This is a genomic window from Leuconostoc sp. C5 (assembly GCF_056530425.1).
On record NZ_CP134351.1, the window covers coordinates 1,075,245 to 1,132,915 of the forward strand.

Annotated in this window: 56 protein-coding genes and 1 riboswitch (1 of these 57 only partly in view); of the genes, 3 read left to right on the forward strand and 53 right to left on the reverse strand. The window is 38.0% G+C overall.

From position 1 onward, the window contains the following. The 4 genes from RHP56_RS05430 to RHP56_RS05445 form a co-directional block, all read right to left on the reverse strand. Positions 1-136, reverse strand: partial view of an AraC family transcriptional regulator gene (locus tag RHP56_RS05430; protein WP_014324777.1) — the start only. 641 nt of this gene lie to the left of the window's left edge; the window shows 136 of its 777 coding nt (coding positions 1-136); its start codon is at positions 134-136; its stop codon lies beyond the left edge, outside the window. Positions 137-213: 77 nt separating this feature from the next. Continuing rightward, positions 214-861, reverse strand: coding sequence for a response regulator transcription factor (locus RHP56_RS05435; RefSeq protein ID WP_014324778.1), 648 nt, complete (start codon positions 859-861; stop codon positions 214-216). After that, complete coding sequence (locus tag RHP56_RS05440; protein ID WP_025268133.1) at positions 851-2,059, reverse strand: sensor histidine kinase; 1,209 nt, start codon at positions 2,057-2,059, stop codon at positions 851-853. The genes RHP56_RS05435 and RHP56_RS05440 overlap by 11 nt, the downstream gene beginning before the upstream one ends. A gap of 77 nt (positions 2,060-2,136) precedes the next feature. After that, on the reverse strand, positions 2,137-4,251 hold the full coding sequence (locus tag RHP56_RS05445) for an MMPL family transporter (protein ID WP_102753384.1): 2,115 nt from the start codon (positions 4,249-4,251) through the stop codon (positions 2,137-2,139). A gap of 144 nt (positions 4,252-4,395) precedes the next feature. Here RHP56_RS05445 and RHP56_RS05450 point away from each other — a divergent pair, with 144 nt between their 5' ends. After that, positions 4,396-4,857, forward strand: a complete 462-nt coding sequence (locus RHP56_RS05450; protein WP_011679881.1) for a GNAT family N-acetyltransferase — start codon at positions 4,396-4,398, stop codon at positions 4,855-4,857. A 42-nt stretch (positions 4,858-4,899) separates the two neighbouring features. Here RHP56_RS05450 and RHP56_RS05455 read toward each other — a convergent pair whose 3' ends face one another. The 34 genes from RHP56_RS05455 to xerC form a co-directional block, all read right to left on the reverse strand. Then, on the reverse strand, positions 4,900-6,270 hold the full coding sequence (locus RHP56_RS05455) for an FAD-binding oxidoreductase (protein ID WP_102753383.1): 1,371 nt from the start codon (positions 6,268-6,270) through the stop codon (positions 4,900-4,902). A gap of 26 nt (positions 6,271-6,296) precedes the next feature. Continuing rightward, the gene (locus RHP56_RS05460) at positions 6,297-7,496 is read right to left on the reverse strand and encodes an MFS transporter (RefSeq protein ID WP_102753382.1); all 1,200 of its coding nucleotides are present in this window, start codon (positions 7,494-7,496) and stop codon (positions 6,297-6,299) included. 118 nt (positions 7,497-7,614) lie between these two features. Beyond that, on the reverse strand, positions 7,615-8,550 hold the full coding sequence (locus RHP56_RS05465; protein WP_014324783.1) for a helix-turn-helix domain-containing protein: 936 nt from the start codon (positions 8,548-8,550) through the stop codon (positions 7,615-7,617). A 9-nt stretch (positions 8,551-8,559) separates the two neighbouring features. Beyond that, positions 8,560-9,321, reverse strand: coding sequence for an acetoin reductase (locus RHP56_RS05470; protein WP_014324784.1), 762 nt, complete (start codon positions 9,319-9,321; stop codon positions 8,560-8,562). Positions 9,322-9,426: 105 nt separating this feature from the next. Next, positions 9,427-10,569 (reverse strand): acyltransferase family protein, encoded by a 1,143-nt coding sequence (locus RHP56_RS05475; RefSeq protein ID WP_102753381.1) that lies wholly within the window; start codon positions 10,567-10,569, stop codon positions 9,427-9,429. Next, positions 10,553-12,082, reverse strand: a complete 1,530-nt coding sequence (locus RHP56_RS05480) for an AMP-binding protein (protein ID WP_102753380.1) — start codon at positions 12,080-12,082, stop codon at positions 10,553-10,555. The genes RHP56_RS05475 and RHP56_RS05480 overlap by 17 nt, the downstream gene beginning before the upstream one ends. Before the next feature lie 19 nt (positions 12,083-12,101). Continuing rightward, positions 12,102-13,070 carry an aliphatic sulfonate ABC transporter substrate-binding protein gene (locus RHP56_RS05485; RefSeq protein WP_042251673.1) on the reverse strand — a complete coding sequence of 323 codons (969 nt, stop codon included), beginning with the start codon at positions 13,068-13,070 and terminating at the stop codon, positions 12,102-12,104. Continuing rightward, on the reverse strand, positions 13,067-13,789 hold the full coding sequence (locus RHP56_RS05490; protein WP_050884366.1) for an ABC transporter ATP-binding protein: 723 nt from the start codon (positions 13,787-13,789) through the stop codon (positions 13,067-13,069). Before RHP56_RS05490 ends, RHP56_RS05485 begins: the two co-directional genes overlap by 4 nt. Before the next feature lie 4 nt (positions 13,790-13,793). Next, positions 13,794-14,570, reverse strand: coding sequence for an ABC transporter permease subunit (locus RHP56_RS05495; RefSeq protein WP_048593052.1), 777 nt, complete (start codon positions 14,568-14,570; stop codon positions 13,794-13,796). Positions 14,571-14,767: 197 nt separating this feature from the next. After that, positions 14,768-15,967: a Zn-dependent hydrolase gene (locus tag RHP56_RS05500; RefSeq protein WP_102753378.1), complete on the reverse strand. Its 1,200-nt coding sequence runs from the start codon at positions 15,965-15,967 to the stop codon at positions 14,768-14,770. 6 nt (positions 15,968-15,973) lie between these two features. Further along, entirely contained in the window at positions 15,974-17,200 is a 1,227-nt protein-coding gene (locus tag RHP56_RS05505) for an MFS transporter (protein WP_025268136.1), read from the reverse strand. Between the two features lie 23 nt (positions 17,201-17,223). Next, on the reverse strand, positions 17,224-18,000 hold the full coding sequence (locus RHP56_RS05510; RefSeq protein WP_014324786.1) for a thiazole synthase: 777 nt from the start codon (positions 17,998-18,000) through the stop codon (positions 17,224-17,226). A 21-nt stretch (positions 18,001-18,021) separates the two neighbouring features. Further along, positions 18,022-18,669: a sulfur carrier protein ThiS adenylyltransferase ThiF gene (gene thiF / locus RHP56_RS05515; protein WP_011679892.1), complete on the reverse strand. Its 648-nt coding sequence runs from the start codon at positions 18,667-18,669 to the stop codon at positions 18,022-18,024. Positions 18,670-18,679: 10 nt separating this feature from the next. Beyond that, a complete protein-coding gene (thiS, locus tag RHP56_RS05520; RefSeq protein ID WP_010292462.1) occupies positions 18,680-18,877 on the reverse strand; it encodes a sulfur carrier protein ThiS in 198 nt (65 codons plus the stop codon). Positions 18,878-18,903: 26 nt separating this feature from the next. Next, positions 18,904-19,542, reverse strand: coding sequence for a thiamine phosphate synthase (thiE, locus tag RHP56_RS05525; protein WP_102753377.1), 639 nt, complete (start codon positions 19,540-19,542; stop codon positions 18,904-18,906). 131 nt (positions 19,543-19,673) lie between these two features. Then, positions 19,674-19,764: riboswitch (TPP riboswitch) on the reverse strand. A 149-nt stretch (positions 19,765-19,913) separates the two neighbouring features. Next, positions 19,914-20,795 carry a type I 3-dehydroquinate dehydratase gene (locus tag RHP56_RS05530; RefSeq protein WP_102753376.1) on the reverse strand — a complete coding sequence of 294 codons (882 nt, stop codon included), beginning with the start codon at positions 20,793-20,795 and terminating at the stop codon, positions 19,914-19,916. Further along, on the reverse strand, positions 20,792-21,346 hold the full coding sequence (locus RHP56_RS05535) for a type 2 periplasmic-binding domain-containing protein (RefSeq protein ID WP_011679895.1): 555 nt from the start codon (positions 21,344-21,346) through the stop codon (positions 20,792-20,794). Before RHP56_RS05535 ends, RHP56_RS05530 begins: the two co-directional genes overlap by 4 nt. 3 nt (positions 21,347-21,349) lie before the next feature. After that, on the reverse strand, positions 21,350-22,150 hold the full coding sequence (locus RHP56_RS05540; RefSeq protein ID WP_011679896.1) for a shikimate kinase: 801 nt from the start codon (positions 22,148-22,150) through the stop codon (positions 21,350-21,352). A gap of 7 nt (positions 22,151-22,157) precedes the next feature. After that, positions 22,158-23,009, reverse strand: coding sequence for a prephenate dehydrogenase (locus RHP56_RS05545; protein ID WP_011679897.1), 852 nt, complete (start codon positions 23,007-23,009; stop codon positions 22,158-22,160). Further along, a complete protein-coding gene (aroA, locus tag RHP56_RS05550; protein ID WP_025268140.1) occupies positions 23,006-24,310 on the reverse strand; it encodes a 3-phosphoshikimate 1-carboxyvinyltransferase in 1,305 nt (434 codons plus the stop codon). The genes RHP56_RS05545 and aroA overlap by 4 nt, the downstream gene beginning before the upstream one ends. Before the next feature lie 46 nt (positions 24,311-24,356). Next, positions 24,357-25,535: a chorismate synthase gene (aroC, locus tag RHP56_RS05555; RefSeq protein ID WP_102753374.1), complete on the reverse strand. Its 1,179-nt coding sequence runs from the start codon at positions 25,533-25,535 to the stop codon at positions 24,357-24,359. A 1-nt stretch (position 25,536) separates the two neighbouring features. Continuing rightward, a complete protein-coding gene (gene aroB / locus RHP56_RS05560) occupies positions 25,537-26,601 on the reverse strand; it encodes a 3-dehydroquinate synthase (RefSeq protein ID WP_102753373.1) in 1,065 nt (354 codons plus the stop codon). Continuing rightward, positions 26,598-27,590 carry a 3-deoxy-7-phosphoheptulonate synthase gene (aroF, locus tag RHP56_RS05565; RefSeq protein ID WP_050895050.1) on the reverse strand — a complete coding sequence of 331 codons (993 nt, stop codon included), beginning with the start codon at positions 27,588-27,590 and terminating at the stop codon, positions 26,598-26,600. The genes aroB and aroF overlap by 4 nt, the downstream gene beginning before the upstream one ends. 4 nt (positions 27,591-27,594) lie before the next feature. Next, the gene (gene aroE / locus RHP56_RS05570) at positions 27,595-28,419 is read right to left on the reverse strand and encodes a shikimate dehydrogenase (RefSeq protein WP_042251643.1); all 825 of its coding nucleotides are present in this window, start codon (positions 28,417-28,419) and stop codon (positions 27,595-27,597) included. Next, positions 28,416-30,338 carry a transketolase family protein gene (locus tag RHP56_RS05575; RefSeq protein WP_102753372.1) on the reverse strand — a complete coding sequence of 641 codons (1,923 nt, stop codon included), beginning with the start codon at positions 30,336-30,338 and terminating at the stop codon, positions 28,416-28,418. The genes aroE and RHP56_RS05575 overlap by 4 nt, the downstream gene beginning before the upstream one ends. Positions 30,339-30,719: 381 nt before the next feature. Then, the gene (locus RHP56_RS05580) at positions 30,720-31,292 is read right to left on the reverse strand and encodes an anthranilate synthase component II (protein WP_011679904.1); all 573 of its coding nucleotides are present in this window, start codon (positions 31,290-31,292) and stop codon (positions 30,720-30,722) included. Beyond that, entirely contained in the window at positions 31,289-32,653 is a 1,365-nt protein-coding gene (gene trpE, locus RHP56_RS05585) for an anthranilate synthase component I (RefSeq protein WP_011679905.1), read from the reverse strand. Before trpE ends, RHP56_RS05580 begins: the two co-directional genes overlap by 4 nt. Beyond that, positions 32,640-33,416 carry a tryptophan synthase subunit alpha gene (gene trpA / locus RHP56_RS05590; RefSeq protein ID WP_011679906.1) on the reverse strand — a complete coding sequence of 259 codons (777 nt, stop codon included), beginning with the start codon at positions 33,414-33,416 and terminating at the stop codon, positions 32,640-32,642. The genes trpE and trpA overlap by 14 nt, the downstream gene beginning before the upstream one ends. Beyond that, complete coding sequence (locus tag RHP56_RS05595) at positions 33,413-33,988, reverse strand: phosphoribosylanthranilate isomerase (RefSeq protein ID WP_050884354.1); 576 nt, start codon at positions 33,986-33,988, stop codon at positions 33,413-33,415. The genes trpA and RHP56_RS05595 overlap by 4 nt, the downstream gene beginning before the upstream one ends. Continuing rightward, entirely contained in the window at positions 33,985-34,773 is a 789-nt protein-coding gene (trpC, locus tag RHP56_RS05600) for an indole-3-glycerol phosphate synthase TrpC (protein ID WP_102753699.1), read from the reverse strand. The genes RHP56_RS05595 and trpC overlap by 4 nt, the downstream gene beginning before the upstream one ends. Next, entirely contained in the window at positions 34,770-35,795 is a 1,026-nt protein-coding gene (trpD, locus tag RHP56_RS05605) for an anthranilate phosphoribosyltransferase (protein WP_011679909.1), read from the reverse strand. The genes trpC and trpD overlap by 4 nt, the downstream gene beginning before the upstream one ends. Then, entirely contained in the window at positions 35,788-36,975 is a 1,188-nt protein-coding gene (gene trpB, locus RHP56_RS05610) for a tryptophan synthase subunit beta (protein WP_084014819.1), read from the reverse strand. Before trpB ends, trpD begins: the two co-directional genes overlap by 8 nt. 434 nt (positions 36,976-37,409) lie before the next feature. Next, positions 37,410-38,288, reverse strand: a complete 879-nt coding sequence (locus tag RHP56_RS05615) for an aldose 1-epimerase family protein (RefSeq protein WP_011679911.1) — start codon at positions 38,286-38,288, stop codon at positions 37,410-37,412. A gap of 64 nt (positions 38,289-38,352) precedes the next feature. Then, the gene (gene xerC, locus RHP56_RS05620; RefSeq protein ID WP_011679912.1) at positions 38,353-39,255 is read right to left on the reverse strand and encodes a tyrosine recombinase XerC; all 903 of its coding nucleotides are present in this window, start codon (positions 39,253-39,255) and stop codon (positions 38,353-38,355) included. A gap of 141 nt (positions 39,256-39,396) precedes the next feature. On the opposite strand from xerC, the gene RHP56_RS05625 reads away from it, so the two are divergent. Then, positions 39,397-39,837, forward strand: a complete 441-nt coding sequence (locus RHP56_RS05625) for a hypothetical protein (RefSeq protein WP_011679913.1) — start codon at positions 39,397-39,399, stop codon at positions 39,835-39,837. A gap of 33 nt (positions 39,838-39,870) precedes the next feature. Here the strand turns inward: RHP56_RS05625 and RHP56_RS05630 are convergent, their stop codons facing one another. The 3 genes from RHP56_RS05630 to RHP56_RS05640 form a co-directional block, all read right to left on the reverse strand. Next, positions 39,871-41,214 (reverse strand): PFL family protein, encoded by a 1,344-nt coding sequence (locus tag RHP56_RS05630; protein ID WP_002814654.1) that lies wholly within the window; start codon positions 41,212-41,214, stop codon positions 39,871-39,873. A gap of 53 nt (positions 41,215-41,267) precedes the next feature. Beyond that, a complete protein-coding gene (locus tag RHP56_RS05635; protein WP_031295551.1) occupies positions 41,268-41,540 on the reverse strand; it encodes an ACT domain-containing protein in 273 nt (90 codons plus the stop codon). A gap of 231 nt (positions 41,541-41,771) precedes the next feature. Then, positions 41,772-42,215: a nucleoside 2-deoxyribosyltransferase gene (locus tag RHP56_RS05640; RefSeq protein ID WP_011679914.1), complete on the reverse strand. Its 444-nt coding sequence runs from the start codon at positions 42,213-42,215 to the stop codon at positions 41,772-41,774. Positions 42,216-42,481: 266 nt separating this feature from the next. Here RHP56_RS05640 and RHP56_RS05645 point away from each other — a divergent pair, with 266 nt between their 5' ends. After that, the gene (locus RHP56_RS05645; RefSeq protein ID WP_462794665.1) at positions 42,482-43,117 is read left to right on the forward strand and encodes a hypothetical protein; all 636 of its coding nucleotides are present in this window, start codon (positions 42,482-42,484) and stop codon (positions 43,115-43,117) included. A gap of 27 nt (positions 43,118-43,144) precedes the next feature. On the opposite strand, the gene RHP56_RS05650 is transcribed toward RHP56_RS05645, so the two are convergent. The 12 genes from RHP56_RS05650 to RHP56_RS05705 all read right to left on the reverse strand — a co-directional run bounded on the left by RHP56_RS05650 (position 43,145) and on the right by RHP56_RS05705 (position 57,671). Continuing rightward, complete coding sequence (locus RHP56_RS05650) at positions 43,145-44,302, reverse strand: hydroxymethylglutaryl-CoA synthase (protein WP_011679916.1); 1,158 nt, start codon at positions 44,300-44,302, stop codon at positions 43,145-43,147. A 136-nt stretch (positions 44,303-44,438) separates the two neighbouring features. Beyond that, positions 44,439-46,061 carry an ABC-F family ATP-binding cassette domain-containing protein gene (locus RHP56_RS05655; RefSeq protein ID WP_011679917.1) on the reverse strand — a complete coding sequence of 541 codons (1,623 nt, stop codon included), beginning with the start codon at positions 46,059-46,061 and terminating at the stop codon, positions 44,439-44,441. 163 nt (positions 46,062-46,224) lie between these two features. Then, a complete protein-coding gene (locus RHP56_RS05660; protein WP_010280083.1) occupies positions 46,225-46,662 on the reverse strand; it encodes a hypothetical protein in 438 nt (145 codons plus the stop codon). Between the two features lie 48 nt (positions 46,663-46,710). After that, positions 46,711-47,448 (reverse strand): RsmE family RNA methyltransferase, encoded by a 738-nt coding sequence (locus RHP56_RS05665; RefSeq protein ID WP_014324805.1) that lies wholly within the window; start codon positions 47,446-47,448, stop codon positions 46,711-46,713. Then, on the reverse strand, positions 47,448-48,338 hold the full coding sequence (gene prmA / locus RHP56_RS05670; protein WP_102753411.1) for a 50S ribosomal protein L11 methyltransferase: 891 nt from the start codon (positions 48,336-48,338) through the stop codon (positions 47,448-47,450). The genes RHP56_RS05665 and prmA overlap by 1 nt, the downstream gene beginning before the upstream one ends. Then, positions 48,325-49,395 (reverse strand): zinc-binding alcohol dehydrogenase family protein, encoded by a 1,071-nt coding sequence (locus tag RHP56_RS05675; RefSeq protein WP_011679920.1) that lies wholly within the window; start codon positions 49,393-49,395, stop codon positions 48,325-48,327. Before RHP56_RS05675 ends, prmA begins: the two co-directional genes overlap by 14 nt. Continuing rightward, positions 49,392-50,183 carry a hypothetical protein gene (locus tag RHP56_RS05680; protein WP_025268152.1) on the reverse strand — a complete coding sequence of 264 codons (792 nt, stop codon included), beginning with the start codon at positions 50,181-50,183 and terminating at the stop codon, positions 49,392-49,394. The genes RHP56_RS05675 and RHP56_RS05680 overlap by 4 nt, the downstream gene beginning before the upstream one ends. Then, positions 50,167-52,020 carry a translation elongation factor 4 gene (gene lepA, locus RHP56_RS05685; protein WP_025268153.1) on the reverse strand — a complete coding sequence of 618 codons (1,854 nt, stop codon included), beginning with the start codon at positions 52,018-52,020 and terminating at the stop codon, positions 50,167-50,169. The genes RHP56_RS05680 and lepA overlap by 17 nt, the downstream gene beginning before the upstream one ends. A 128-nt stretch (positions 52,021-52,148) precedes the next feature. Next, positions 52,149-53,201 (reverse strand): Gfo/Idh/MocA family oxidoreductase, encoded by a 1,053-nt coding sequence (locus RHP56_RS05690; protein WP_102753410.1) that lies wholly within the window; start codon positions 53,199-53,201, stop codon positions 52,149-52,151. A gap of 43 nt (positions 53,202-53,244) precedes the next feature. Beyond that, positions 53,245-55,302: a glycine--tRNA ligase subunit beta gene (glyS, locus tag RHP56_RS05695; RefSeq protein ID WP_014324810.1), complete on the reverse strand. Its 2,058-nt coding sequence runs from the start codon at positions 55,300-55,302 to the stop codon at positions 53,245-53,247. A gap of 37 nt (positions 55,303-55,339) precedes the next feature. Next, complete coding sequence (gene glyQ, locus RHP56_RS05700) at positions 55,340-56,281, reverse strand: glycine--tRNA ligase subunit alpha (protein WP_014324811.1); 942 nt, start codon at positions 56,279-56,281, stop codon at positions 55,340-55,342. 277 nt (positions 56,282-56,558) lie between these two features. Then, positions 56,559-57,671, reverse strand: a complete 1,113-nt coding sequence (locus RHP56_RS05705) for a DUF805 domain-containing protein (protein ID WP_102753409.1) — start codon at positions 57,669-57,671, stop codon at positions 56,559-56,561.

Below are 57,671 nucleotides of genomic sequence, written 5' to 3' on the forward strand. Positions count from 1 at the left end.
CAATACAACTGCCACCTTCAACAATGCCAATCGATAAAAAATCATGATATTGATATCTTGCAGTTTGAAGTTCGTGTGCGCATCTTTTTATAATTAGGTTCTGATTTACAAGGCTTCTACTGTAATTAATTGTCATACGATATATTATATCCTAACTTCTAGTAATTTAAAAAAAGCAGATGACAAGTCTGCTTTTTTAGTACGAAAAATATGTTAATCAATATCAATCAGATTATTTTTAACAGCCAAAGCCACGGCTTGAACTCCTGTTGATACGTTCATTTTGATGTAAATGTCAGTTAAATTAGACTTTATAGTCCGTTCTGAAAGATGCATCTCTAGAGCAATGAGCTTAATTTTAACCCCTCGAGCAACACGAGATAATATTTTAAGTTCTTTTTCTGATAAATTGTAGTCTTGTGTTTCTTCTGGACTTGTTTCTGTATGATTCTGAGAGAATAGAATGTCTGAAATCTGGTTTTGTAACACCATGTTTCCAGTTATTGCACTATCAATTGTTGTAAAAATCGTTTCGGTACTAGCATCTTTTAATAAATAACCCTTCGCTCCTAACTTCAACATCCGCTGTATATTCACAACATTATCAAAGGTTGACAGTACCACGACAGGAAGGTCCGGAAAATGATCATGAATGAAAGACATAACCTCAAAGCCATCCTTTTTAGGCATTTTAATGTCTAATAGAACTAAGTCAACTTGAGATTTCTTGATAATATCAATAGCTTCATCCCCATCAGCTGCTTCATAAGCAACATCGTAATCTGAATGACTTTCAAAAATTAATTTAATTCCTTCACGAATAATAAAATGATTATCAACAATCATTATCTTACTGGTCATTTTGCCACCTCAATTTAGTTGGAATTTGAATTTGAATTTCAGTCCCTTCACCTATATGGCTTTTGACTAATAGCTTACCTTCCAATTGTTCCACACGCTCTTGGATTGATTTAAGGCCAAAGTGCTTGTGTTTTCTTTTGCCATTTTCCACATTAAAGCCAACGCCATAATCAATAATGCTAATCCGTAATTGATCATCCATGTCAATTTTAACAATTGCGACATCTGTTTTGGAATGCCTAACCACATTTGTCAACGATTCAGAAATAATTCTAGATACTTCCTCGTACACATCTTCAGAAACACGCATATCTGAAGTGCTTTTTATGCGCACACTTAGACCATAATTTTCATAAAACACTTTTGACAATAACTCAAGTCGATCATATAAATTGATGTTTTTGCTGTTATCTTTTCGCATATCAAAGACAATTTCACGTGCTTCCTTTAGTGTTGTTCGTGACAATGAAATCGTTTTTTCTATCTCTTCACTAGCCCGTTCAGTTTTATCAGATGCCATCAAGGATTTAATTCCTTCTAATTGCATTGTCACGCCGGCTAACCCTTGCATAAGCGTGTCATGAAGATCTCGTCCAATACGGTTTCGTTCATTTTGCTTCGAAATTTCTTTGACTTCTGTATAGGTCAATTGTAACTCATCGAGTAAATGCTGAGTTTTAACTAACTCACTAACTTGCCTTTGATAGAATCGCCATGCCAAGAAAATAATTACATTGAGAAAAGTAGAAGCTTGCAATACAATCAACGCCATTAAGGGACCAAAATTGACCCACTCTATTATAAGAAACACAACCTGAAGTGGCACTAATAATAAGGCCATTTTTTTGAACTCGATGTTAAACAACGTCAATAATTGTAAACCGATTACTGGCAACATGCCCATATATAGAACAACTTCAGAAGGAATAAGCAAAATACCTGCCAGAACAATCAAAATAAATTGCGCAGAAATAAAGAATTTTTTACTAAAATTGATGACCGTCCTACTAAAAAAGTTTAAACACAAATGCAAAAACACCACATTGAAAAACAATGCAGAGTTTATTGATTGGACACCACCATATTCGGTTTTAAAATAGGACGCTAAGAAGTAAATCATCATACTCCAAAAAATCATTGGCCAACGGTATATCATCATGATATGCTTATTCATTTCAACATCTAGATTTTTTCTCATACGTAGATTTCCTTCCAAAAACATTCATACTCAATTATTTTATCATAGTACCAAACTTATAGAACTGATATTAGTGATTAATCGATTTTTACGTTAGGCAATATTTTATCCAACCATTTTGGCAGGTACCAACTCGCTTTTCCAAACAGATCAATCGTAGCTGGTACAAGAATTAGTCTTACCAATATCGCATCGAACAAGATTCCAGATGCTAATACTAATCCCATCGACTTTACAATGGCATCACTAGCGAAAATAAATCCAGAGAAGACCGCCATCATAATAAGTGCCGCCGCCACGACAGCTGGTCCACTATCTCGCATGCCTAAGATTACTGCCTGCCTAGTGTTCTCTGTTTTTAGATAGTGCTCGCGAATTCGACTGACCAAGAAGACTTCATAATCCATAGCTAATCCAAACATAATACCAATGACAAGAACTGGTAAGAAATTAAGTATTGCGCCCTTGGTTGGAATACCAAACAAGTTAATGAAGTGGCCATCTTGTGCTATAAACACAATAGCGCCCAATGTTGCCCCTAATGATAACACAAATCCAAGCACCGTAACCAATGGAATCAGCAAGGATCTAAATACGACTGTCAACAAAATGAATGCGAATAGCACGATAATAATTGCGAACTTTGGCAAAGCCTTCATTAATGCATCAGACATATCGATGTTGATGGCAGTAGATCCTGTAACATACAACCTTGGCAAACCCTTTTTTTGATTCAAGTCACGTATCTTATGAACGAGCTTCTTAGTTTTAACAGCATTGGCATCCGTTTTGGGAATGACCGTAATCATCTGATAATCGTTATCTTTACTTGGCATAGCTTGTGAAACAGTGGCTACATTTCCTAGATCTTTAATTTCATTAACACTATCGCTCACCTTTACCATGTCATCTGTTTTTAGTAACACGACCAATGTTGCTTGACTACCCTCGCCATAGGCTTCTGTCATCAAATCATATGCGCGTCGTTCAGTTAGTTTTTCTGACTTAACCGAATCGTTAGGTAGTCCAAGGTTAATATGTGTGAATGGTGTTGCAATAACACCCAGTACCACAACCACCAACATTGTTAATAGTAACTTATATTTGGTTACTAGCTTACCCCAACCACCTTCAATGCGCATTTTACTTGCAAATTGTAACAATCGGTTTGGCTTTTTGCCGGTAACTCGATCACCTAATACGACCAGCATTGCTGGTACAAAAGTCAAGGAAGTTAAAATTGCAGTAAGAATGGCCAAAGAAGCAGTAATACCCATCACTGAGAGCATATCAATGCCAAGGACTGTCATACCTAACAAAGCGACAATGACTGTTGCCCCAGCAAATATCACCGACGTACCTGCGGTAGACATCGCTGCCGATAAGGCGTCTTTTTTTGATTTATTTTGCTGTAATTCTTGTCTGTAACGTGAAATGATAAATAAAGCATAATCAATTCCGACTGCCAATCCCATCATTCCAACTAATGACATTGAGAAAGTTGCTACTGATAAGAAGTTCGTTGAAATCAAAACCAACATCATACCAGTCACCAGACCCAATAGAGCTGATAAAATAGGAATTCCAGCGACCAATAGTGAAGCAAAAGTAATTGCTAAAATCACAAATGCAATAGCCAAGCCAACCACTTCAGCCTGCTCACCATTATCCATACCTGAAATCGTAACATCATTTGAAGTTAGTTCTGTTTGAATACTTTTGTGTCGTGTAATCTTTATTGACTTCTCTAATGCGTCAACTGTTTTTTCTGAAACATTTTCGCCTTTTTGCTTATATATCACCCTAGCTGTAGCAGTCATGCCATCTTTACTGTAACTATTTAACATAGCTGGCAAAATCACCATTTTGACATGGCTGTTTTTTTGTACATCTTGAAATAGTTCTGCCATGACTTGCTGATTTTTATCAGTAGTTAATGCTTTACCATTATTTGAGTGTAGTACAATTTGTACCTGACCACCATTTTGCCTAGTACTTGGAAACTCCTTTTCCATTAGTTTATTAGCTCTTTCAGACTGTGACCCCTGAATAGACATCCCCGCACTATCAAAATGAATACCAAAGCTAAGAGCCGCACCAACTGATACAGCAATTGTTATGAAAAATGCCACAATTGTCAGCTTGGCATGCCGATATATCCACCGTCCTAATTTACTAAGTAATTGCCCCATTAATATATTTCTCCTTCTAAGTTAATATATTGACTATATCAACAAAAAGAGACTTACACATCGTACCAAAGGGCACACTTTTTGCCCTTTAGGGCAATTGTGATTGATATGGTATACTAAGTAACTAAATACGAGGAGATAACAATGTTAAGATTAGAAAAAATGACAGCAACGCATTTTGATGACTATATGAGTAGATCAATCAAAGAATACGCTTTGGAAAAAGTGCAAGCTGGTAGTTGGACACAGGAAGATTCGCTGGGTAATGCAAAACTAACATATGACCGACTATTGCCAGATGGATTAAACACTCCAGATAACTTTCTCTTCTCCATTATCAATGATGACAACGTTATTGGCTATATTTGGCTTGGAGCAGACAGTGAAAACAAGAACATCGCTTTTATTTTTGACTTTGAAATTTACGATACCTATCAAAATAATGGTTTTGGCTCTCAAGCCATTGCACTAGCTTCCACAAAAGCAAAAGCGCTGGGGTTCACCTCAATTGGCTTACATGTTTTTGGTACTAATTCTCGCGCTATACATGTTTACGAGAAAACTGGCTTTGAAATAACTGATATAAAGATGCAGAAAAAACTATAAAAAAAGAGCAGAGATATAGTCAACTATATCTCTGCTCTTTTTTTATGCATATCTAGATTGGTTTATGATGTGTTTTGAATCATATTTTTTAACAACCTTTTGCAATCGTTCACGCGTATCACGTGACCATGCTTTTGTTGTTTCTGACTTACTGGTATCACTGGAATAAGCACCATACACACCACATCCATGCTCTTGTAGCGGTTTGAATAATTGATTCAATAAACTTGATTGTGTGACGTCTCCCCACATAGCAACAAACAACGTTGCCTCACGAAATGACCAAGCATCAAAATCAGGCGACAACTGATTTATAGGACCATCAATAGCGCGCACTTCAATACCCATGACTGCACTAGATTTTAACATGGTATGCAATGCATTCAGTAAATGATCATCAATTTTAGTTAACAGTACATTTTTGACATAGACGTTATTCGCCCCTTCGTGTGGTAAATGCGGTGCCTGGACTAATGTATGATAACTCAAATTGCTCTCATCTTGCTTTTCAACTTTGGCGATGTTTAGTGCGTCAGTAAAATATTTTTCACACGAATCTGTTTTTTCGCCGCACCAGATGTTTGTTGCCTGAACCGAAATAATACTTGAATTACTGTCATTTTTGGTTAGCATTAATAAACTACTCATATCTTCAGTCGTAGTTGTTATCCAAGAATGCCATGCAAACAAAAAATGTGATAAGTCGAATACGTTATATGATAACTTTTGCAAACCGATTGGTACTCTTTGTCCTGATTTTGCTGGTTCGACTTTGTCGGCTTGAAAAATAAACTCAGTAACGATACCGACTTGTGAACCTCCGCCACGAATTGCCCAAAATAGGTCGCTATTTTCTTCTTTGTTAACATTACGCTTCTTGCCATCAGCGGTAATGATAGTTGCACCTAGTATTTGATCAGTGGTCAATCCTTGTTTCCGCACGAGTAAACCTAACCCACCGGAAGTTGCTAAACCACCAACGCCGGTGTCGCCAAAGTCACCACTAGACAAAACTAAATCGGCTTTACTAATTTTATCAGCCACGTCACCCCAAACTGCACCGGCTTGGACTTTAACAAGACCTTTAGCCTCATCAAGTATGTTTACTTGGTTCATCTGTGATAGGTCAATAATGATACCACCATCATTAACTGAATAATTAGTTATGCCGTGCCCACCACTACGAACAGAAAAAGGAATTTGATGTCCAACAAAACGCTGCACATTTCCAGCGTACTCAACCACATGCGAAACTTGTTCATCATTTTCAGCCATGAATACTAATCTAGGATGCCCTACCTTAAAATAATTAGAACTAACAGACTCGTACTTACCGCTATTTTTTGTAACTGCTATGTTACTTAATGTGGCGGGTAACGCTGGCCATTTCTGTTGATTATCACTGTCTGTCATTAGACTAATTTCTCCTTTACTATGAACTAGCTCAATGTATTTTCACGTTTTGAATTATTAGCAAGAAAAAATAAATAAGTTAAAATTGCAAACGCAGCAAAAAATAAAAATGGTAACTTTATGTTAATTTGATAAATAAATGAACCAAACAATGGTGACACAATTCCAGCTATTGCTTGGGTCATAGCAACAGTACCTGCAACTGCTCCTTGTTGATCCTGTGAAACAACAAGTGAAGCACCAGCAGATAGTGAACTCATTCCAAACGCAGCTCCTGCACCAATCAAAATGTAGCTTACCACTAACATCCAAAAGGCACTAGCTACAGTAATCAATAATAAGCCAAGCACAAGTAATGGAATTCCGACAATCATCATCTTACGAGCAGAAAAATTTAGTACTTTAATTTGCAAAATTTGTGTCAACATTAATGTTACGCCTAATATAACAAACAGCAGAGACGAGGTCTTCGCACTTTGAACAACCGTTTGACCAATATTGTCATGTAAATATAGCGATGTTAGTAACTGTAATCCAACCACAACGAACATCACAGAACATCCAACTAACAACCAGCTCAATAATTTAACCGAGAAAAACTTTTTTGACCCAGTTTCTTTTTTGTCGGTAGCGTGTGCTTCGTTAATTGATACCTGTCTTTTGGGTAAAATAGCCGTCATAATAACGGTAAACAACAACAAGAGAACAATGGTTGTATAAAAAGGCAAATATAGATTACCAGTTGTTGAAATCAGCCCACCAATAATTGGCCCCAAGACCATTGCTAACCCTGTTGCAAAGCCAAGGGATGACATGTCTTTTGCACGATCTTTGGTCGTTGAAATATCTGCCATATAAGCATTTGCCGCCGTTGGTGTCGTTGTCATGAATATGCCTAGCAAGAACCTAGTGCCCATCAATCCATAAAAGAATAATGGTACTGCTTTTGACGACGCAATTGACATATGAAACAAGATCACGTAAAGAATGAAGAATACCCCCATCCCGAACAGTCCAATAATCATCACGATTCTACGACCAAATATATCACTCATTTTCCCCCATATTGGTGCAAACAGTAACATTGCCGCAGCACCGAGAGAAATCATAATACCAATTTGACTTGGTATCATGTGTGCTTTAGTTGAAATTGCTGACAAAACTGGCATGGTAATGTAAATTCCCAAATACGACACCAGTGTCGCAACAAAGAGTTTCTTTTTCATAAAATAAAAAATTCCTTTCCTTAATCAAATACTCTAGTGATTAATGTAAAGGAATTTCATGTGGTGTACTGCTCTATTTTGGTAATTCTAGCCCAATCGTTCAATGAATCTACTAAACTTAGTTTTTATAAAGCTGACGATACATTTTAGGTGTCATTTGTTTTTCCTTTTTAAAAAAGGCTGAGAACTTACTTGTATTCATATAACCAACTTCGTTGGCAATAAAAGTAATACTGGCCTGACTATCCTTTAGTAAAGTACAGGCATATTCCAAGCGCGCAGACATCAAGAAACTGTGAATTGACTGGTAATATGTGGCTTTAAACAATTTCTGCATGGTCGTTTGACCAATATCATATTGTCTAGCCAACTGCTGCAAAGTTAACTTTTCACCGATGTGATTCAGCAAATAGCCATGAATAGCATAAATTTTCTTAATATCTCTTGTTGGAAAATAAGTTTTGGGTAAAATAGCTTCGTGCGCCTCATCTGAATTAAGATATAATAATAATTCCGCTATTTTCAATCGTAAAAATTGCAATTGATTCGTTACTTCAACCGCTTCAAAATCTTTAAAAAACCGTTCAATAAACTCTGTTTTTATCAAGATATAATCTTGGTCGGATAAATAATACTTAGTAATGCTATCAATTAGCTGGTCATTACCAACAAGCCTTATAAAATCGTCACTAACTTTCTGGCGATTGATCAGCAATGTAATGCCTTGATATTGGCCACTAACGCTAGAATAGTGATTATTATCATCAAAACTTTGAGCTATTTTCAAAAAACCCGGTTCCAAAAAAATTGTCTCTTGATTATTTTTGATTAAGTTAACAGATCCATTGTAGGAAAAATCTAAGCGCAACACTTGGTCAGAAAAAGTTATCGCCCCATAATACCTATCGAAAGAATAGTCATGTATCACCAAATCCAAGCCTTGTGTTAACTTTATCGCAATTGGTTGAAGATTTCCCGAATTACTAAATAGATTGGTTTTATTTACTTTATTTATGTGTTTTAAAAAATTTAAATAGTTATTTTTATTCGTCATCAAAGACTATTATACATAATTAATCCCACCATCAACTAAAATAGATTGACCGGTGATATAATTTGATTTTTCATCAGCCAAAAATGACACTAGGTTGGCAACATCAGCTGGTTCTTCACCACGACCCAATGCAATACCATCAATATATTCTTGCTTTGTCTCTCCTAATGGACGGTCGTAAATTTTAGCCATTGCAGCATCAATTTGATCCCACATTGGTGTCAAGACGATACCAGGGCAATAGGCATTTACAGTAATTTTGTCTTTTGCTAGCTCTTTGGCAGCAGCTTGTGTAATACCACGTACCGCAAACTTGGTAGCTGAATAAATACCTAGCAACTCAACGGCTTGGTGCCCAGCAATAGAACAAGCATTAATAATCTTTCCACCTCTGCCTTGTTTCTTAAATTGTTTAGCGGCAGCTTGAATACCATATATTGTTCCGTTGACGTTGATGTTGAAAATCTTAGTAATTTCATCAGGCTTAGCGTCTACAATGGCAGCAATTTGTGCAATCCCTGCATTGTTCACAAAAACATCTAATTGACCAAAGTCGTTCACAACGTCATCAACTAACTTGAACATATCCTCATGACTTGAAATGTCAACGTAGTACCCTTTTGAGTCATTACCAACTTCTTCGGCAACTTTCACCGCATTATCTTTGTTTAAATCAGCGACTGCGACAGTGAAACCGTCTGATGCGAGTTGCTTAACAATACCCTCACCAATTCCTTGTCCACCACCAGTAACAACTGCAACTTTAACCATGTGAATTTCCTCCTTTTTAATTACAACTACATTATAAACTTGTAAGCCTTTACATTCAAGTAGTGAAATAATTTTGTGAATAATAAAACTTTAATACAAAAATGTTCAAGTTCTGACCACTTTTCGTATATGTTGCGGTCGCCCAATCAAAAATCCAAATGGCGGAACTTTGTAAAAGAAGTAAGATAGCGCATATCCCATGAGTGCCGTTATTATATAAATGAAAGGTAACATAACTAATAGCACCCAACCATTACCAGAAGGTAGTGATGATAATAGCACAAACATTAACGCCAACGGTAGGGTTTGTGACAAATATATGCCGAATGATATTTTGGCCCCAATAGCAACAAAATTAGTGATCCATTTTGGCAAATAGTTTTTTCGTAGATCAGCATAACGTAAACCTAGCCAAACAATGTAACCAATGATCACTACATCATAAATAAAAATAAACGGCTGATGAACTTCTTCTGCTTTGTTTAACGTCAGGTTTAACACATGAACATTATAAAAGTATAGAAGTACTGTTCCACAAGCAAAAACCAACGATGATATGCCAAACCATATATGCCATTTACGTATAAAAACTACGAATTCTTGATAATGTATCGCCGCGTAGCCACCCATAATAAAATAAAATTGATAAACAAAAACATTAAAACCATAGTTTTTTAATAGATATGGCCATCCACTTGTATCAATATTTGGTAATTGATATTTAATGAAGACAAGCATTCCTAACTGAACAACTGCTGAAATTACAACTATCATATGATGATACGACAAAAAACGTTTAAACAGCCAAACAATCAACGGAAAGATAAGATACAGTTGCATCGTAACCAAAATATAATACATATAGTAATTATCAGCATAAACTGACAAATGCGCCCAATTTTCTAAAAAATCCCCAAGTGATGAATGGTTTTCTGCTCCTGTTAAAATAGCTGTCCAACTTAAGTAAGGGATCAAAACACCGAGGTATCTTTTTTTCCAAAACTTTAAAATTTGCATTGGCTTAAAGTAATTATTCATGAATAAGACTAAGCCTGTCACAAACATAAAACCCATTCTCGTGAAATGCAGTGAAATGTGAGTTGCCATCAGAATTTCATAGGGCATTGAATGAGTAGAGATCTTATGCGTGACTAAGGTAGTCGTATGATTAGCAAGGACGCCCAAAATGAAAACTATCCTGAAAAAGTCAACTTCAAATAAGTAAATCCGTTTATTTGATTGTTGCATGCTGCATTTCACCTTTCAGACGTTCAATTAATTGTGCCCTTAAAATTTTACCAGTTCGATTTCGAGGGAATGCTCCTGTAATCAAATACTCTGAAGGTTGTTCATACTTGGCTAATTCTTTTGAAATTTTCCCCCTAATTTCATCAATCTCTTGATTATGATCACTCGAATTATTCAGATGTAGTGCTGCTACAACTCTCTCACCATATAATTCATCAGGCAGCCCAATAACAGCGACTTCTGTTACGAACTGAAACTGAGAAATAATCCCCTCCACCTTAGCAGGAGCTACTTTTTCTCCACCATGGTTGATGATTTCTTTTATTCGACCAATCACGTACAGATAGCCCTCTTCGTCAAAATAACCAATATCTCCGGTTCGAAAATAACCGTCTACTAAAATATTGTCTTTAGGATCCAGATATGCTTGTAGTACTCTAGGTCCTCTTATTACGATTTCTCCATGCTGATTGGGTTTGTAAGTGATACCATAGACTGATGAATGAATCGCTATGTCCGTATCTACCACTGAGCCAACTGAACCAACTTTCGGCTTATCTAACGGATTAATTGAAACAACTGTTGTCGACTCTGTCATACCATAACCTTCTTGAACCTTAACATTAAATCTGCGCTCAAAGTCTGTTAATAATTGCTCAGGGAGCGAAAAGGAGGCTGAACGCACATATTCAAGGTGTACTGCTTTTTTTACTTTTTCGTACTGTTGATTACTATTTTGATTTTTTAGTAAAATATTAATAATTGTTGGTACAACTGACAACCAAGTAACTTGGTACTTCGCGACAATAGTCCAAAATTGACTTGCAGAAAACTTTGGCGCTACAATGACTTGACAGCCATTAATTCGTGAAGTAACCGTTGATACAATCTGTGCATTGATATGAAACATTGGCATAACAATTAAAGCATGATCGCTTTCTTTAATATTTTGACTTTTTGTAACAGCTTGCGTAGCCAATAATATTTTTTTATTAGTGATACCGACTCTTTTGGGTTTTCCAGTTGTCCCAGAAGTATTTAAGATTAAAGCTAGTTGTTGTTCATCATCATCGGCTATTTTCCTTACAGAAGTGCCGTTGAATGAAAAAAAATTTACCAGATGACTTAAAACTTCAAATGATCTTTCTGAAAGTATCTCTTGATTTGCTAATTCCATACGAAGGCGATCACTAACAATCGCTCCAGAATATCGGTAGGCGGTAAATTCACTAAGAATTTCTTTAATGCCTGTCGTTTCGGCAACAGGATGTGCTATAGCACCAATTTCCCATAAGGCTTGTTCGATAATAGTTATCCAAATTGAATTCTCTAATCCAATCAGGACGACATCACCCCTCTGAATATTTTGATTAATAAATTGTTCTCGAAATAAATGGATGGCCTCTTTAGTTTCTTTTCCTGTTAACTTTATTTCACTCTTTACGTCTATTAATTGAATTTCATTTTCGTGTAATTCTAATTGTTTATTCAATCTATCGAGCAATACTGACATATTTTATCTACCACCTTCTTTAGTTTGTCGTGTTCAGCACAGTATCTTTAATTGTGATTTTCTTGTTTATCAACCCTTCTTCGTAAAATAAATTAGCAATACTCTGTTGTTCTTTTAAAACAGCTGAAGTTATACCGGTCATTGTGAAGTCTCTACGTTTTACCATTTTTTCAATAACTGATTGTTTCATGCTTAAAGATTTTGCCAATAGTTTTGAAACCTCGGACTTATTATTGTTAGCCCATTTCATATCTTGAGAAAGATATTTTACGAGATATGATGAAACTTTTTTATTTTTCTTAGCAATAGATTTGGTAGATAATAAAAAGTCACGGTTCTTACTCAACCCTTTTCCAGTCGTCAACACCTTAGCATTTTGAGATACTTCTGCCTGGGCAGTATAAGGATCCCATGTAACCCAAGCATCAATTTTTCCTTGACTAAAGGCTATGCTGGCATCTGTCTGTTTCATGTTAACTAACGTAACGTCACTAGAACTAAGGCCGGCCTTCTTCAACGCGCTAAGAAGCAGATACTGAGAACTAGTTCCTTGAGTATAAGCAATTCGCTTACCCTTTAAATCTGATATTTTAGATAGACTAGAACTTTGAGGTATCAAAATGGCGGATCCACTAGATTTACTTGCACCAACAGCAATATAGGTAATATCCGTTTTTGAGGCCTGTGCTGTGACGGGTGGTGTATCACCAGTACGCGCGTAGTCGATACTACCACTTGCTAATGCTTGCATCTCAGCAGCTCCATCAGCAAATTCGCGATAAACAATTTTGTAGCCTTGTTTTTTCATATTTTTTATAAGTTCACCATGTTGCTTAGCAATATCAATTGGATCACCTTTTTGGTAACCAATCGTAATAGTTTGTAACGTTGTTTTTTTCTCGATTGTTTGTGTATAACCATAAATGGCACAAACAGCCCATAAGAACAAAAAAATAACTAACATTGTTTTTCTAACTAATTGCGTCATTTTATTTCCTCGCTAGCGGATAATATGAAACTTTGAACCGTTTCAGTTGCCTCGGTTGAATAGTTACGATCATTACTCTTGCGAATGCCATCTATAATCAATCCCAAATGCCCGTCTTTAACAGCTACTACTCGATCTCCTAGCTGTACAGCCTCTTGAACATCGTGCGTAATTAGAATAGTTGTTAAGTTGGATTCTTCAACAATCTTGGCAATTAGACGCTGCATCTTTAAACGTGTTAATGCATCTAAGGCTCCCAATGGTTCATCTAACAAGAGAATTTTAGGTCGTGACATAAGCGCCCGAGCGAGTGCGACACGCTGTTTTTGTCCACCAGATAGCTGTTGTGGATATGATATGCTTTTATCGCCAAGTTCAACCTTTTCGAGAAGTGTTAACGCGTAAGCATTTACATCCTTATTTTTGCTACCAAAAGTAACATTATCTATAACAGTCATCCATGGTAGCAAGCGTGAATCTTGGAACATCACACGAGCAATTTCATTTTTATCTGTTAACGACTTGTTATTAACGCTAATCTGACCAGAAGTTGGCTTTTCTAGGCCTGAAATTAACCTCAAGAGTGTTGTTTTACCACCACCACTTTCCCCTACGAAAGAAACGAACTCACCCTCCTGAATATCAAAATTAATGTTTTTTAGAACTTGTTTTTCCCCATATGTTTTACAGATGTTATCTAATCTTATAACTGAGTTCATATATCTATCCTTTTTGCCAATTTAATAAGATGGTTTCAAAACTTAATGCAATCCAATCAGATACTTTACCAAGAAAAGCATAGATAAGGATACTTAAAAAAATAGTCGGCATATCTAAGAATTGCTGCGCATTTGTTTCCATATAACCAATTCCTGAACTAGACGAAATTGTTTCAGACACAATGAGTGTTGTCCACATAACTCCTAAAGCATAGCGAAAACCCATTAAAATTGAAGGCAATGCACCTGGTATAATAATTTTCATTAACATCTGTTTTTTACTTAGGCCATAGGAAGAACCCATTTCAATTAGGCTCTTATCAATAGAACGTATGCCATGAAAAGTATTGATATAGATAGGAAAAAATACGCCTACCGCGACTAACGAAATTTTTGCACTTTCTCCAATACCCAACCAAATAATAACTAATGGGATTAATGCTAAGTGGGGAATATTTCGAATCATTTGAATTGAGCTATTAAAAAAACGCTGCGCAAATAATGAAACGCCATTAACACTCCCAAATACAAAACCTAATGTGCCGCCAAGCAACAATCCTGAAGTAGCTCTGTACAACGAAATACTCATATTTCGCTGTAATTCACCACTTTGGATTAGTGTGATACATTTACTTATGACCGCTACAGGTGTTGGCAGTAATGACTCATCAATTAAATTAATACTAGTAGTTACTTGCCATGTGACTAATATTGCAATAGGCAGTACGAATGGAATTAATATCTGATTTCCAGTCTTACTCCTGTACTTAATACTTGACATGATCGTTCTCCTAACCTTTTTTGACAAAATACTTACGTTCTACCTAGAATAGATCGTTACTTTTTGTAAGGTAATTCTATTCTTCGTATATTAATTGAAAAACAAAACTGTTCAAAATAACATGCACTTGTAATTTGTGATTTTTACGTCCAGTGAATTAAAAAAGCAAGTAACATCAAAGTTACTTGCTTTTTCATCTATATATACGCTAATTGATACAATGCTTGTTGCAATACTAATTGGCCATTTACTAAATGCTCAGATTTTGTGTTTTCCGAAGGAGAATGACTATTGCCTTTAATACTAGGGACAAAAATCATTGTTGTAGGCACATATTTTGCAATAATTTGAGCATCGTGTCCAGCACCAGAAATAAGCGACTGGTATGCTGAATTATGATATTGCGCAGCCAAAGCACTGTTATTTGCCAATTGATCACTTAATTTAATGGCATTCACATCCGTCATAATCGTCAAAATACTATCATTCAATTCCGTCAGCTCTTTAACAGCTGTGAATGCATCATCTAACCTTTTTTGGCTTTTATGTCTTAAATCTAATGAAAAATCAACTTCACTAGGAATAACATTGGTAGCATTTGGTTGAACTCGTATTTGTCCAATTGTGTATCTCAACGCTACAAATTCATCTAAAACCGCATAAAGCTGATGAATCAATGTGACTGCTTTTTTCATTGCATCACATCTCATATTCATTGGCGTTGTCCCTGCGTGATTAGCAACACCGTAACATTTGATCAATAGCTTTTTCTGACCAACAATATCAGTCACTATCCCGATATCTTGTCTTTTTTTCTCTAATATTGGTCCTTGTTCAATATGCAACTCAATAAAAGCGTGGATCAGACCAGTTACTTTTAATTCAGATGCTAGTTCCTTTAATTGAGTAACAGCATTTTGACGTGCATGATTAAAAGATAAACCTTCATGATCTCTCAGACCGTATACTGTGTCTTCTAACTTGTTCATGAGATACCGTGAACCTGTAAAAGCTGTATTAAAACGTGACCCCTCTTCTTCCGAAAATGAAACAGCGACCAATGGTATTTTGGGATGACCAAATTTTTTCATTAATGTGCCAATTGATATCAAACTTGCTAAAGTCCCATAAACACCATCTAACGGCCCACCATTAATTACAGTGTCCATGTGTGATCCTGATAACATGAATGCTTTTTGGCCTAGGTTTTTTTCTGTTGTTGCATAGACATTTCCAATGTCGTCAACAAAAGTGTAAAGACCGTAGTCACTAGCAATCTGCATATACTTTTTTTGCGCTGCCAACCAATTTTCATCATATACACAGCGCGTCACACCATCAAAACTAGTTAAACCAATTTTTTTGAATTCGTTTAGTAAAGATACTATATTTTTCATAAGCGTTCAGTCTCGTTCAGCTTCATATTTCACAAAATTAAAGCAAACTAACGACGCCATCAATAATAATGCGGCAACATAAAAACTAATGCTCATACCTTTCGTAACATCAATTAAGAAGCCAGTCATGATTGGTGCAATAATTGATGCAATCATCCCCAAAAAATTATAAATCCCAAATGTCATTGCCAGCTGCGAATTTTTAGCATTAATCTTAATGGTATACAATAGCAAAGGATCTAATGCCATTTTTCCTGTTACCCCATAGACTAGCAAAGACAGTAACAAGACCATATCATTATTAATCGTTACGCCGACAATCAGTGAAATTGCCGACAAAGGAACTAAAATACATATCAATGTCTTAGTATTTTTCAAATAATCATTTATTCTAGCAAACAATAATGCACTTGGAATGGCGATAAACGGCACAATGGATGCTACCCACCCTACATTTGTTCCTGAAATATGCCGATAATCTATCAAGTATAACGGTAACCAAGTAATCATTACAATCTGCCCATAAATTGAAGCAAAAAGCATCAAGTACGTACATGACAAATTACGTGTAAATAGCGCTTTGATGTCGATTGACTTAATTGCAGTCTTAGAATGATTTGGTTTAGTTGATGCATTAAACGGCTTGTCTCGTATAACCAATATATACAGAAGTCCAACGATTACAGTCGGTACGCTGATAGTGATAAATGGGGTAGACCAATGAAAATGAAGCTGTAACACAAGAATACTGGATAATAATGTGCCAAGAATTTGCCCAAAAGCCTGTCCAGAATTAATTAAAGCTGTTCCAAAAGTTAACTTGTTTTTCGGTAACACTTGCGAGGATAACCCATACGATGCGCCATAGAAACTTCCTTCACCAATACCCACCATTGCTCTAGTAATTAAGAATAGTCCAATAGTTGTGACTAATCCAGAAAATAAGGTCATCACACCAAAAAATATGAAACCAAGTCCAATAATCCATTTTTTACTAAAGTAGTCTGCTAAGGTAGAAAAAGGCATTTGCACGATGGTATACGTTAAGAAAAACAAGGACGAAATCAAACCCAGTTGGCTATGATTCAAGCCAAATTCTGACTGAATAGCTGGCATAACAGGATTTAATATTGTACGGTCTGCATATATGAATATCCAACCAAAAAAATTTAATAAAATAATAGTGACCCAACTATTATGCCGTTTATTTATTGGGTCTATCGTATTTTCCATGTGACTTCCTTTTTGAATTCATCCTAAGCAGGATTACTTACTCCTGTTAGCGTTGAAGACGGTGAAGCAGATCCATCTAATACCCGGCCAGGTTTTGCTAAATAAGCTTTACGCCCGGCATTGATTGCTAGTTTGAATGCTTCAGCCATCAAAGGAATATTTCCAGCAGTTGCCATTGCTGTGTTGGCCATAATGGCATCTGCCCCCATCTCCATAGCTTCAGCAGCTTGACTAGGTTTTCCGATACCCGCATCAATTATAATTGGCAAGTCAATCTCATTAATAAGAATTTGAATCAAATCTTTATTGGACAGGCCTTTGTTGGTTCCAATTGGTGCTCCTAGTGGCATAATTGCCGCCGCTCCCGCATCGGTTAATTGTTTGGCTATGTTTAAGTCGGGCAACATATAAGGCATTACAATAAAGCCTTCTTTGGCTAGAACTTCTGTTGCTTTTAATGTTTCGTAATTATCAGGCATTAAGTATTTTTTATCAGGAATTACTTCTAATTTAATAAAGTCACTACCACTTAATTCACGGGCAATACGGGCAATTCGGATAGTTTCTTCAGCATTTGTGCAGCCTGAAGTATTAGGTAAAATAGTGACATTCTCAGGAATATAGTTTAAAATATTTTCCTTGGCGTCATTGGAACGTCTCAATGCCATTGTTATTATCTGAGCATCAGCATTTTTTACTGCTGAATCAATTAATTCATAGGAATATTTACCGGATCCTAAAATGAATCTTGAAGTGAATGTATGACCACCAATGGTCAAGGTATCAGTATTTTCTTTCATTACTATCAGTTTCTCCTAAATTTATAAAGCCACTTTACCGAGTATTAGCTGTAAAATGACATTTGCTTGATGACCAGCGCACACAAGCACTCTTGGTGCCATCAATCCTTCTACTCCAGCACTAATGTTATCCCCACAGATGTATACATTTTCGCTCTGTTGTCTCGTTTTAATATTATTTGGACTATGAATTCCAGCTAACCCGTTGCCCATAACAAGCGGTTTATTTGGAAAAATTTCACGAGAACTACCTAATAGGACTGCTTTACTATGCGGGTCATCAAATGCCTCACATATGATATCACTATCACCAAATAGAGCTTCAACATTTTGCGACGTGACTCTTTCTTGAATTGTTGAAATTGTAATAAATGGATTGAACTCTAATATATTTTGTTTTAGCGCAATCACCTTTGGTACATTAATTTGACTCAATTTAAATTGCTGTCGATTCAGGTTACTCAACTCAACAGCATCAAAATCAATCAAAGTCAAATGCCCTACTCCTGCACGCGCTAATGCGATGGCAATATTAGAGCCAAGTCCACCAGCGCCTGCAATAGTCACATGGGCCTGTGCAAGTTTTTCTGACGTTCCTGGCACATTGCGTTGTTTCATATCTTCATATACTTCTTGAACGCTGTAACCATCAATATTAATTTTGTGCATAAGACTTCCTTTAACCTCCGCCTACAAATGAAATAATTTCAATTTGATCATCATTATGAATAAAAGTATCTACAAAACGTTCACGTTGTAAAATCTTACCGTTGTGTTCAACTACAATGTTTTCTAAAGCAGCATTTTTGTCATTGAGCAGTTGTGCAATTGTCTTTCCAACGTACTGATTCTCTACAGAGCCATTTATCTTAAGCATTACCTAGGACCACCTTTCTCTAGCTTTTAAAGTACTTGGTCAAGTTCTTTAATCGTGTCGGATACTTTGTCCGCTATATTTTCGGCACACATAATTTCGCTAACCATCGCCACACCATTGATTTCAGTATTTTTAAAGTTGTGAATTGTATGTTCCTTGATACCACCAATTGCAATGACTGGTATGGAGACAGTTCGTGTAATCTCCTTTAAAGTTTCGATTGACGTAGGTTTTGTGATTACCTTGGTCTTAGTTGGATAAATAGCGCCAACTCCTAAATAATCTGCCCCCTCTAGTTCGGCCTGTGTGGCTCTCATGACACTTTTAGCAGACACACCCAAAATTTTTTCTGGACCAATTAAACGTCTTGCGACTGATATCGGTAAGTCATTATCGCCAATATGGACACCAGCAGCATCAACTGCTTGACAGATATCTATTCTGTCATCAATAATCAATGGAATTCTGAATCTGTCAGTAATTTCTTTCACTTTCGTTGCCAGTTCAAAATACTTATGCGTGGTAACCTCCTTTTCTCTTAGCTGAACGAGTGTGACACCGTTCTGACATGCTTTTTCAATTCGACCTAAAAACTCTTCATCAGAATAATCGTATCGATTTGTGACTAAATATAGCTTTAGCACCTTAGTTATATTTACATCCATGGGCTCCTTTTCGTAAACCTCCTGATAATATATTTTTGAAATTTTTCAATACACTGAACCTTTTTAAATTTTTCAAATAAAAAAGCTGTTTTTTTGCGCAAATGGGTACGCAAAAAAACAGCTTAATAAAAAATCTATTAATCACATCTTCCTACGCAGATTTTAATCCGATCAGGTTCAATGGGTATTTCTCAGCCCTCGCGGGCACCCCAGACATACATATATAATTTCATAAATACTATAACATTTATTTTTTGTAAACACAAGAAATAATTGCCTAGTAAATCAAAGTAAACAAAAAACGCTACCTCCTGAGAGATAGCGGGTAGGTAGATAGATACTACCCAGTTGGTCTTAACTAATATAACACATTATTGCCAAGCTTGCAATAATTCATTAATTGTCAGCTGCCCAGGAGCACTTCCTTGTGTACCATCAAGTACTGCAAAGGTCATTTCTGACCCATATTCATATCCCTTGATACGGCTACGTTTACCTATCTCTCCCATGCTCATCGTGATTAATGGTTGCGAAATATTGACGTTCTTAGTTGTTTGCAATAGGTAATCAACGTCTTTTTCGGATTCAGGCATGACAGCCAATTTGATAATATCTGCTGAAGTATCAGCCATATCACTGATTAAAGCTGGCAAATTTTTAGGGGTAGATTCAAAATCATGGTATGACAGTAATACTGGAATATTGGCTTTATTGGCTGCGTCCATAATACTTTGTCGTAGCGGCTCATCTAATGTATATTCAACATCAACAGCTGCAAACGGAAACCCCGAGTGTAAAGCAGTAATCATAAAAGTGGCATACTCGGTTGGACTCATCTCGCCACGACCACCCTGTGCAACCGTACGATATGTTAACAACACCGGAAAACCACCAATACTATTAAACACCGTACCAGTTAACTCTTTAATAATTTGAACATTTATTTGTGGCCAATTAGCCATGAATTCTTGCTTGGCATTATCAATTTCTGACAACATTTTCGCTTCTGTCATGGCAGAAACGTCTTTTTGCGCCAATTCACTTTGTGCCCCAGCCTTAACTTGTTGCCACATAACCGCCTGACTAAAGTCATCTGCGATGTAATCTGCCCGCCATTCAACAATGTCTGGATTTTGTTGTTGTAGTTTTTGAGCGAACGGACTAATTTTGTCCGTAGGTCCTAAAGTTAGGGGGACTGCTATAATCGGTTTATTCGTACTGCTAGGTATGTTTAATAGTTCTCTTAATGTCATAGGACTCTATAGACGATCCAAACCATCTGAGGCTTTAATTGTTGCCTAATTTGGTATTTTTCGTCACTACTTTCAGGTAATTTTTTGAATTGTTCTTCAGAAACAATTGTAAACCGATTTTGTTCTTTTATAAAGCTCTGTAATGCAACAATTTTACTTGGTGCAAACATCACTGACGGCCCCCAAGCATTATCTAAATTCACAGAGGTTAAATATCTTTTCATTAAGCCTTCTGTGGCCGCATGGACTATTGCTACATTTCGCTCAAATTGGGTATTTTCAATCACACTCATCGTCATTAAGGGTAGCGAAAATGTTTTTTCAATTGCAAGCTGTGACCAATTTAAATAATTAAAGTCGGCCCAATTCAAATCTGGTTCCTGATTAGACTTAAATGCAACTGGTAAAATTATTTTATCCCCTTTATAGTCACTTAGATGCAATAAAACTTCTTCAAGACTATTGTGCAAAATTAGGGTTTCGTCCGTTAAATAATATTGTGCTGCCTGTTCAGAATCTGTGCCACTTGGTCCTAATGTGTGAAGTTTCATAAATCACCTATTTAATTGCCTATTCTCTTTGTCAATGGCAGCCTGCATCAAAATGGTCATAATACCATCAATCATGTCATCTGTGATATCTACAGAAGTACTAAAATCTGATTTCAATTCCTTACGTAACTTTAACATACGATCCTGTTGAATCGTTGGTATACCAAATTTTTCTTTATAACGAGCCACTGCTTCAACAATCTGAAAACGTTCCGAAATAATTTTAAAAATTTGACGATCAAATGCATCTATCTGTGAACGCAATTGTAGTAGTGCTAGTTCATCCTCATTAGCGCTAAATAAGGCAATAATCTCAGCTGCAATACGCGCCGGTGTTTTACCAACTGTTTCTACGGTGAAATTGGCAACTTCTTCGTACTTTGGGTCACGTTCCTGCCATAATGCAAAGAATTCCGCCGTCGATTTTTCTTGAAGTAACGGGCGCTGTCCTTCAAGAATTAAGCGGCCAATAGTACTTTCTAAATTGCCATGTAAATAAATAATTGTCGCTGGAGAATGGCGCAGAATTTCTAAGTTTTCTGGTCGTTCCACTACACCCCCGCCCGTGGCAACAACACCATCAAATGTTTGCACATTATTTAAAACTTTGGTTTCTAACTCACGGAAGCCGGCTTCGCCACGTTCTTCAAAAATTTCTGCGATTGATTTACCGGCAGCACGTTCAATTTCAGAATCAATATCTACGAACTTTGAATGATGTTGCCGAGCAATTTCCTTACCCACAGTCGTTTTCCCAGCACCCATAAACCCAATAAGCATTAATGTATCTGGTTCTTTAATCATAATTTTCTCACTTTAACAATAAATTTTTTCTTGACTCCTGTGCTGACGAAATTAAAGTCATCAAAGTTGATGCATCATTATCTTCAATTGCTTGAGAAAATAATTGTAATTGCTCGATTATCAAGGACTGACTAGTTAATATTGCTTCTTTGTTGCTTAACAATACATCAGTCCATAACTTTGGATCACTTTCCGCTATGCGTGTCATATCTTTGAAGCCACCAGCAACATACTGTCCAAATGTCGTTGAATCGCCCAGCTGGTTAGTGGCAGTATTCATTAATGCAAAAGACATAATATGCGGTATATCACTAATTACAGCCATCAGCTCATCGTGTTTCTTGACTGAAATTGGCATAAATTTAGCGGCAATCGGTTCAAGAATTTCCTGCAACCTACGAGCATTAGAAATTGAACTTGGAATTAAGAAATAAGGCACATCTTGATACAGTTTTTCATTTGCCCACTCAACACCGCTCCGATGAGTACCGGCCATAGCATGCCCACCAACGAAATGAATATTTTTTGGTGTCAAAACTGCTTCAGCCACATCCATAATATCTCGTTTTGTCGATCCTGTATCCGTAACAATTACCTCTTTTTTTAGAGATAGTTGAGATAATGAACGAATCATTTCTTCAATATAAGTTACTGGTGTGGCCAAGATAATAACATCAGCATGAGATGCAACATTTACTAAATTAGAAGCTGCCCCAAAAACAATACCATGATCTTTTGCATAGCTGAGCGACTTTTCATTAATATCAACACCTATTACTTGGTTTTTTGGCTCTTTGTTTAAAATTTTGGCTAACGATGCCCCCATTTCGCCAAGACCCACAACAACGATATTTTTCATAACCATTCTCTCTTAATTGAGGACACATCTTCTACAAATCCAGGATACGACACACTCATAGCTTCTTCACCGGTTAATACTACATCCCCTTCAGTAATGAGAGAAGCAATCACGTTCATCATACCAATGCGATGATCCCCATGTGAGTCAAGTAGTGTTGAGCCATTTGACGTGTGCAAGAGCGTTCCACCATGAATAACCATACCATCTGGCTTCTCATCAATATCAGCGCCCAATTTAGTTAGCTCACTAATGACTGTCGAAATTCTGTCAGTTTCTTTTACACGTAATTCCTCTGCACCACTTATAATCGTGTCTCCCACAGCTTGTGTAGCAGCTAGAGCAAGAATGGGCAGTTCATCAACTGCACCAGGAATATCCTCAGCAGTAATTGCAATACCGTGTAAAGTTTGTGCTTTGACCGTGATATCAGCCAACGGTTCTCCATCAGATGCAATCGGTTTCTGAGTAATTTCTGCACCCATCCGTTCAAGCAATTTAATCACACCATCACGCGTTGGATTGACACCGACCTTTTTAATGGTAATTTCCGAGTTTGGTGTAATTAAACCAGCCACCATGAAAAATGCAGCACTTGAGATATCCGATGGTACTAAAACATGCTGACCGCTTAGTTTTGACTGCTTTTTAACAGTAATTACACCGTTATCTGTTTTAATTTGCCCACCAAACTGACGGAGCATGCGCTCTGTATGATCTCTTGATGGTAGATCTTCGATAATCGTTGTTTCACCCTCAGCTTGTATGCCCGCTAGCAAAATAGCACTTTTGACCTGCGCTGATGCTACCGGCATATGATAAGTAATACCATTTAGTTCAGTATTGGCCTTAATTACAGCTGGTAAGAACTCGTCATTAGATAATTCAAATTGCGCATTCATCATTGACAACGGGTCGGCAACACGACGCAATGGTCGCTTGCTCAGTGATGAATCACCAAAAATATTCAGATCAAACGGTTGCTTACTTAGCAATCCCATGAGGAGACGAGTTGAAGTTCCTGAATTGCCCATATCTAATCCAGCAGATGGTGCCTTAAAATTTGTAAGGCCTTTACCAATAACTTTAGCTTGTGATTCTGTGTGGTCAATTTCCACACCAAGCGCACGAAAAACACCCATGGTATGCATCACATCATCTGACATCAAAAAATTATCAATGACAGTTTTCCCTTCAGCTATCGCACCAAACATCAATGCTCGATGTGATATTGATTTGTCGCCAGGAACTGTTATTTCTCCATGAAGGCCATTTTTTTCTGCTTTAGTGAGTTTAATCATCTCTTTTTATCCTTTGTTCATAATATGTACTATAGCCGAAGCTATATTAAAACTTTCTTATTTCTTCACGATACACTGCCACTTGTTCTTTCATCCGTTCAATGTTATCTGCATCAAATTTATCCAAAACAGCTTTAGCTAACTCAATTGCTACCATTGCCTCAGCAATTACAGCAGCGGCAGTAACTGCAGTTGTATCTGAGCGTTCTATCGATGCACGGTGGTCTTCGTGTGTATCAATGTCAACTGACTGCATAGGACGATACAAAGTAGGAATAGGCTTAACAACACCACGAACAACAATTGCTTCTCCTGTCGTCATACCACCTTCAAAACCACCGAGATTATCAGAACCACGATAAAAGCCACGTTCTTCGTCCCAAAAAATTTCATCCATGACTTGATCGCCATACTTTTCTGCGTTATCAAAACCACCACCAAATTGAACACCTTTGAAGGCATTGATGCCAACAATAGCGTTGGCAATTTTAGCGTCTAACTTTGTATCGGCAGATACATATGATCCCAATCCAACAGGCATACCTGTCGCAATAACTTGGACTTGGCCTCCTACAGTATTTGCATCACGCTTTGTTTTATCAATTACTTCTTTAATAGCTTCATCAGCTTCAGCATTTAGAGCACGTGTGTCGAAACCTTCTGTCACAACACGCAACTCTTGCAGGTTCTTATACTTAGTTAACTCATTTAGGTCGGACTTAGCAGGTCCAACATTCACAACGAAACCATGAACATCAACACCTATTTCGGAAAGTAATTTTTTGGCAACAGCACCAACTGCAACACGCATTGTCGTTTCACGAGCCGAAGATCTTTCCAAAACATTGCGTAAATCTTCACGGTGACGATACTTCATCCCACCAACCAAATCAGCATGTCCTGGACGCGGGCGCAACACCTTACGGAGCGTATTTTCTGCTGTTGCTGGCTCATTAGGGGCCATAACTTTCGACCAATTATTATGATCATCGTTGTGAACATTCAATGTAATTGGTGATCCAAGTGTTGTTTGGTGACGAACACCTGTCAAAAAGGTAACTGTATCAGTTTCGATTTTTTGACGTTCACCACGACCATAACCACGCTGACGTCGAGCTAATTGCTCATTAACATCTTCTTGACTGATGTGTAATCCGGCAGGAATACCTTCAATAACAGCAATTTCTTCAGGGCCATGGCTTTCACCAGCAGTAACATATCTCATATTAATTCTCCACAAATGCCGGCATGTCGGCGATTTTTTTCTTTACAATAATTGGCTGACCTAATTTTTCAAGAGCCACTAAATTCAAAACACCATCATGATTTTTTTTATCATTGATCAAGTGGTTAAAGAAGTCAGTTGTCCCGATAAAATGCGAATGTGTTGGTAAACCAACAGCTTCCAATCGACTTAATAATTCAGTAGTTAGCCCTCTAGGCATTATACCATGTCGTTCAAATCGACTGCTAATAGCAATCATACCAATCGCCACAGCTTCACCATGACGTAATTCACCATGAGCTAATAGTTCAATCGCGTGACCAAAAGTATGCCCAAAATTCAGAAACTGGCGGTCTCCAGCTTCTTTTTCATCAGCCATCACTACACTAGCCTTATAAGCAATCGCGCGTTTTGACAATTCTTGCGCATGATGACGTATATCTGCTACCGATTTGATTTGACCAGTAAAATCAAAAAAGTCTTGATTAGCCAATGCTGATGTTTTAACAACTTCCGCATATCCTTCAACTAAATCACGGTCCGTCAGTGTATTCAAATAAGTAACATCAACTAAATCTAAATCCGGCTGATAAAAAGAGCCAGCAATATTTTTTGTATTACCAAGATTCACGGCTGTCTTACCACCAACCGACGAATCAACTTGAGCTGTTAATGACGTCGCAATTTGAATAAAAGCAATTCCGCGCATGTACAAAGAGGCGACTACTCCACCTAAATCACCAATAACGCCACCACCTAATGCAATAACACCATCGCCACGCGTAAATCCAGCAGCTGCCATTTTAGCAATCAATTCACCGGCCACTGACAAAGATTTTGATGACTCTCCAGCGGGAACTTCTAACTCGAGTATATCAAATCCTACTTCACGTAATTGCTTTGCTGTATCCTTTAAATACAATGGCCCAACGTTGCTATCTGTTAATAGTGCAATCTTTCGCGCAGACCACACAGCCGATATTTCTTGGCCAAGACGTGTGTGTAAAGTGTTATCAATTTTCACATCATACTTTTTTGTCGCTAAATCAACTGTAATTGTGCTCATTTAATGGCCTCGCGCACCTTGTTTGCCTTCTCTGTCAATTGTTTGAATTGTGCTGGTGTCAATGCTTGGGCACCATCAACAAATGCATGTGACGGATTATCATGTATTTCGGTCATCAAACCCTGTGCACCAGCAGCAATTGCAGCTAAAGCAAGCGGTTCAACAAACTTTGAAACACCAGCCGCATGTGAAGCATCCGCAACAACAGGATAGTGAGTTAGCGATTGTAAAACAGGAATGGCTGATACATCAAGCGTATTACGCGTGTACTTATTATCATAAGTACGAATACCACGTTCCATCAAAATAATCTGATCATTCCCACCAGCAGCAATGTATTCAGCAGCATTAAGCAAATCATCGATGGTTGCTGACATACCACGTTTCAAAACCACGGGCTTGTTCTTCTTTCCCAGGGCCTTGAGCAAAGCAAAGTTTTGCATATTACGCGTACCGACTTGGAAAATATCTGTGTAAGAATCAACTAAATCAACATCTCGTGTATCTAAGATTTCGGTTACCATATCCATTCCCAACGCATCTGCTGCTGCGCGATGGGCTTTTAAACCTTCTTCGCCATTACCTTGAAATGAATATGGGGATGTACGTGGCTTGAAAGCCCCGCCGCGCAAGATAGTTGCGCCCGCCTGCTTAACATCTTCACCCATTTCTTTAACATGTTCGGGAGATTCGATTGAATCAGGGCCAGCCATGAAGACGAAGTTACCACCACCAATGACACTATGTTTAGTTGTAATAATTGTATCCTCTGGGTGGAAGTCACGTGATGACTTGATGGCTGAATGATGGTTTGTGATTATTTCAACAACGTCTTGTGATATATTTTTCAATATATCTTCAGGTAACTTTTTTTCGCCGGCTAACGCAACTCTATTACTGTGAACAAACACTGGTTTAATAGGGTCTTTGGTATCTAATTGCGCTGCAATTTTTTCTGCATCTTGACTTGTCTTTGCGATAATAATCATTGTTTTATTCCTCAATTGCTTTCTTCATAAGATTTCTGTCAGCTGGCCTGTCGAACCAATATTCAAAGCTTAGCGCTCCTTGATTGACTAACATCGGCAAACCATTTAATGTTGCTAATCCACGTTGGTTAGCAGATTTCAATAATGTAGTTTGTTGATTACGATAAATCATGTCCACCACCAAGGCGTGCTGTGGTAGTAATGCTATTTGCAAATCCGTTAATAGCGTCCGCAAATCATTCATCCCAACGGTGGTGGCATTGATAAGCATATCAGCACGCTTTAATGCTTTGGTGAGCATCTGATTATCTGCTAAATCCTCTAGATGCCCATTCCCCTCACTAAGATAGCTAATCTCTGCTTTTCGCTCATGCCAATCTTCATGAACTCTATTAAACACAATTAATTCCCTCACGCCATACAGTTTCGCAGTGGCAATCACTGATCTAGCTGCTCCGCCAGTACCCAGTACAATAACCATTTCTTTGGGTTGGCGAGAATTAATACTTTGCCAGAACCCGTCTCCATCTGTGTTAGTGCCAATCAGACGCCCTTTAACACTTTTAACCGTATTCACCGCATGAAGCCGCTGAGATATTGGCGATAGCTCATCCAAATATTGAATAATTTCATTTTTAAACGGTGTTGAAACATTGAATCCGCCTACGTGTAAGGCTTTTAGTCCAACGATGGCCTCTTCAAGTTTTTCTGGTAAAATGTCGAAAGCGTGATAGTGTGCATCAATACCATATTCAGCTATCATCATGTTTTGCATTTGCGGCGAACGTGAATGTCCGGCCGGATGCGCGATTAATCCATATAAAGTCATTGTAACTCCTGTGTGATTTTATCGACGATATCTTCAGCATTAAATCCAAATTCGTCAAGAGCTATTTGTGCTGCCGCACTCATACCAAATTCATCAATACCAAATATTACGCCATCATTGCCAGCAATTCCTTGCCAACCCAATGTTGTTCCTGCCTCTATTATCACATTTTTTGTGCCCGTTTCGGGAATAATTTGTTGCTTTTTATCATCATCTAGCGCTAAGAATCGCGACAGATTTGGCATGGAAATAACGTTTGAAGGTAGTGACAGTAATTCACTCACCTTCTGTGCTATTTGGACTTCGGATCCAGTAGCAATCAAGTTAATTTTAGCCTCATCATGATGTCTTATTTGTGCCGCGCCATTTTCAAGTGATTGTTTTGCTTGGTCTGTGCTTCCTTGAGCACCAATTTCGCCACGACTTAAAATTAAGATTGTTGGTCGATCAGTTGACGTCAACGCTTGCTGCCAAGCGCTGGCTATCTCTTCGGCTGTCCCTGGACGCAATACATCAACACCCGGAATCAGACGAAGCCCCATCAGTTGTTCAACCGGTTGATGTGTTGGTCCATCTTCGCCAACCGTAATACTGTCATGCGTAAAAACATAAATACTCGGCACATGCTGCAAGGCACTCAAACGAATAGCTGCCTTCATATAATCCGAAAAAGCCAAGAATGTCGCGCCAAATACTTTTGTACCACCGTGTAAAGCTATCCCATTCATTACAGCGCCCATGCCAAACTCACGCACACCAAACGCAATATTTCTACCCGATCGATCATCGGCGTTGAACAATGGTGAAGCCACCACTTCAGCATTAGTAGATGCTACCAAGTCAGCTGATCCACCCCATAATTGTGGTAATTGTGTCGCAAAGTTTTGCAACACATATTTAGATATTTTTCGGCCTGCTTGTACTTTCAAATCAGTCGGTAACTCGGGGATGGTCACCGTGTTTTTAGTTGAGAATTGCAGATAATCGGTTAATTCGTCATTCAAAGGTTGTTTTTGATGCAAAAGTCTATTCGAAATTTTAGCACGCATGTCTTCAAGCAAATTACTTGGTAATTCAAAATTTTGTATATCAACATCAAGCGCTGATGAAAGATCTTGCAATTGTTGACTATCTAGTGGTGTGCCGTGAGCCTTGTTAGTGCCAGCGAACGGTCCAAAATCACCAATAATTGTTTTCACAGCAATCAACGTGGGCTCAGGAGACATTTTAGCATTTTCAATTGCATCGTGAATGTCTTCTAAATCATTACCATCTGCCACCTCACGTATATCCCAACCATAACTGGCAAAGCGCGCTAGATTATTTGATATATCTGACCTTTTCTTCAAACCATCAAGACTGACAGCATTATCATCATAAAGAACAACCAACTTACCGAGCTTTTGTTGACCAGCGAGTGACGCTACTTCATGGCTCACCCCCTCCATTAAATCCCCATCACCAACTAGCGCAAATGTAAAGTGGTCAATCACTGAGGGAAATTGGTTATTGAGCTTTGCTTCAGCCATTGCCATACCAACAGCCATACCCAATCCTTGCCCAAGTGGTCCAGTTGTTGCTTCAACACCAGGTGTCACACCAACTTCTGGATGTCCAGGCGTTTTTGAGTGTGGTTGCCGAAATTCTGATAAATCTTGGGCTGACAGGTCAAAGCCAGCTGCATGTAAAGTTGCATACAGTAATGCGGCACCGTGGCCCGCAGACAAAATGAAACGATCGCGATTAATCATATTAGGATTCTCGGGATCAACATTAAGTTGATTTGCATACAACTCATACAAAATTGGTGCAGCACCCAAAGCAATGCCAGGGTGCCCAGAACCAGCTTTGCTAATCATTTGGTTAGACAGCAACCTCAACGACTGAATTGTTTCTGTTGACAATGATGATGTTTTCATGAGATTCTCCTTAAATAAAAATCGTACTAAGTGAGTAAACACCTAGTACGATTTAACAGAAAATTACACTCCTGAAAACATAAAAGCCACTAGGTGTTTAATATCAACACTTAGTGACTCAACCTTGAAAAACTTCTGGTCGCTAAGTGCGTCGTAACCGACGCACTTATAATGCGACGGCTCTACATAAACCAGAAGTAGTAATAACTATTATTTTTCAAGACTTTGCTGTTCATAATTTTTCTCATTCTTATTTGATGTAATTAACTATACATTCATTTATTATAAATGTCAACAGTTTATTAAAATAAACTTCATTACATCATTAATTCCTCATGAAAAAAGCTTTTATTCTTGCACTAGATTTCATTATTATAGTTTTTATTTTACGTTTGCAGTTAGCGCTATAAATTTTTCAATCATTTTTGATCCTGTCGGCGTTCCAATAGATTCAGGATGAAATTGAAAGCCGAACACTGGTAAAGTTTTATGTTGCATAGCCATTATTTCATCGTCATCTTGTGCGATGCCAACCACTTTGAAATCTTTTGGAAAATTTTTTTTATCAAGAATGAGAGAATGATAGCGCATAATTTTGACTAATCCTGTGCTTAGTAACGGCGATGTGTCTGCTACCAGCATATCAGAAACCTTACCATGACGAATAACAGCTGCCCGTTTAACACGCCCACCAAAAACTTCACCAATGGCTTGGTGCCCTAAACAGATGCCCAACATCGGCTTGCTGTTGGCATAGTGTCGAATCATGTTTTCCATTTCTCCTGCTTGCTCAGGTTTTCCTGGGCCAGGCGAAAAAATAATCCCGTCAGCTTTATCAGCAGTCGCATAGAGTTTCTGATCATCGTTTCTTAAAACCACTAAATCAGTCTTTGTACCTACAATTTGTGCTAGATTATAAGTAAAAGAATCATAATTATCCACGATTAAAATCATACATCCCCTCCAACTCGCAACAACGCTTTAGCCTTGTTAAGTGTTTCTTGGTATTCATTTTCTGCTATAGAATCATAGACAATACCAGCACCCGCTTGCACATATCCTTTGTTACTTTTAACAACCATCGTTCGAATCGCAATGGCAAAATCCATCTGATTATCGCGAGATAAATAACCAATTGCACCGGCATAAACACCTCTTTTAACTGGTTCCATTTCGTAAATACGTTGCAGAGCACGAACCTTGGGTGCCCCAGAAACAGTTCCAGCTGGTAATGTAGCTTTCAAAGCTTCAATAGCAGGTGTGTGTGCCCTTAATTTTCCACTGACTTCAGAAACCAAATGCATAATATAACGGTATTTTTGAATTTCCAGCAAAGTTGTTACCTTGACACTGCCATATTCAGAAACTTTCCCAAGATCATTCCGTCCAAGATCGACTAACATACGGTGTTCTGCTAGTTCTTTTTCATTTGTTTTCAACTCTTTAGCAATGGCAACGTCTTCTGTTAATGTTTGCCCCCGTTTACGCGTTCCCGCAATTGGATTAGTAGTTACTGTTTCTCCTCTTACTGTCACCAAGCTTTCCGGGGATGAACCAATAATTTGATAATCACCGTAGTCCATATAGTACATATACGGCGAAGGATTTGTACGACGAAGTTGCCGATAAAAATCAAACGGTTTATCCTCAAATTCAAAACTAAAACGTTGCGACGGAACCATTTGAAACATATCGCCTTCTTGAATTAATTCCTTCGTATGATTAACGATTTTTTTAAATTGCTCGGGCGTCACATTTGATTTTGGATTTAATTCATGTAGTTTTACCGGAACAAGTTCATCAGCCACAGGTAATTTCAACTTATTTTCGATTGCAAGAACAACGTGTTCTAAGTTCTGACGTCCCGAATAAACATTATCCACGACAATTTTTATTTTTTCTTGACGATGGTCGAAAATAACAAAAGTTTCATACAAAAATAAATGGCTGTCGGGCATATCCAACTCATCTTTAGGTTGGTTTTCTAGTTTTTCATAGCAAGCAACCGTATCAAACCCTACATATCCAATGGCACCTCCTTGAAAAGGCAACTCCTCCACGGGCTGTTCTTGCACAACTACTAAATTCTGCAATGCCAGCAGGGGATCTTTGCTTTCACTAGTTTGGCCATCAACCGTCACCAACATACCGTTGGTCTTAAACTCATGGACAGGATCAAGTGCGATAATTGAATAACGTGACTTTTCACTATCTGTAGGTACTGATTCTAATAAAAAACTATGTTCTCCGCGCAACCGAAAATAAGCACTGATTACTGTTAAAGTATCCGCGTCAATTGTCTTAATTTGTCGCATGACGCGCTCCTTTCATGTTTTTAATAAAATCTGTCAAATAAGATGTAGCATCCTCTGGGTGGTCTTCGATAATTTTGACAAGTGCTGAGCCAACAATAATCGCATCAGCAGATTCAAATTGTTTTGCTTGATCATATGTCGTGATGCCAAAACCAACTGCAACTGGCAAATCTGTTAACCGCTTAATCTTAGTAACGATTTCATCAGCTTCGTTTGACAATTTACTTCTAGAGCCTGTTATTCCTAAGGAACTTACTACATATATAAATCCAGAAGCACGTTCTACAATTTTCGGCAAACGATTTCCGGATTGTAATGTTACGAGTTGAATAAAGTCGCGACCATACTGGTGGACAAGTTCCAAAAATTCATCTTGTTCTTCCATAGGCATGTCGGGCATAATAACACCCTGAATATCCAACGACTGCATTTTGCTGAGAAATTTTTCGTACCCATATTTAAATACTGGATTTGTATACGTTAGAAAAACTAAAGGCACATCCGTGTGTTTGCGAACTTCAGCAACTAAATTAAATACATCAGCTGTTGTTGAACCGTTTTCGAGAACCTCTTGATCAGCATTCATGATAGTGGGACCGTCAGCACTTGGATCACTAAAAGCAATGCCAATCTCAATAAGATCTGCACCAGCCTCAGCCATATCAACAATATATTTTGCACTCTTTTCAAAATCCGGATACCCAGCTACCGCGAAACCAATAAAAGCATTTTTATTTTCTAATGCCTGTGAAATTCTAGTCATTTATTACTCCTTGCTATGCGAACCACTTCGCGCATCTTTTCTAAGTTTTTTATACCATTACATTCTGTTCCTGAACTAATATCAACAACCTTTGGTTTCAATAAAGAGATTGCCTGTTGTAAATTATCGGGGGTCAGCCCTCCTGCCAAGAAATCCAATGACTCTAGTGGCTGAAATTTTTTCCAATCAAATGTTTTGCCAGAGCCTGCTCCTGCATCAATCATTCGGCGCGTAGCTTGTGTTTTATACTGATGGTCGGGCTTCATCACATTAATAACTGGTAGTCCTGCTTGTTGTATTTTGCTAATTTCCTGTTCAGTCTCATTACCATGTAATTGAACCATTTGAACAATCTCTCTATACTTCAAAATTTCATCTGCATCTTGATTTAAGAAAACACCAACTAATGGAATCTTTTCATCCAATTGCGAACGCATTTTTTGAGCAAGGGAAAGAGACACCGAGCGTCGTTTGTGAGGAACCAAGATAATACCAGCTAAATCAGGTCGAACATCATTCAAGTAATCTATATCTTGTAAACGAAAATTTCCACATAACTTAATTAGCGTCATTTTTCGCCCCTTAACTGTTGTATGGCCGCTAGTTTATCTGCAGCCTTCATGAACGTCTCACCAACTAAAATACCGTCCACGCCAATCTGTTCAAGAGTAACAACATCTGAGCGATCTTTTATACCAGATTCTGAAATAAATAAAATTTCTGGTGGAACTAATTGTCGTAAACGCTTGGTGTTATCAAAATCGACCGTGAAGTCCTTTAAATTGCGATTGTTCACACCAATAATTCGTGCATTTGCCTTCACTGCTCGGAGAATCTCTTCTTCATTGTGCGCTTCCACAATTACTGACAATCCTAATTCGTTTGCTAAAGATAGGTATTCTTTTAATTGTTCGTCCGTTAAAATAGCAACGATTAATAAAATGATTTGTGATCCAGCTACTTTAGCCTCATAAATCATGTATGGATCAATTGTAAAATCTTTGCGTAATACAGGAGTAGCAGAATCTGCTGTAACTGTTTTTAAAATATCAAGAGATCCCTTGAAATAATTCTCTTCTGTCAAAACGCTTATCGCATCGACACCTGCCACCTCATAGTCTTTCGCAATCCCTTGATAATCAAACTCTGATGAAGGTACAATTTGCCCTTTCGATGGGGATGCTTGTTTAATTTCGGCAACAACTGATATTTTTTGTTGAGCTAGACTTTTTTCGAAAGGAAATTCTCTTGAAACTGTGATGTGTGCTGCTTCTTTTTGTAAGTCATGCAGCGATTTTTGAGCTTGACGCGCCAACATATTTTGACTTGTTGCTGCTACTAAATCATCTAATATCATGCCGTCACCGCCCTAGAAGATGATCGCAACGCCCCTAGTTGACCTAATGCCGTTCCATTAATCAAGGTTTCTCTAGCTAGCTGAATGGCAGCATCAATGGACTGCGCTTTTTTTGCAATAAACAATGCTAGCGCAGCATTTAAAATTGCAGTATCTGCCATAGGACCAGTGATTTTCCCTGCTAAAATATGCTCTGTTATTTTAGCATTTTCAATTGGTGTACCCCCTTGTAAGGATTCAATAGAAACATAGTCAAATCCATAATCTTGTGGGTCGAAAGTGGCCTCTCTAATATGACCATTCGATAATATGGCCAAATCAGTTTTAGTTGTTAATGTCACCTCATCTAAACCATCTTGTCCATGAACCAATATAGCTTCTTGAACACCTAATTCTGACAATACATTTGCTAGTGGTACTAGTAACTCTTTTGTGTAAACCCCCACCAACATTGTACGTGGACGTGTTGGATTCGTTAATGGCCCAAGGATATTAAAAATAGTACGAAATCCCAGGCTTTTACGAATTGATCCAACATACTTCATTGCCGGATGAAACGAGCGTGCAAATAAAAATGTTTGCCCAGCATTCGCTAAAACATCAGTCGCTTGTTCTGGTGTTAAATCAATGGTAACCCCAAGTGCTTCCAATGCATCTGCCGTACCTGATTTAGAACTAGCAGCACGATTCCCATGCTTGACGACAGGCACCCCCGCTCCAGCTACAATGAAACTAGCCGTTGTCGAAATGTTGAATGTACCGGACAAATCACCACCAGTTCCGACAATGTCCATTGCCTCAAATTCTGATGGAATTGTCTTTGCATGATCAATCATGGCCCGAGCCGAGCCAACTATTTCCGAAACAGCTTCTTTTTTTGCGGCTAATCCCATTAAGTAAGCTGCAATTTCAGGGTCAGACACTTTGCCGTCCATAATATCGTTCATTACTTTCTGAGCCATATCATCTGTCAAATTTTTTTGCACGAGCAAGGTTTTAAGTGCTTCTTGAATATTACTCATGAATATCAACTCCTTTATAACGGGCTATCGCAGCAACGTCTTTGTCACCTCGACCACTCAAATTAACCATTATTTGTTGATCTTTTCTCATTTTTGGTGCTAATTTCATTGCATAAGCTACTGCGTGTGCGCTTTCAATTGCAGCAATTACACCCTCTGTTTTTGCAATGTATTCAAATGCATCAACTGCTTCATCATCTGTAATCGGTACATAAGTTGCTCGGTGAATATCCTTTAGATAAACATGCTCCGGTCCGATGCCAGGATAGTCCAATCCTGCAGAAATACTGTAAACAGGATCAATTTGCCCATCAGCTGATTGTAAAAATTGGGATTTCATACCATGAAAAACACCTTTTGAACCTAGTGCCATGGTTGCAGCTGTTTGATCAGTTTTTACGCCTTTTCCAGCGGCTTCAACGCCAATCAACTCCACTTCTGCGTCATCAATGAACTTAGCGAAAGCACCAATTGCATTCGATCCACCACCAACGGCAGCAATTACAGCGTCTGGCAGTTTTTCAGTCATTTCTAAGAATTGCCTTCTGGCTTCCTCACTTATAACCGATTGGAAATATTTAACCATTTCTGGGAAGGGATATGGACCAACCGCTGAACCAAGTACATAGAAAGTATCATCAATTCTTTTTGTCCAGTCTTGAAATGTTGCGTTCACTGCATCTTTTAAGACTTGTGTTCCTGTTGTCACCGCATGAACTTTGGCCCCTAGTAGCTCCATGCGATAAACATTCAACGCCTGTCGTTCTGTATCCTCCTTGCCCATAAAAATTTCTGCTTCCATACCAAACAATGCCGCAGCCGTAGCTGTTGCCACGCCATGTTGTCCGGCACCTGTTTCAGCAATTAAACGTGTTTTACCCATTTTTTTGGCAATTAATGCTTGCCCTAAAACATTGTTAATTTTATGAGCACCAGTGTGATTTAAATCTTCTCTCTTTAGATAAATTTGCGCACCACCTAAGTCTTCAGACATATTTTTTGCATAATATAACATAGATGGTCGGTTCGCGTAATTGTCGAATAAATCTTTCAATTCACTTTTAAAAGCTGGATCCTCTTTATATTTATTGAATGCCTCTGTGACTTCATTAATTGCTGGCATTAGCAATTCTGGAACAAATTGTCCCCCATATTCTCCGTAATAACCTTTTCTTGTCATCTTATTCCTCTTTCTTTAAGCAAACAAAAACCGTCCTGAAAAATTTGCTTTTGCAAAAATTTCAGGACGGTTTTCCCGCGGTGCCACCTGATTTCGTTTAAATCAAATGGTACCCAAAAAGCCCACTCGAGTTAAAACGCGTCTCAACAGTTATCTAACAATAACCTGATCACTTACGTGGATCTTACGTTTGGCAGTACTTGAGATTGCTCTCGTTCAACCAACCCTCAACGGTCCATTTGCCATGTTGCGTTCGGCCCTACTTCCAGTAACAAGGGCTCCCTTTACGTGCACACATGGTTTGATCTCCGTCTCATCAGTTTATGACGTTTTTAAATTACTATCAGTTTAAGACATTATGATAGATAATGCAACCTTTTAACCTAAATTCTAATAAAAAAGGCATCAATACTAATGTATCAATGCTTTTTTTATTAGAAGAACTGTAGACTATAGGTGCCATTAAACGTGTCGCCGGCAGCTAAAACATTTGAACCAAATTTCTCTTTAAAGTTACCTGTTGCATCTACCGTGTCAGCCAACCCCCACCATGGTTCAAGCGCAATAAATGGTGCTTGTTTACCAGCAGGTGTCCAAACGCCGATAAATTGCGCATTGTCTAACGTCATACGCAATCCATGTTGATTAGCCAAACGAGCCAACAAAAATGACGTCTTTTGTCGATTGAGTTTCAAAATAATAGCATCATCATGATAGTCTTCTTGACGCAGACGTAGTGGAATACTAGCATTAAAAGGCGTGGGATGGTTTGGATTGGAATATGGTCCAACTAAACGTACACGATCATATATTTTTTCAGGCTCAATTGACAGATAGTAGTCCGAAAACTTTCCTCCATCAAGTGGCAAATTAAAGGCCGGATGTCCACCCACACTAAAGAATAGGGTTTCTTCTTTATCGGGATTATGTACGATATAAGCAATATGTAGTGTGTCATCCTCTGTTAATTCATAACTGATATCTAATTGAAACTTAAAAGGATATACACGATGCGTCGACTCAGAGTCAACAATACGAAAAACAGCCTTATTTTCACTTTGTTCAACAACATCAAATAACATATTACGTGCAAAACCATGTTGGTTCATGTAATACGTCTCACCCGCAACTCTAAATTGATCGCCACGTAATCGGCCCACAATAGGGAACAGATTTGAAGCATGTCGTCCCCAATATTTAGGGTCTGCAGTCCATATATATTCTAATTCAGCATTTTTATGCCAGACACTTGTTAATTCGGCGCCTTCTGGATTAATTTTCACAATGAGGTGTTTATTTTCTAGCGTTATCATAACTTTTATTTTACTATCTTTTCTTAGATTTGTGAAGCGCTTGATAAACTATTTTTGTAACCGGTTACTTATTGGCTCGCGGAAAGAAATTTTGATAATTTTTTTGTAAACTTTCTCGCGTCACATGGGTATACATTTGTGTCGTTGACAAATTAACATGACCCAACAGTTCCTGAACCGTTCTCATATCTGCACCTCGATTAATCAAATGGGTCGCAAAAGTATGACGCAACATATGTGGATGAATTTTACCAGTCAATGCAGAACGTTGCATTAACTGGTTTAAAATGTAAGTAATGCCAGCTGGTGTAATTGGCTCACCACGATGATTTACAAATACATATTCATGTTCTTGATTTACTGTTAAGGATGCACGCAAATCTGTAATGTATTCTTTCATAATATTTTCTGCAAAATGCCCAAAAGGAACATAACGATCTTTATTTCCCTTACCATGAATGAGCACCAGGCGCTGCGAAAAATCCAACTGAGATAACGTCAATCCAGCAATTTCAGCCACTCTTATTCCAGTAGCATATAAAAATTCAAGTAAAGCTGCATTACGTTCCCACAAATAATCTTCATGATTGTAGGCCACATCAAAAAGTTCATGCAGTTCATCTTCGTAAAAAAAATCTGGTAATTGGTTCTGATGTTTTTTTAATGAAATACTATCAAATGGATTATCAATGGCAAATTGATTAGTAATTAAAAATTGATAAAACATTCGCAAACTGCTAATCTTTCTAGAGATAGTTGTACGAGCCAACTTTTTTTCATATAAATCATTCAAATAGACACGTACATCTAAAGTTTGAACTTCTCCAAATTTTGTAAATCCGCCACTTTCATGCAAATAATTCTTAAATTCAGCAATATCTGTTAAATAAGCTTTTAAGGTTTGCGGTGAATATTGACGTTCTGATTCTAAATAATCATGATAAAGTTGTTCTTCACGTGTTGTCATATTTTCATTATACTATCTATTGAAAAGATTAAGAACAATTAAATTTGTTTGCAATCATATAAACTCACCCAAATTTGCCTTAAGATGTCGTATAGTAAAGTTAGGATCTAACAATTAACGTTAAAGATATGGAGATTAAATATGAAAGTACCAGTATATAGCCCCATAGAGCAATTGCGTGAGCGCGTAATGAAGTTACAAAACAAGGCATTGGTTAATATTGCTAATTTCCGAAAAAATGTCTTAAAAAATCGAGATGACCGACGCAAACGAATAGCTAAGTTATCAAAAACACGTGAAATTTCTATTGTTCCTTATGAATCAACAGCCAGAGCTGTTGACACTAATAGTTTTGCCTATGCCTTGGAAGCCTCAATTACAGAAAGTGCTGCACCGCAAAAAAAACATTTTGCCATTTCAAATTATATTAAAAACTTTTTCTATCACCCACTTCGTGTTTTATCTACCGTCGTTATTCTGATTCTATTAGTTTATATTGCGGTTATGTTTTCTAAAGCAGTTTCCACAAACCAAAATCCAATTACCGAAACACGAACACAACAATCGAAAAATACAAAATAAAAAAGTTGCGATGATTTTTATCGCAACTTTTTATTAGTTTTTAAATGAATGAATCGGTGCTGGAATGTGTCCGCCACGATTGATAAAGTCTGCACTTGACTTTTCTACAACTGGCATAACTGGAGCAGTACCTAACAACCCACCATAATCAACCATATCACCAACCTTTGTACCCAAAGTTGGCAAAATACGGACAGCCGTAGTTTTATTATTTTGTACACCAATAGCGGCTTCATCAGCGATCATTGCACTAATTGTCGTTGCACTAGTATCTCCTGGAATAGCAATCATATCTAATCCAACCGAACAAACAGCAGTCATTGCTTCAAGCTTTGATAACGTCAATGTACCTTCTTTTGCTGCATCAATCATACCAGCATCCTCTGAAACTGGAATAAATGCACCGGATAGGCCGCCAACACGTTGCGAAGCCATAACACCACCCTTTTTAACAGCGTCATTCAATAGCATTAATGCAGCTGTAGTTCCGTGCGTTCCTACTTGTTCAAGACCAATTTCTTCAAGAACTTCAGCTACAGAATCACCTCGTGCAGGTGTAGGGGCCAAACTCAAATCGACAATTCCAAATTCAACTCCAAGTCGTTCAGCAGCTAGTGCACCCACCATCTGTCCAACACGTGTAATTTTGAAAGCTGTCTTTTTGACAGTTTCGGCAACTACTTGAATAGATTCGCCTTTTACCTTTTCCAGTGCACGTTTTACAACGCCAGGCCCAGAAACACCAACGTTAATCACAACATCGGCTTCACTGACACCATGAAAAGCACCAGCCATGAAAGGATTATCTTCGACAGCATTTGCAAAAATAACGAGCTTGGCATTAGCTGTATCGGATTTTTCAGAAATTCCTTTTACAGTTTCGCCCATCAATTTAATTGCATCAAGGTTTATACCTGCTTTAGTTGAACCAATATTAACACTCGACATCACTAAATCGGTTTCTGTTAGCGCACGAGGTAATGATTTAATTAATGCCAAATCCCCATTGGCAAAACCTTTTTGGACCAATGCTGAATAACCACCAATGAAATCAACACCCACTGCTTTAGCCGCATCATCCAAAGCGTGTGCGTAATAAAGCATATCATCGGGTGTTGCATGACCTGCAATCAACGCAATTGGCGTTACACTGATGCGTTTGTTTGTAATTGGAATACCATATTCACGTTCAATTTGCTCAGCAACTTTTATCAAGTCCTTCGCATATGTTGTAACTTTCTTATATATATTTTTTGCAGTTTGTTGTGGATCACCTGCGATTGTGTCGAGCAACGAAATACCCATTGTAACTGTGCGGATATCAAGATGTTCTTCCTCGACCATGTTGATTGTTTCTTGTATTTGCTTTGTTTCCATGACTTCTCCAGATGATTCAATTCGTAAGTTCTTTAGTAGGTTAGCTACAAATATTAAACTCTACTCATCGCATCAAATATTTCTTCACGTTGCGTATGAATAGTAACGCCTAAATCAGCCCCTAGCTTATTCAAATCATCTTGCAACACGTTGAATTGCCCTTCTAATTCTTCTAAATTAATTAGCATACTCATCGTGAAAATATCACTCATAATCGTTTGAGAAACATCTAAAATGTTGATGTTGTGATCCGCTAACGTGTTAGCCACCCCAGCAATAATTCCCGGCTTATCTTTACCAACAACTGTTACAACTGCTTTACTCATAGTCATACAAATTCTCCATTAAAATTTACTTACAATATTATACCAGATTATACAGCAAACTATCTCGCAAAAACGAATAATTAATAGTACAAACTATTTTTTATTCGTTTTATCATCTATTCATTATACAATTACATCACCATTCAAAACGATTAACAAAAAATATACGTTCAAATGATTACCTGTTTTTTATTTTGTTCGGGAGACACATATCAAGTTCACTCTTAAAAATTAAAAGATTTCACCACTAAATTCAATCTTTGGCGTAGCATCAAAGTCGTAAGTTTCCAAATCTGAGATATCCGTGATATAAGCCGTTAATGGCATTCCCATCATTAGATTTACTGCACCAGCTTTTTCTTTAACAACAATAACCGGAATGTTTTTGGCTACTGCGTAGCCAAACTCCCAAGCAGTTCCTGGATCTACTTCCTGCCCTACATAATCAATAACCGCTACCATGACGTCAGCTTGGTTAATTGCCTCAATATCGCCGTTGTAGGTTGCGACACGCCACTCCGGGCCAAACATTTCAAATTCTTCGTGTTGGTGTTCGCGTGGTGAAAAAACAGAACTTAATGTTTGATTGGCTGCTAAAGCTTTTTCAACACGTTCAACACGCTCAATTTGCTCTTTATCGAAGAATGGACTCGCAAGGTAAACATTTTTTGACATTTTTAACTCCAATATTATTTAATGCTATTAGTATAACACACCTTCTGGTGAGATTAATCGACCTGAAGACATAAAGACTTCTACATGAATAACGTTTCGCAAAACAAATATACAAATGACTTCTTAGTAGTTCTTTTATACTTGAAACAGACAATAATTTTAGATATAATAATGTTGCAAGCGCTTAACTATAATGGTGATGCCGTGCCGGGACACGCTTCATCGGTTAAGTGCTTTTTCTTTTTCAAAATAAGGGGGATAAGAGAATGATATTTTTGTTTATCATTTTATTTTTATTAAGCATATTACTTGTAAGTTTTACGATACAAAATAAGCAGAGATATGGGACATTTCTAGTACCACTTATATTCTCCATATTATGTATTGGTGGTACAATCTTTTTTGGTTTTCAATTGCCGTCAGCAATACAAAAGATACAAAAAAATAATGACGCACAGGTAAATTCAAACAAACTAACCAAGTCGCAACAAGCCCATTCACAATCAAATTTGGAAAATGGCAGTACGACTGTAATATCCGATGCTACAACGAAACAACAGCAAGAACAACTCAAATTAAAAGAACAAGAGCTTACTCAGAAACTTGACACAGCATATAGCAAAATTGGTGACGTCACTTTTAATACCGATGCCAAAACTTTCCAGCTCAAACTTTACACTGATTCAGATTTATCAAAGTTGGTTGCTCAAATAGAGACCGACCCAAGTTTAGCAGAAGAAGCGCACTGGTCGAATTTCACTGATTCACTTTTAAAAACTTCGAAGAATATCAAAAAATCTTTTAAAACTGGATACACTTTTGAACTAATGGGTGTCAATGACAGTAACAAAGTGTTGTTTGCGGCAAAAGATGGTGCTGAAATCAGCTCTATCACAAAATGAAGAGATGCATACGCATCTCTTCATTTTTTATTTATATTGTCTTTCACCATTCTGCCAACCTAAAAACTGAAAATGATCTGCGTCAGGATGATCAGATGAAACGTTCTCATGTGAATCAAGAAGCTGTGAATTAAATATTTGTTCATACTGATCTACAGATACTTTTTTTCGATCAGCTAATTCATTTTTTGTTTCATTTGCTGGTACATACTTAAAGAAGTTTTCTTGCAATGTTATAGAGTACAGCTCGGCTTCAGCACCTGAACCATAACTAAATATGGCCAACTGCTCTCCTGCAACCAAATCTTGTGCGTAACTCAATAATGATAACAAGCTTAAATACACAGAGCCAGTGTACAAATTCCCTACTTCTCGACTAAACTTTTGACTTGCCTTTAGATTTTTTAATAACCGTCCTTGCGTTCTCTCATCAGCCTCATCTATAATTTGATCAAAAGCTTTTTTACCCATTTTTGTATACGGTAGATGAAAAGTAAAACCTGCAAAATCAGCGATTGTCCGCCCGGATTGGTCCTTATATCGTTGCCATAGTGTCAAAAACATTTCTTTATAAATATCTGTTGATAAATGTCCGTCTACTATGGCTTCCGTTCTATCGATAGGACGCCAAAAATCTGCGACATCTCGGCTCATATAAACCGAATCAGAATTAATTGTTGCAATGTGTGGGCTTTCTGAAACAATCATGGCAACAGCTCCACCACCTTGGGTCACTTCACCAGGTGTATTTAATCCGTATCTTGCAATATCCGATGCGATAACTAAAACCCTTTTACCAGAATGGCTTGCAACGTAATCTCGAGCCTGCATCAATCCGAATGTTCCCGCATAACATGCTTGTTTAATCTCAATTGTTCGCGAAAATTCAGACAAATTAAGTAATTTTTGAACATATAATGCGCTTGATTTTGAATTATCGATACCAGATTCAGTGGCAAAAATAATCAAATCAATCTGCTGACGATCATCATTATCAATAATTTTTGCAGCCGCGTTAGCACCCATTGTTACGACATCTTCATAATTCGGTATCACCGATTGTTTATCTTGACCAATACCAATCGTATATTTATTCGGATCCACCCCACGTCGCTGAGCTAATTCTACCAAATCTAATACATATTCAGATGTGTAAAATGATAATTTATCAATTCCAATTGCCATTCTTTTTTACCTCCTGTTTTATTGTGGTTAAATAGCAAAAAAAGAATTAATAAGTCGGCGCTCAAAATTCACAATATGTTACAAATTATGGTTTTTGTGCCAGCTCATTAATTCAATTTATTATATTACTTATCTACTAGTAAAGTTCATTTACTTTGTCCTGAATACTATCATTATTAATGAATTCATCATACGTCGTATCAACGCGATCAACAACACCCTTTGGCGACACTTCAATAATATGATTTGCCGTAGTTGCTAAGAATTCATGGTCATGCGAAGTCATAATAATTGAACCCTTGAATGCGATTACCGCATCGTTAAGGGACTGAATTGACTCCAAATCCAAATGATTTGTTGGGTCGTCCATCAATAGCACATTAGCTTTGAGCAACATCATCTTCGCCAAAACAATGCGAACTTTTTCGCCACCGGATAACACATTAATTTGTTTTAAGGAATCATCACCACGGAACAGCATTTGCCCGAGCATACCACGTAAACTGGTGTTATCTTTTTGGTCTTCTTCCGCAAAATCACGTAACCAATCCAAAATAGTTACATCTTGATTATCGAAGTTATCATTTAAATCTTTAGCAATATAGGATTGTGACGTTGTAACACCCCAAGAAACAGTCCCCTCATCTGGTGCCATCGTACCTGCTATAATTTGCATCAACGTAGTGGTTGCTAAATCGGAACGTGATAAAATAGCAATTTTATCGTTTGGTCGACCAATAAAGGAAATATTATCTAATACTTTTTCGCCGTCAATTGTTTTTGAAACGTTTTCAACGCGAACCATATCATTCCCGAGCTCACGATTAATGGGGAAATTAATGAATGGGTATTTTCTTGATGAAGGTTTAATATCATCTAAAGTAATTTTATCTAATTGCTTTTTTCGGGCTGTAGCCTGCTTTGATTTTGAAGCATTAGCTGAAAACCGAGCTACGAAATCTTGCAACTGTTTAATTTGTTCTTCCTTCTTAGCATTTTGTTGAGAAGCTAAGCGTTGGGCCAATTCAGACGATTCACGCCAAAAATCATAGTTTCCAACAAAGGGTGTAATTTTTCCAAAATCAACATCCAAAATATTGGTTGAAACAGCGTTCAAAAAATGTCGATCGTGGGAAACAACAATAACTAAGTTCGGAAAATCAGCTAGAAAGTCTTCTAGCCAATTAATCGTCTGTACATCCAATCCGTTGGTTGGCTCGTCTAAAATCAAAATATCTGGATTACCAAACAAGGCTTGCGCAAGCAGAACTTTCACTTTATCATTTTCAGTTAGCTCACCCATCAAGGTATCGTAAACACTATCGCTAATACCCAGCTTGCTCAACAATTGACCAGCTTCAACTTCAGCATTCCAACCATCTAGCTCTTCAAATTCCGCACCCAAATCAGCAACACGCACACCATCTTCATCGTTAAAATCCGGCTTAGCATAGATAGCGTCCATCTCAGTTTTAACTTCGTACAATCGCTTATGACCTTGGATCACCGTATCTAAAACCGTAAATTTATCAAATGCAAAGTGATCCTGCTGCAAAGATGACATTCTCTCGCTATCACCGATTGAAATGGTTCCTTCAGTTGGTTGTAGTTCTCCTTGCAATAACTTCAAAAAGGTAGACTTACCAGCGCCATTAGCACCAATAATGCCATAAGTATTACCGGGTGTTAATTTCAAGTTAACATCTTGATAAATTTTAGGCCCTGAAAAACTAAAACTCATATCTGAAACTGTAATCAATGTAAAATCCTCCAATTAAGTTATGTAAAATAGTATCTCCAGAGTTCATTATTATCTGTATGCTTTGAGCAATAACTATTAAACACAAAGGTAAAATATCCTATACCAGTGTAACAGAAAAAGTGCGAAATATCGCACTTTTTCTAGTTATTCATAACACTAATTATACTTTCAAGTTTCCATCAACTGAAACTTGTCCATCATTCTTTGTCTCACTTTTTAAATCACGGAATCCGTTTTCAACTGGAATTTGATTTTCATCCGGGTCATCACGTGTATCTCCGAAAAAGGTGAATAAACTTAGTACAATGTACATTAGTCCAAAATAAAATCCATACTGATGAGATACCAAATGAAGTAATAATGTTGAAATTCCAGAGAATACTGCAGGCAAGGCAAATAAAATGAGAGGTGATAGCCCACGCTTACGCACACTATACCCAAGATATAAAGTATAAAGACCATTAATGATTAGATAAAACCAGATAACTTTATGTAAACCACTCACACTGAGTAACTTACCAATAAATGGTAGTACCAAACCAAGCATAAACGCTGCAAGCCACTGATACCCGTAGTATTTTTTGAATATCTTCAGCATTATTTCACCACCTATAGTTATCTCATTTATTTATTATATTATAACGAATTAATTTAGTTCACGCAACACGCTAATCGCTGACATTGCATAGAGTGGCGCTGTTTCAGCTCTCAATATTCGAGGACCCAATCCAGCTAATTCAAAATTCTGCAATCGTAATTCCTCAATCTCATTTTCTGTTAGACCACCTTCAGGACCAAATACACAGATTAGTTTTTCTCCAGATGGAACAGCCGAAACAGCCGCTATTAGTGCAGCACTTTCTCCATCACGAGCTGATTCTTCCCAAGCAACAAGTCCAGTATTTTTAGGCATTTGGATAGTATTTTGCCACGTAGTGAAAATAATTTCTGGAACAACCAACCGATGTGCCTGCTCTGCTGCAGCTTGCGCTATTTTATTAAATCTTTTGACTTTCTTTTCTTGTTGCTTCCGCCAATCGGCAACTGTTCGTTTCATTGAGGTAAAAACGATTGTTTTGACACCAAGCTCTGTTGCTTTTTGGATAAACCAGTCAGAGCGATCATTCTTTAGGGGAGACACGACGAGTGTTACATCAATTGGTAACTCAACATTTGAATAATATCGATCAATCACTTTGATATTAATAACCTCGGAATCAATTAAAGTAACTTCTCCAAGGCAGATTTCCAAATTATTACTAACAAATTCAGCTTTTGACCCCACTCGAGCTCTCAAAACTTTGCCAAAATGCTTAAAAATATCATTGTCAGCTGTCAAGCGAATCGTATCATTAATTGGTTCGTTTAGAAAATAGCGTTGCATTATTTAGAATCCTTTTTTGCAATGAATGCATGCCAGTCACCCATTGTTGTGTGTTGAAAAATTTTATATCCCGCTTGTTGTAGCTGTTGTTCAATCGACACTGAAATAGCATCATAGATTCCAGAAACCAAGAAATAGCCACCTGGCTTCAGGCGTGACCACGTCTGTGGAATAAGGCGTTCAATAACGTCAGCTAGAATATTAGCAACAATCAAGTCTACAGGCTTATCGATAGCAATTGACTCCAGTAAATCACTAGTTACCACTGTAACATCATTGGCCACTGGGTTTAACGCTAAATTTTCTTTAGCAACATTCACAGCCATTTCGTCAATATCTGTTGCTAAAATGCCTGCTACACCGAGTTGTTTTGCAGCGACGGATAGTACTCCTGAACCCGTACCCACGTCTATCATGCTTTCTCCACCACGAACGACAGTTTCTAGCGCTTGGATCATTAATCGTGTTGTTTCATGAACTCCTGTTCCAAAAGCTAACTTAGGATCCATAATAATTGGATATTCATCTTTTTGAGCTGCTACAAAGTTTTCCCATGAAGGTACAACAGTAATGTGTCTTGTTATGCGGGTGGCATGATAATATTGTTTCCAGTTGTTTTCCCAATCTGATTGTGCCACGCCATTTAATGTAATAGTTGCAGGTGATGCATCAACCCCAAGCGTCACTAAGTTATCCAACTGTTCTTTTATCCGACTAACAGTGTTAGGTAAAGATGCATCGTCTTCAAAATAAGCTGTCACTGTTACTGGTGAAATATCATCAACAATCTGCACACCCTCAGCGCCGGTTGACATCAATATATCAGCAATTGGTTCAATGCCATCATTGTTCGTCGCAACGGTGAGTGCTTGCCATTTATTGTTCGTCATACTTCACCACTACTTTTCCAATCATGCGACCAGCTTCAACTTCTTTCGTAGCAGCACGAATATTTTCTACAGACAGCCCGTGATAAGTCTTTGACAGTGTCGTCTTGATTTTATTCTCATCAAGTAAACGTGCTACCTGATTAAGTGCATTCCCTTGAGACTGCATATTAACGCCATAGTTTCCCTTAGCAAACATGAACACCCAGCTAAACTGTGCGCCAATGTTCTTCAAAGGCCCCATATCAATTGGCTCCGTCGTTTCAACAATTGATGCAATTCGTCCAAATGGCTTAATAACGGCTGTTGCAAGTGGCCAATAATAATCCGTATTTTGTAAAATCGCAATATTATCAACTTTATCGTGCTGAATCTTTCTCATCTGTTCGTTCAAATCTTGATGGTAGTCTAAGATATAATCAGCGCCAAGTGACTTAACCCAAGTAACAGACTCGGTGCGAGATGCTGTAGTAATAACTGTCATCCCGATATACTTTGCTAATTGAATTAATACAGATCCAACACCACCGGCACCATTCACAATCAAAATTGTGTGTCCCAAGGCACTGTTTTCCTCAAGATCATAACACAATGCTTCATGTAAGATTTCGTAAGCTGTAATTGATGTTAACGGCATAGCCGCAATTTCTTCATCACTTAATGAAGTAGGGGCATGGCCGACCAATGCTTCATGAACAACTTGAAGGTCAGCGTTAGAACCGGGTTTCAATTGCGCTCCAGCATAGTAAACTTTATCACCAACGCTGAAATGTTGAACATTTTGACCAACTTCTACAACCACGCCGACTGCGTCAAAACCCAAAATACGAAAAACACCATCATGAGTATAATTGGCTCTCATTTTTGTATCCACCGGATTGACAGAGCTGGCCAAAACTTTAACTAGTAATTCATCTTTATCCGGTTGTGGTCGGGGAATAACTTTTTCCACAAAAGCATCCGGTTGATCAATTAATAGAGGCCGTTCAAATCCAATGGCACGCATTTTATGACTTTGACCAAATGGCCAAATGTTTTTTATTTTGTCTAATAAATTCATTCTGATAACCCACTATTTAAAATATTATTCAGCGTTTGTTTCGATACTTGATAAATTGGTTTAAAGTTTTCATGAGTATACAACATTGTTATTGTCATATTTCTCGTCGCTGAGGTTGGCATGTCATCCTTCAAAACACTTTGCCAGTTTTCAGCGATCATAGCATACTCAACTAAGCGCAACTGTTCAGCAGATAATTTGCTTGCCTCACTAGATTTCTTTTGTAATTGTTTTTCAACATATCTTTGAACTTTTTTCTGGCCAGCAGGCAAATCAATAGGTGTTACTTGATATTGAACCTTTGCGTTATGGTATCGATCATACCTTATTTTTGTGATTTTATAGTTACGATCACGTTGTAAGGTCTTTACATATCGTTGCGATAAATCGCTTATGACTTGTTTCTTTTGATACTTATGGCCATCAAAAGTAACTGAATCTGCCACTTTAGCGCTGCTCTTCCACGCTTTGCCAACACTAGTAGCAATTTCTGTTTGCCACGCTGTATTGGTTAAATGTACAACCTGTTTGGTGCGTTTGTCATCAGAATGGCCTGTCAAACCAAATTGTAACGCGATCGCTGCATCTTTTTGAAGAGTTTTCACACGGGTCTCCTGCGAGATGCCATCAAAATTAAAAACAACTCTGGCAACTGTCAGACTAACCACTAACAGCATAACCAGTACTGAACAAACTGTTAGGATTTTAACTTTACGATTTGTTGGTTTTGACTGTTCAGATAAATTGCGTGCTAATCTAGAACGCTTTGTGTTAGTTTCCTCGGGCATATTGGGCATCGTCCTCCGTTTTAAGCACAGCCATGAAAGCTTCTTGCGGTACCTCGACTGAACCAACAGACTTCATACGTGCCTTACCCCTTTTCTGCTTGTCGAGCAACTTCGCACGACGATCAGGATCACCTGTATGAATTTTAGCCGTAACATCCTTACGATAAGCTTTAATGTTTGTACGAGCTAATATTTTAGCGCCAATAGCTGCTTGCACTGGAATTTCAAAGTTTTGACGTGGAATGATCTCTTTTAGTTTAGAAGTAATAATCCGTCCTCGTTCTACAGCAAAGTCACGATGAACAATAAAACTCAGGGCATCGACCTTCTCACTATTTAACAGAATATCTATTTTGACCAAGTCGGATTGTCTGTAGGATGATAACTCATAATCAAGTGAAGCGTAACCACGTGTGCTAGATTTTAGTTTATCAAAGAAATTGAAAATAATTTCGGACAAAGGCATGTAATACTTGACATTGACACGCGTGTCATCCAAATATTCCATTGTGTCAAATTCACCACGTTTGCGTTGCGCAAGTTCCATAACAGCACCAACGTAATCATTAGGCACCATAATTTGGGCATGAACATAGGGCTCTTCAATGTATTTCACTTTGGGCGTGTCTGGCATTTCGGATGGGTTTTCAATCTCAATAGTTTCTTCATCATTAGTTACCACTCGATAAGTAACAGACGGAGCAGTTGTCACCAAGTCCAAATCAAACTCGCGCTCTAGTCGCTCTTGAATGACATCCATGTGTAGCAAACCCAAAAAGCCAACTCGATACCCAAATCCTAGTGCTTGTGAAGTTTCTGGTTCAAATGTTAACGCAGCGTCATTGAGCTGTAGTTTTTCCAAAGCTTCCCGTAAATCCGTGTACTTAGCGTTGTCTGAAGGATATAGACCAGAATAAACCATAGGTGTCATCGGTTGATATCCGGATAATGGTTCACTGGCTGGATTATTCACTAGGGTAATTGTATCACCAGAATGTGTCGTATGAATGTCCTTAATAGCTGCTGTTAAGTAACCAACATCCCCCGCCATCAAGTAATCACGTTTCTGAGCATTTGGAGACATCACACCAACTTCCGTGACCTCATATTCCGCACCAGTGTTCATCATACGAACCTTGTCACCAGGCTTTACAATGCCTTCTCGTACACGCATGTTAACAACCACACCACGATAAGCATCGTAGGCTGAATCAAAAATCAAAGCACGTAGTGGTGCATCGATATCACCTTGCGGTGCAGGTAAATCGGTAACAATTTTTTCCAGCAGTTCTGGAATACCAATGCCTTGTTTAGCTGACGCTAACACTGCCTCTGAAGCATCAATGCCAATAACATCCTCAATTTCCGTACGAACCTTTTCGGCATCCGCCGCCGGTAAATCAATTTTGTTAATTACAGGTAGAATTTCCAAGTCATTATCTAGGGCCAAATAAACGTTAGCTAACGTTTGTGCTTCAACGCCTTGAGAAGCATCAACAACAAGTATAGCCCCTTCAGCAGCTGCCAATGCCCGCGAAACCTCATAAGAGAAATCAACGTGTCCTGGTGTGTCAATCAGATGGAAAATGTAGGTTTCACCGTCTTTAGCGTCGTAATGAACTTCGACCGCATTTAGTTTAATCGTAATTCCACGTTCACGTTCTAAATCCATCGTATCCAGTAATTGATTCTGCATGTCACGTTCAGCAACAGTATGTGTCTGTTCCAAGATACGATCAGCTATGGTTGATTTTCCATGGTCAATGTGTGCAACAATTGAAAAATTACGTATGTGTTTTTGTCGTTCTTTAAGTTCATTCAAATTTAATTCTGTCATAATTGGCATTTTTTTCTTTCAGTTTTCTATCTATTTAATTTTACCATAAAGCCTCACGTTACTTTTCGAAAATGACACCGCTATTTTAGCAAAATAAAAAAGCTAGGCTATTGCCAAGCTTTTAACTTTCATGAAAATTTAACGACGTGCGGTCCTTTTTCTTTCAACCCTGCAGACAGTATCTTCATTACAGTAATCATATTTTCATCGGAAACAAGTTTTGGCATACCTTTGACCAGTGTGTTATAAACAGAATCATAGACTCTGCCATAATCACCCTGAATACTAGGTATGTATTTATCAATGCGATCACCACTCTGATTGTAGTATACCAAGTGTCCATAGTTTTGTGGTGTGTCAACGCCAAAACGCGCGTCTCCAGGCATAACACCAGTTTTAAGGTCATTTTCCTGCTCATCAACCTCATACTTAATAAATGTACCTTGTGTTCCACGCAGTTGCCATTTTGGATATTGGATTGTTGCTAATTCTGTGGTTTGAATTGTTGCTTTAAAAGCTTGTGGATAAAAAAGGTTAACCTCAATTTGGTCGTCTACAGGACTATTCAGTAAGCGAGTAGAACGTATATCGTAGGCTGCTGAATTTGGTGCACCAAAGAGACTCACAATTTGATCTACCAAATGAACACCATGTCCGAATAGCGATCCGTCAATTTCATTACCATTCGATTGCCCCTCATTAGGTCGATAATGGTCCATATGAACCTCAAGATCAACTAAACGACCGAGGTACCCATTTTGAATAACCCGTTGAACTGTCAAAAAGTCACTATCAAATCGCCTACTTTGAAATGGCATCAAAAATAACTTTTTATCATAAGCAATATTGACCAAATCACGAGCCTCGATATCACTAGCAGCCATTGGCTTGTCAACCATAACATTTTTTCCAGCCAACAGTAGTTGTTTTGTCACCTGATAATGGCTGGCTGAAGGCGTTACAACAACCACTAGATCGATGGTTTCATCTTCAATAATGTCATCAATATCTGTTGAAAATACAGTACCAGTAACTTCTAACTCAGATTGCTCTGTTGGTCTTTTCCCAAGTGTAGGTGTTACTACACGGCTCACGTGAAACTTATCTTGCCGTAACTTTAAATAAGGTAAATGATAACGATTTGTGCTTTTTCCAAAACCAACGTAAGCAATATTCAACATAATGACCTCCTACTTTCTAGTGACGACCTATTATTTAATAATTTTACTTAATGACAATTTGTTCTAAATCACCCAATTCACTAATTAAGCGATGAATTACATTCAGTTGTGCATAGCGATTGTTTTTAACAGCTGCATTCTCGGTGTTAACCATTGTAGCTTCAAAATAAGTTGAAATAGGAGATTGTAACCCAGCCAATGTTGTATATACCTCGTCAGCACCTTCTTTTACTAAGTGGCTTAAGTTCAGTGCATACGTTGCCTGATACAATTCTTTTTCAGCATCATTTTCAAATAGAGATGGATCCACGCTATCATTGGTTAACTGCTTCACTGCTAAGCGATCGACACGTGTCAGTGATTCAATCACATCACGGAAATCATTATCTTTACTATGAGCAGCGAGTACATTAATACGATCTATGAGGTAAACAACGTCAGTATTTCCTGAGCGACTAACTCCTGCAGATACCAAATCTTGGCGAACACCATCATCCAATGTTAACTTACGCACGCGATCTAAGATAAACTCCAGTACAGCTGTGATATCAGCCGCAGCAACTTCTCCCTGTGATTGGGCAAACTGAGTTAATACCGGTTTCAAAGCAATATGCCAGTTTTTTTCCTGTAACGTTCTTACGATACCTGTTGCTGCGCGACGTAGTCCATAAGGATCATTTGAACCGCTTGGTGTTAAGTCAGCTGCAAAGAAAGTTACAATAGCGTCTAGCTTATCGGCAACTGCTAGTACAGCACCAATATCTGACTCAGCAATTTTTCCTGTTGCTGAAGTCGGCATATAGTGCTCTTTAATTGCTGCAGCCACAGCGGGATTCTCACCAAATAATTTAGCATAGTGTTCACCCATAATACCTTGCAATTCGTCGAACTCACCAACCATACCGGTCATTAAGTCGAATTTATAGATTTCTGCTGCACGGCTCACGTTAGACAATTGTTGTTCATCAAAATTCAGTGATTGCGCTAGTGCCTGAGCCAAAACGCCAGTTCGTTGCATATGTTCATAAACAGTACCAATTTTTTCATGGAAAACCAGTTTTTTGACCTTTTCCATGTAGTCAGCAATTGTTTTAGTTTGGTCTTCTTTGTAAAAGAATTCTGCATCCTCAAGACGAGCAACCAAAACTTTTTCATTACCAGCAATAACATTATCCAAATGCTCTTGGTTCCCATTACGTACTGATAAGAAATGTGGCAACAATTTCCCGTCATGATTAGTAACAAAGAAGAAACGTTGGTGTTCGCGCATTGATGTGATTAATACTTCATCAGGAATTTCCAAATATTTTTTATCAAAAGTACCAGCAAATGCCGTTGGCCATTCGACAATATTATTAACTTCTTCCAGCAAATTCTGTGCTGCATCAGTGTCTAATTCTAATGACCAATTGTTTTGTTTAGCAATTGCCGTCAGTTGAGAACGGATTGCATTTTTTCGTACCTCAGCGTTAACTACAACACTTGCTGATTCGAGTGTACTTACATAATCGTCAGCAGAAGAAATTTCAACATGTTCATTTGACAAAAAGCGGTGTCCTCTTGTAACACGACCAGTTTGAACATCTAATACATGAAAATCAACGACTTCCTTATCAAACAAGGCGACAAGCCAGCGAATTGGTCGCACGTACAAGAAAGCATTATTCGCCCACTTCATGTACGTTGAGAACTTCATCTCTGAAACCACCTCGGCACCAATTTTGACCAAGATATCCTTGGCAGGAACACCTTCAGTATGCTTTGTTAACCACACATAGCCGTCTCTTGTTTCAAAGTCATCTGGTGTTGCACCTTGACCGCGTGCAAATCCCATTGCTGCCTTAGTCCACTCACCATTGGCATCTTTTGCTCTTTCAATTGACGGACCACGCTTTTCTTCACTCAAACTTTCTGATTTTTCCGCTACATCGGTTAATTCAACCGCCAACCGACGTGGAGTTGAATAAGGATTAATGGCACCAACAGTCAAGCGATGCTCAGCTAAAAAGTTTCTTGTTCTTTCAATTAATTGATTTTCTGAGCTTGTGACCAGATGTGCTGGCACTTCTTCAAGACCAATTTCTAATAAAAATGTTGACATGAGTTATTCTCCAATATTGATTTTATCTCTGTTACTATCAGGCATTTTCTTTGGTGTATTTACCGTTTTTACCAAGATACTTATCCCGTAATGTCTGATCTTTTAGCAAAGGAAAACCAAGCTTAGCTCGTTCTTCAATAAATACTTTCGATACTTTGCGAGCCATTGTACGAATACGATGTAAATAACCAGCTCGTTCTGTGACCGAAACCGTACCACGTGCATCTAATAGATTAAATGTATGTGATGATTTCAAAATATAGTCATAAGCCGGATGTACCAAGCCCAAATCTAACAAACGAGTTGCTTCTGCTTCAAATTCTTCAAAGTGGCGCAACAACATATCTTGGTTAGATTCTTCAAAAGCGTATTTCGAATGCTCGAATTCTGGTTCTTTGAAAATATCACCGTATAACACACCATTACCCCATTCAAGATCATAAACCGTTGGTACATCTTGAATGTATGATGCTAATCGTTCTAGACCATAAGTCACTTCTGCTGTCACAGAATCTACTTCAATCCCACCAACTTGCTGGAAATAAGTAAACTGTGTCACTTCCATACCATCCAGCCAAACTTCCCAACCAATTCCTGCAGCACCCATAGAAGGGTTTTCCCAGTTATCTTCAACGAAACGTATATCATGTTCTAATGCTTTAATACCCAAAGCTTCTAAAGAACCTAGGTAAAGCTCTTGAATGTTTTCAGGGGAAGGCTTCATCACTACTTGAAACTGATGATGTTGAAACAAACGGTTTGGATTATCGCCATAGCGGCCATCAGCTGGACGACGAGAAGGTTGAACATAAGCAGCGTTCCAAGGCTCAGGGCCATTAGCACGTAAAAATGTATATGGCGACTGTGTTCCGGCCCCAACCTCATTGTCATATGCCTGCATTAAGTTTGCGCCTTGTTTAGCCCAGTATTGTTGTAGGGTCAAGATGATATCTTGTAATGATAGTTTTTCGTTTGTCATAATCGTTCTTCCTTAAAAGTTTATCGACAATTCAGCACAGATGGTATCGATATTTTGTTATATTTACCAGCATCAAAAAACCGCGTGTAAGTTCATCCAATGCCAAAATAATTGACATCAGGACGCTTACGCGCGGTTCCACCTGACTTCCGAGTTATAAAACCCGACACTCGACTGTTTGTCCGTTCCACCAACGCCACTTGGCTTCATCACGTACAAAACTCAATAATGATATTATGCACTCTCTACGACAAATCGTCAAGTAAAAATTTCTACATTAAGTTGCTCGAAAACTTTCTGACAATGTTTTAACAATTAAATTAAGCAATGGTCTTGATGGCGCAATTAAGTACACAACTCGGATATGACCATCTGGCATATGCCACTCTAAATAAGTCATAGCCTTAATACTGTCAGAGGTAGTATCTTGGTAGGTACCATCAATTCGAGAGGCTTGTACATTGTCGACTTGATTTAATGAAACATAACTTTGTCCCGTAATTTTTTTAAAACTAAAACTAGCAAAATCAACACCAAATCCCTGACCTTGAGTGCTGGTTAAAACCATTACGTTTTGTTGTGACTGCAACCACTGCAAAGAAGCTGTATCTTGTTCCCAAGTCCCATGGACCTTAAAGAAACCAAATGTTGCATCTCCTATTGTATCTTCTGTTAATCCTCTGTATGCTGTCGTCTCAGAATCGTCTGGAAGTTCAGTAACTTCTTTTTCAGGTATCGAAAATGCTGAGCTGGCTTCTGGTGTGTTATCATCTGTCTCTTGGGTTGACGAGCTCATAGAACCATTTTTAGTAGAATAACTTGATGACGCGGACTTACCTCGATTTTCATTAACTTGACGCTGTTCCTGAATATACTTTTGCGCAGCAGCTCTAAATTCATGTGTGACATGCTTTAAAGCAGTAACCTGAAAACAAGCAGTTAAAATCATTACAGCGCTAATTAAAGCTGCATAAAATGATTTTTGCTTTTTACTTAAAGTCGGTGTCCAATAAGCTGAACGCCTTGAAACCAAGTAAATGAGCCAACCGAAATATATTAAAAATGCAATTGGCGCCAAAATAACTAAACGAAAACTGGCTAAAATGCCAAAACTCACTCCTAAAAGTGACGGGCTCATCAGTAAAAACATAATTGTCTGTACTGGAAATCCGGTATCTCGTAATCGCCTAATAAATAAGGATAAGTTTGGAATAGTTATTAAGATACTGAATGTTCCAGATAACTTGGTTGCTAACGACCAAGAATTAAAAAAAATAATTGATACAAATAAAATAGATGCAAAAATAAATGTATTCACGATATGAACCCACCAAAAATCCAATCGATACGCACCACTATGAAAATCAAATGCTTCCCGCCAATATCTCAA

Coding starts and splice junctions, on each gene's coding strand:
- RHP56_RS05435 (WP_014324778.1), bottom strand. CDS start 861: ATGACCAGTAAGATAATGATTGTTGATAATCATTTTATTATTCGTGAA.
- RHP56_RS05440 (WP_025268133.1), bottom strand. CDS start 2,059: ATGAGAAAAAATCTAGATGTTGAAATGAATAAGCATATCATGATGATA.
- RHP56_RS05445 (WP_102753384.1), bottom strand. CDS start 4,251: ATGGGGCAATTACTTAGTAAATTAGGACGGTGGATATATCGGCATGCC.
- RHP56_RS05450 (WP_011679881.1), top strand. CDS start 4,396: ATGTTAAGATTAGAAAAAATGACAGCAACGCATTTTGATGACTATATG.
- RHP56_RS05455 (WP_102753383.1), bottom strand. CDS start 6,270: ATGACAGACAGTGATAATCAACAGAAATGGCCAGCGTTACCCGCCACA.
- RHP56_RS05460 (WP_102753382.1), bottom strand. CDS start 7,496: ATGAAAAAGAAACTCTTTGTTGCGACACTGGTGTCGTATTTGGGAATT.
- RHP56_RS05465 (WP_014324783.1), bottom strand. CDS start 8,550: ATGACGAATAAAAATAACTATTTAAATTTTTTAAAACACATAAATAAA.
- RHP56_RS05470 (WP_014324784.1), bottom strand. CDS start 9,321: ATGGTTAAAGTTGCAGTTGTTACTGGTGGTGGACAAGGAATTGGTGAG.
- RHP56_RS05475 (WP_102753381.1), bottom strand. CDS start 10,569: ATGCAACAATCAAATAAACGGATTTACTTATTTGAAGTTGACTTTTTC.
- RHP56_RS05480 (WP_102753380.1), bottom strand. CDS start 12,082: ATGTCAGTATTGCTCGATAGATTGAATAAACAATTAGAATTACACGAA.
- RHP56_RS05485 (WP_042251673.1), bottom strand. CDS start 13,070: ATGACGCAATTAGTTAGAAAAACAATGTTAGTTATTTTTTTGTTCTTA.
- RHP56_RS05490 (WP_050884366.1), bottom strand. CDS start 13,789: ATGAACTCAGTTATAAGATTAGATAACATCTGTAAAACATATGGGGAA.
- RHP56_RS05495 (WP_048593052.1), bottom strand. CDS start 14,570: ATGTCAAGTATTAAGTACAGGAGTAAGACTGGAAATCAGATATTAATT.
- RHP56_RS05500 (WP_102753378.1), bottom strand. CDS start 15,967: ATGAAAAATATAGTATCTTTACTAAACGAATTCAAAAAAATTGGTTTA.
- RHP56_RS05505 (WP_025268136.1), bottom strand. CDS start 17,200: ATGGAAAATACGATAGACCCAATAAATAAACGGCATAATAGTTGGGTC.
- RHP56_RS05510 (WP_014324786.1), bottom strand. CDS start 18,000: ATGAAAGAAAATACTGATACCTTGACCATTGGTGGTCATACATTCACT.
- thiF (WP_011679892.1), bottom strand. CDS start 18,669: ATGCACAAAATTAATATTGATGGTTACAGCGTTCAAGAAGTATATGAA.
- thiS (WP_010292462.1), bottom strand. CDS start 18,877: ATGCTTAAGATAAATGGCTCTGTAGAGAATCAGTACGTTGGAAAGACA.
- thiE (WP_102753377.1), bottom strand. CDS start 19,542: ATGGATGTAAATATAACTAAGGTGCTAAAGCTATATTTAGTCACAAAT.
- RHP56_RS05530 (WP_102753376.1), bottom strand. CDS start 20,795: ATGACATTAAGAGAACTATTAAACATACCTAGCAGTACGAATAAACCG.
- RHP56_RS05535 (WP_011679895.1), bottom strand. CDS start 21,346: ATGAAACTTCACACATTAGGACCAAGTGGCACAGATTCTGAACAGGCA.
- RHP56_RS05540 (WP_011679896.1), bottom strand. CDS start 22,150: ATGATTAAAGAACCAGATACATTAATGCTTATTGGGTTTATGGGTGCT.
- RHP56_RS05545 (WP_011679897.1), bottom strand. CDS start 23,009: ATGAAAAATATCGTTGTTGTGGGTCTTGGCGAAATGGGGGCATCGTTA.
- aroA (WP_025268140.1), bottom strand. CDS start 24,310: ATGATTAAACTCACTAAAGCAGAAAAAAATGGCCTTCATGGAGAAATA.
- aroC (WP_102753374.1), bottom strand. CDS start 25,535: ATGAGATATGTTACTGCTGGTGAAAGCCATGGCCCTGAAGAAATTGCT.
- aroB (WP_102753373.1), bottom strand. CDS start 26,601: ATGAGCACAATTACAGTTGATTTAGCGACAAAAAAGTATGATGTGAAA.
- aroF (WP_050895050.1), bottom strand. CDS start 27,590: ATGATTATTATCGCAAAGACAAGTCAAGATGCAGAAAAAATTGCAGCG.
- aroE (WP_042251643.1), bottom strand. CDS start 28,419: ATGACTTTATATGGATTAATCGCGCATCCGGCCGGACATTCACGTTCG.
- RHP56_RS05575 (WP_102753372.1), bottom strand. CDS start 30,338: ATGAAAACATCATCATTGTCAACAGAAACAATTCAGTCGTTGAGGTTG.
- RHP56_RS05580 (WP_011679904.1), bottom strand. CDS start 31,292: ATGATTTTAATCGTGGATAATTATGATTCTTTTACTTATAATCTAGCA.
- trpE (WP_011679905.1), bottom strand. CDS start 32,653: ATGCGACAAATTAAGACAATTGACGCGGATACTTTAACAGTAATCAGT.
- trpA (WP_011679906.1), bottom strand. CDS start 33,416: ATGACTAGAATTTCACAGGCATTAGAAAATAAAAATGCTTTTATTGGT.
- RHP56_RS05595 (WP_050884354.1), bottom strand. CDS start 33,988: ATGACGCTAATTAAGTTATGTGGAAATTTTCGTTTACAAGATATAGAT.
- trpC (WP_102753699.1), bottom strand. CDS start 34,773: ATGATATTAGATGATTTAGTAGCAGCAACAAGTCAAAATATGTTGGCG.
- trpD (WP_011679909.1), bottom strand. CDS start 35,795: ATGAGTAATATTCAAGAAGCACTTAAAACCTTGCTCGTGCAAAAAAAT.
- trpB (WP_084014819.1), bottom strand. CDS start 36,975: ATGACAAGAAAAGGTTATTACGGAGAATATGGGGGACAATTTGTTCCA.
- RHP56_RS05615 (WP_011679911.1), bottom strand. CDS start 38,288: ATGATAACGCTAGAAAATAAACACCTCATTGTGAAAATTAATCCAGAA.
- xerC (WP_011679912.1), bottom strand. CDS start 39,255: ATGACAACACGTGAAGAACAACTTTATCATGATTATTTAGAATCAGAA.
- RHP56_RS05625 (WP_011679913.1), top strand. CDS start 39,397: ATGAAAGTACCAGTATATAGCCCCATAGAGCAATTGCGTGAGCGCGTA.
- RHP56_RS05630 (WP_002814654.1), bottom strand. CDS start 41,214: ATGGAAACAAAGCAAATACAAGAAACAATCAACATGGTCGAGGAAGAA.
- RHP56_RS05635 (WP_031295551.1), bottom strand. CDS start 41,540: ATGAGTAAAGCAGTTGTAACAGTTGTTGGTAAAGATAAGCCGGGAATT.
- RHP56_RS05640 (WP_011679914.1), bottom strand. CDS start 42,215: ATGTCAAAAAATGTTTACCTTGCGAGTCCATTCTTCGATAAAGAGCAA.
- RHP56_RS05645 (WP_462794665.1), top strand. CDS start 42,482: ATGATATTTTTGTTTATCATTTTATTTTTATTAAGCATATTACTTGTA.
- RHP56_RS05650 (WP_011679916.1), bottom strand. CDS start 44,302: ATGGCAATTGGAATTGATAAATTATCATTTTACACATCTGAATATGTA.
- RHP56_RS05660 (WP_010280083.1), bottom strand. CDS start 46,662: ATGCTGAAGATATTCAAAAAATACTACGGGTATCAGTGGCTTGCAGCG.
- RHP56_RS05665 (WP_014324805.1), bottom strand. CDS start 47,448: ATGCAACGCTATTTTCTAAACGAACCAATTAATGATACGATTCGCTTG.
- prmA (WP_102753411.1), bottom strand. CDS start 48,338: ATGACGAACAATAAATGGCAAGCACTCACCGTTGCGACGAACAATGAT.
- RHP56_RS05675 (WP_011679920.1), bottom strand. CDS start 49,395: ATGAATTTATTAGACAAAATAAAAAACATTTGGCCATTTGGTCAAAGT.
- RHP56_RS05680 (WP_025268152.1), bottom strand. CDS start 50,183: ATGCCCGAGGAAACTAACACAAAGCGTTCTAGATTAGCACGCAATTTA.
- lepA (WP_025268153.1), bottom strand. CDS start 52,020: ATGACAGAATTAAATTTGAATGAACTTAAAGAACGACAAAAACACATA.
- RHP56_RS05690 (WP_102753410.1), bottom strand. CDS start 53,201: ATGTTGAATATTGCTTACGTTGGTTTTGGAAAAAGCACAAATCGTTAT.
- glyS (WP_014324810.1), bottom strand. CDS start 55,302: ATGTCAACATTTTTATTAGAAATTGGTCTTGAAGAAGTGCCAGCACAT.
- glyQ (WP_014324811.1), bottom strand. CDS start 56,281: ATGACAAACGAAAAACTATCATTACAAGATATCATCTTGACCCTACAA.